The organism is Paenibacillus phocaeensis (assembly GCF_900021165.1).
GTDB lineage: Bacteria > Bacillota > Bacilli > Paenibacillales > Paenibacillaceae > Fontibacillus > Fontibacillus phocaensis.
Map to the genome: position 1 here is coordinate 113747 of NZ_FCOQ01000009.1, position 57671 is coordinate 171417.

At 53.9% G+C, this 57671-nt stretch carries 54 protein-coding genes, 1 riboswitch and 1 other annotated feature (2 of these 56 running past the window's edge); of the genes, 19 read left to right on the forward strand and 35 right to left on the reverse strand.

The genetic code is table 11. The features are described 5' to 3' along the window. From BN3795_RS03580 to BN3795_RS03605, 6 genes are all read right to left on the reverse strand, one after another. A protein-coding gene (locus BN3795_RS03580; protein WP_068783375.1) for a methionine ABC transporter permease crosses the window boundary here: on the reverse strand, nucleotides 1–575 show its 5' portion. The gene continues 94 nt to the left of window position 1, outside the view; 575 of the gene's 669 nt are visible here — the first part of the coding sequence; it begins with the start codon at nucleotides 573–575; its stop codon lies beyond the left edge, outside the window. Further along, nucleotides 572–1588, reverse strand: a complete 1017-nt coding sequence (locus tag BN3795_RS03585) for a methionine ABC transporter ATP-binding protein (RefSeq protein ID WP_068783376.1) — start codon at nucleotides 1586–1588, stop codon at nucleotides 572–574. The genes BN3795_RS03580 and BN3795_RS03585 overlap by 4 nt, the downstream gene beginning before the upstream one ends. A gap of 107 nt (nucleotides 1589–1695) precedes the next feature. Continuing rightward, nucleotides 1696–1855, reverse strand: a riboswitch (SAM riboswitch). A 102-nt stretch (nucleotides 1856–1957) separates the two neighbouring features. Beyond that, on the reverse strand, nucleotides 1958–2674 hold the full coding sequence (locus tag BN3795_RS03590; protein WP_068783377.1) for a Cthe_2314 family HEPN domain-containing protein: 717 nt from the start codon (nucleotides 2672–2674) through the stop codon (nucleotides 1958–1960). Between the two features lie 14 nt (nucleotides 2675–2688). Next, nucleotides 2689–4455 (reverse strand): UbiD family decarboxylase, encoded by a 1767-nt coding sequence (locus BN3795_RS03595; RefSeq protein ID WP_068783378.1) that lies wholly within the window; start codon nucleotides 4453–4455, stop codon nucleotides 2689–2691. Nucleotides 4456–4606: 151 nt separating this feature from the next. Next, the gene (locus BN3795_RS03600) at nucleotides 4607–5575 is read right to left on the reverse strand and encodes a COX15/CtaA family protein (RefSeq protein WP_068783379.1); all 969 of its coding nucleotides are present in this window, start codon (nucleotides 5573–5575) and stop codon (nucleotides 4607–4609) included. 141 nt (nucleotides 5576–5716) lie between these two features. Then, on the reverse strand, nucleotides 5717–6085 hold the full coding sequence (locus BN3795_RS03605) for a thioredoxin family protein (protein WP_068783380.1): 369 nt from the start codon (nucleotides 6083–6085) through the stop codon (nucleotides 5717–5719). 215 nt (nucleotides 6086–6300) lie between these two features. On the opposite strand from BN3795_RS03605, the gene BN3795_RS03610 reads away from it, so the two are divergent. Further along, nucleotides 6301–7590, forward strand: coding sequence for a DUF2515 family protein (locus BN3795_RS03610; protein WP_068783381.1), 1290 nt, complete (start codon nucleotides 6301–6303; stop codon nucleotides 7588–7590). A gap of 737 nt (nucleotides 7591–8327) precedes the next feature. Here the strand turns inward: BN3795_RS03610 and BN3795_RS03615 are convergent. The 12 genes from BN3795_RS03615 to BN3795_RS03670 all read right to left on the reverse strand — a co-directional run bounded on the left by BN3795_RS03615 (nucleotide 8328) and on the right by BN3795_RS03670 (nucleotide 22443). Then, a complete protein-coding gene (locus BN3795_RS03615; RefSeq protein ID WP_068783382.1) occupies nucleotides 8328–9956 on the reverse strand; it encodes a putative polysaccharide biosynthesis protein in 1629 nt (542 codons plus the stop codon). Nucleotides 9957–10015: 59 nt separating this feature from the next. Next, a complete protein-coding gene (locus BN3795_RS03620; RefSeq protein ID WP_198524641.1) occupies nucleotides 10016–10507 on the reverse strand; it encodes a DUF456 domain-containing protein in 492 nt (163 codons plus the stop codon). Nucleotides 10508–10511: 4 nt separating this feature from the next. Then, a complete protein-coding gene (locus BN3795_RS03625; protein ID WP_198524653.1) occupies nucleotides 10512–11255 on the reverse strand; it encodes a Cof-type HAD-IIB family hydrolase in 744 nt (247 codons plus the stop codon). A gap of 175 nt (nucleotides 11256–11430) precedes the next feature. Further along, the gene (locus tag BN3795_RS03630; RefSeq protein WP_068783383.1) at nucleotides 11431–12273 is read right to left on the reverse strand and encodes a prohibitin family protein; all 843 of its coding nucleotides are present in this window, start codon (nucleotides 12271–12273) and stop codon (nucleotides 11431–11433) included. A gap of 138 nt (nucleotides 12274–12411) precedes the next feature. Continuing rightward, the gene (locus tag BN3795_RS03635; RefSeq protein ID WP_068783384.1) at nucleotides 12412–13293 is read right to left on the reverse strand and encodes a metal ABC transporter permease; all 882 of its coding nucleotides are present in this window, start codon (nucleotides 13291–13293) and stop codon (nucleotides 12412–12414) included. A gap of 1 nt (nucleotide 13294) precedes the next feature. After that, complete coding sequence (locus tag BN3795_RS03640; protein WP_068783385.1) at nucleotides 13295–14248, reverse strand: metal ABC transporter permease; 954 nt, start codon at nucleotides 14246–14248, stop codon at nucleotides 13295–13297. A gap of 5 nt (nucleotides 14249–14253) precedes the next feature. Further along, nucleotides 14254–15012, reverse strand: coding sequence for a metal ABC transporter ATP-binding protein (locus tag BN3795_RS03645; RefSeq protein WP_068783386.1), 759 nt, complete (start codon nucleotides 15010–15012; stop codon nucleotides 14254–14256). Between the two features lie 25 nt (nucleotides 15013–15037). Then, nucleotides 15038–16012: a metal ABC transporter solute-binding protein, Zn/Mn family gene (locus tag BN3795_RS03650; protein WP_068783387.1), complete on the reverse strand. Its 975-nt coding sequence runs from the start codon at nucleotides 16010–16012 to the stop codon at nucleotides 15038–15040. A gap of 231 nt (nucleotides 16013–16243) precedes the next feature. Continuing rightward, nucleotides 16244–18244: a peptidoglycan D,D-transpeptidase FtsI family protein gene (locus tag BN3795_RS03655; protein WP_068783388.1), complete on the reverse strand. Its 2001-nt coding sequence runs from the start codon at nucleotides 18242–18244 to the stop codon at nucleotides 16244–16246. 101 nt (nucleotides 18245–18345) lie between these two features. Next, nucleotides 18346–20376: a peptidoglycan D,D-transpeptidase FtsI family protein gene (locus BN3795_RS03660; RefSeq protein WP_110945022.1), complete on the reverse strand. Its 2031-nt coding sequence runs from the start codon at nucleotides 20374–20376 to the stop codon at nucleotides 18346–18348. Nucleotides 20377–20800: 424 nt separating this feature from the next. Continuing rightward, the gene (locus tag BN3795_RS03665; RefSeq protein WP_068783390.1) at nucleotides 20801–21961 is read right to left on the reverse strand and encodes a transglutaminase domain-containing protein; all 1161 of its coding nucleotides are present in this window, start codon (nucleotides 21959–21961) and stop codon (nucleotides 20801–20803) included. Nucleotides 21962–21999: 38 nt separating this feature from the next. Continuing rightward, nucleotides 22000–22443, reverse strand: a complete 444-nt coding sequence (locus tag BN3795_RS03670) for a hypothetical protein (RefSeq protein WP_068783391.1) — start codon at nucleotides 22441–22443, stop codon at nucleotides 22000–22002. A gap of 381 nt (nucleotides 22444–22824) precedes the next feature. Here BN3795_RS03670 and BN3795_RS03675 point away from each other — a divergent pair, with 381 nt between their 5' ends. The 8 genes from BN3795_RS03675 to BN3795_RS03705 all read left to right on the forward strand — a co-directional run bounded on the left by BN3795_RS03675 (nucleotide 22825) and on the right by BN3795_RS03705 (nucleotide 31268). Next, a complete protein-coding gene (locus BN3795_RS03675; RefSeq protein ID WP_068783392.1) occupies nucleotides 22825–23997 on the forward strand; it encodes an MFS transporter in 1173 nt (390 codons plus the stop codon). A 132-nt stretch (nucleotides 23998–24129) separates the two neighbouring features. Then, entirely contained in the window at nucleotides 24130–24255 is a 126-nt protein-coding gene (locus tag BN3795_RS25810) for a sporulation protein YjcZ (RefSeq protein ID WP_110944991.1), read from the forward strand. Between the two features lie 179 nt (nucleotides 24256–24434). Beyond that, nucleotides 24435–26516, forward strand: a complete 2082-nt coding sequence (locus BN3795_RS03680; RefSeq protein WP_068783393.1) for a serine hydrolase domain-containing protein — start codon at nucleotides 24435–24437, stop codon at nucleotides 26514–26516. 183 nt (nucleotides 26517–26699) lie between these two features. Further along, complete coding sequence (locus BN3795_RS03685; protein WP_068783640.1) at nucleotides 26700–27374, forward strand: response regulator transcription factor; 675 nt, start codon at nucleotides 26700–26702, stop codon at nucleotides 27372–27374. Further along, on the forward strand, nucleotides 27362–28576 hold the full coding sequence (locus BN3795_RS03690; protein ID WP_068783394.1) for a HAMP domain-containing sensor histidine kinase: 1215 nt from the start codon (nucleotides 27362–27364) through the stop codon (nucleotides 28574–28576). The genes BN3795_RS03685 and BN3795_RS03690 overlap by 13 nt, the downstream gene beginning before the upstream one ends. A gap of 62 nt (nucleotides 28577–28638) precedes the next feature. Then, nucleotides 28639–29556, forward strand: a complete 918-nt coding sequence (locus BN3795_RS03695; RefSeq protein WP_232729844.1) for an ABC transporter ATP-binding protein — start codon at nucleotides 28639–28641, stop codon at nucleotides 29554–29556. After that, on the forward strand, nucleotides 29537–30685 hold the full coding sequence (locus BN3795_RS03700; protein ID WP_068783395.1) for an ABC transporter permease: 1149 nt from the start codon (nucleotides 29537–29539) through the stop codon (nucleotides 30683–30685). Before BN3795_RS03695 ends, BN3795_RS03700 begins: the two co-directional genes overlap by 20 nt. Then, nucleotides 30624–31268 (forward strand): hypothetical protein, encoded by a 645-nt coding sequence (locus BN3795_RS03705; RefSeq protein WP_068783396.1) that lies wholly within the window; start codon nucleotides 30624–30626, stop codon nucleotides 31266–31268. Before BN3795_RS03700 ends, BN3795_RS03705 begins: the two co-directional genes overlap by 62 nt. Nucleotides 31269–31385: 117 nt before the next feature. On the opposite strand, the gene BN3795_RS03710 is transcribed toward BN3795_RS03705, so the two are convergent. Beyond that, entirely contained in the window at nucleotides 31386–31670 is a 285-nt protein-coding gene (locus BN3795_RS03710) for a DUF6809 family protein (protein ID WP_332835586.1), read from the reverse strand. Nucleotides 31671–32138: 468 nt separating this feature from the next. Here BN3795_RS03710 and BN3795_RS24925 point away from each other — a divergent pair, with 468 nt between their 5' ends. The 3 genes from BN3795_RS24925 to BN3795_RS03715 all read left to right on the forward strand — a co-directional run bounded on the left by BN3795_RS24925 (nucleotide 32139) and on the right by BN3795_RS03715 (nucleotide 33656). After that, nucleotides 32139–32345: a helix-turn-helix domain-containing protein gene (locus BN3795_RS24925; RefSeq protein ID WP_110944995.1), complete on the forward strand. Its 207-nt coding sequence runs from the start codon at nucleotides 32139–32141 to the stop codon at nucleotides 32343–32345. 118 nt (nucleotides 32346–32463) lie between these two features. Then, nucleotides 32464–32583, forward strand: coding sequence for a helix-turn-helix domain-containing protein (locus BN3795_RS26060; protein ID WP_269800207.1), 120 nt, complete (start codon nucleotides 32464–32466; stop codon nucleotides 32581–32583). 722 nt (nucleotides 32584–33305) lie between these two features. Then, on the forward strand, nucleotides 33306–33656 hold the full coding sequence (locus BN3795_RS03715; RefSeq protein WP_068783398.1) for a toprim domain-containing protein: 351 nt from the start codon (nucleotides 33306–33308) through the stop codon (nucleotides 33654–33656). A 366-nt stretch (nucleotides 33657–34022) separates the two neighbouring features. Here BN3795_RS03715 and BN3795_RS03720 read toward each other — a convergent pair whose 3' ends face one another. From BN3795_RS03720 to trpS, 11 genes are all read right to left on the reverse strand, one after another. Next, nucleotides 34023–34622 carry an SCO family protein gene (locus tag BN3795_RS03720; RefSeq protein WP_068783399.1) on the reverse strand — a complete coding sequence of 200 codons (600 nt, stop codon included), beginning with the start codon at nucleotides 34620–34622 and terminating at the stop codon, nucleotides 34023–34025. 15 nt (nucleotides 34623–34637) lie between these two features. Beyond that, nucleotides 34638–35576, reverse strand: a complete 939-nt coding sequence (gene cyoE / locus BN3795_RS03725; RefSeq protein WP_068783400.1) for a heme o synthase — start codon at nucleotides 35574–35576, stop codon at nucleotides 34638–34640. Nucleotides 35577–35794: 218 nt separating this feature from the next. Beyond that, nucleotides 35795–36796 (reverse strand): glycoside hydrolase family 130 protein, encoded by a 1002-nt coding sequence (locus tag BN3795_RS03730; RefSeq protein WP_068783401.1) that lies wholly within the window; start codon nucleotides 36794–36796, stop codon nucleotides 35795–35797. A 13-nt stretch (nucleotides 36797–36809) separates the two neighbouring features. Then, nucleotides 36810–37829 carry an SGNH/GDSL hydrolase family protein gene (locus BN3795_RS03735; protein ID WP_232729845.1) on the reverse strand — a complete coding sequence of 340 codons (1020 nt, stop codon included), beginning with the start codon at nucleotides 37827–37829 and terminating at the stop codon, nucleotides 36810–36812. Further along, entirely contained in the window at nucleotides 37829–39223 is a 1395-nt protein-coding gene (locus BN3795_RS03740) for an FAD-dependent oxidoreductase (RefSeq protein WP_068783402.1), read from the reverse strand. Before BN3795_RS03740 ends, BN3795_RS03735 begins: the two co-directional genes overlap by 1 nt. Before the next feature lie 22 nt (nucleotides 39224–39245). Then, nucleotides 39246–40064: a carbohydrate ABC transporter permease gene (locus tag BN3795_RS03745; RefSeq protein ID WP_110945024.1), complete on the reverse strand. Its 819-nt coding sequence runs from the start codon at nucleotides 40062–40064 to the stop codon at nucleotides 39246–39248. A gap of 69 nt (nucleotides 40065–40133) precedes the next feature. After that, nucleotides 40134–41030, reverse strand: coding sequence for a carbohydrate ABC transporter permease (locus tag BN3795_RS03750; protein WP_068783404.1), 897 nt, complete (start codon nucleotides 41028–41030; stop codon nucleotides 40134–40136). 92 nt (nucleotides 41031–41122) lie between these two features. Continuing rightward, nucleotides 41123–42517, reverse strand: a complete 1395-nt coding sequence (locus BN3795_RS03755) for an ABC transporter substrate-binding protein (protein WP_068783405.1) — start codon at nucleotides 42515–42517, stop codon at nucleotides 41123–41125. Between the two features lie 105 nt (nucleotides 42518–42622). Beyond that, a complete protein-coding gene (locus tag BN3795_RS03760) occupies nucleotides 42623–44272 on the reverse strand; it encodes a response regulator (RefSeq protein ID WP_232729846.1) in 1650 nt (549 codons plus the stop codon). Beyond that, the gene (locus BN3795_RS03765; RefSeq protein ID WP_068783406.1) at nucleotides 44262–46031 is read right to left on the reverse strand and encodes a sensor histidine kinase; all 1770 of its coding nucleotides are present in this window, start codon (nucleotides 46029–46031) and stop codon (nucleotides 44262–44264) included. Before BN3795_RS03765 ends, BN3795_RS03760 begins: the two co-directional genes overlap by 11 nt. A 235-nt stretch (nucleotides 46032–46266) precedes the next feature. Further along, complete coding sequence (gene trpS, locus BN3795_RS03770; RefSeq protein WP_068783407.1) at nucleotides 46267–47250, reverse strand: tryptophan--tRNA ligase; 984 nt, start codon at nucleotides 47248–47250, stop codon at nucleotides 46267–46269. 97 nt (nucleotides 47251–47347) lie between these two features. After that, nucleotides 47348–47616: a binding site (T-box leader), on the reverse strand. A gap of 122 nt (nucleotides 47617–47738) precedes the next feature. Between trpS and BN3795_RS03775 the strand changes: the two genes are divergently transcribed. Beyond that, entirely contained in the window at nucleotides 47739–48713 is a 975-nt protein-coding gene (locus tag BN3795_RS03775) for an aldose 1-epimerase (protein ID WP_068783408.1), read from the forward strand. A gap of 172 nt (nucleotides 48714–48885) precedes the next feature. After that, the gene (locus BN3795_RS03780) at nucleotides 48886–49113 is read left to right on the forward strand and encodes an alpha/beta-type small acid-soluble spore protein (protein WP_068783409.1); all 228 of its coding nucleotides are present in this window, start codon (nucleotides 48886–48888) and stop codon (nucleotides 49111–49113) included. 111 nt (nucleotides 49114–49224) lie between these two features. Here BN3795_RS03780 and BN3795_RS03785 read toward each other — a convergent pair whose 3' ends face one another. Both BN3795_RS03785 and BN3795_RS03790 read right to left on the reverse strand, forming a co-directional pair. Next, nucleotides 49225–49641, reverse strand: a complete 417-nt coding sequence (locus BN3795_RS03785) for an O-methyltransferase (protein ID WP_068783410.1) — start codon at nucleotides 49639–49641, stop codon at nucleotides 49225–49227. Nucleotides 49642–49844: 203 nt separating this feature from the next. Then, nucleotides 49845–51650 carry a M3 family oligoendopeptidase gene (locus BN3795_RS03790; protein WP_068783411.1) on the reverse strand — a complete coding sequence of 602 codons (1806 nt, stop codon included), beginning with the start codon at nucleotides 51648–51650 and terminating at the stop codon, nucleotides 49845–49847. 107 nt (nucleotides 51651–51757) lie between these two features. Between BN3795_RS03790 and BN3795_RS03795 the strand changes: the two genes are divergently transcribed. Together BN3795_RS03795 and BN3795_RS03800 are read left to right on the forward strand one after the other, a co-directional pair. Further along, the gene (locus BN3795_RS03795; protein ID WP_068783412.1) at nucleotides 51758–51961 is read left to right on the forward strand and encodes a YycC family protein; all 204 of its coding nucleotides are present in this window, start codon (nucleotides 51758–51760) and stop codon (nucleotides 51959–51961) included. Continuing rightward, on the forward strand, nucleotides 51958–52188 hold the full coding sequence (locus tag BN3795_RS03800; RefSeq protein WP_068783413.1) for a hypothetical protein: 231 nt from the start codon (nucleotides 51958–51960) through the stop codon (nucleotides 52186–52188). The genes BN3795_RS03795 and BN3795_RS03800 overlap by 4 nt, the downstream gene beginning before the upstream one ends. A gap of 100 nt (nucleotides 52189–52288) precedes the next feature. On the opposite strand, the gene BN3795_RS03805 is transcribed toward BN3795_RS03800, so the two are convergent. Together BN3795_RS03805 and BN3795_RS03810 are read right to left on the reverse strand one after the other, a co-directional pair. Next, nucleotides 52289–52987, reverse strand: a complete 699-nt coding sequence (locus BN3795_RS03805) for a DUF2225 domain-containing protein (RefSeq protein WP_068783414.1) — start codon at nucleotides 52985–52987, stop codon at nucleotides 52289–52291. 50 nt (nucleotides 52988–53037) lie between these two features. Beyond that, a complete protein-coding gene (locus tag BN3795_RS03810; RefSeq protein WP_068783415.1) occupies nucleotides 53038–53415 on the reverse strand; it encodes a globin domain-containing protein in 378 nt (125 codons plus the stop codon). A 393-nt stretch (nucleotides 53416–53808) separates the two neighbouring features. On the opposite strand from BN3795_RS03810, the gene ylbJ reads away from it, so the two are divergent. The 3 genes from ylbJ (at nucleotide 53809) to BN3795_RS03825 (ending at nucleotide 57491) form a co-directional block, all read left to right on the forward strand. Further along, nucleotides 53809–55032 carry a sporulation integral membrane protein YlbJ gene (ylbJ, locus tag BN3795_RS03815; RefSeq protein ID WP_068783416.1) on the forward strand — a complete coding sequence of 408 codons (1224 nt, stop codon included), beginning with the start codon at nucleotides 53809–53811 and terminating at the stop codon, nucleotides 55030–55032. 113 nt (nucleotides 55033–55145) lie between these two features. After that, nucleotides 55146–55949 carry an NAD kinase gene (locus BN3795_RS03820; protein ID WP_068783417.1) on the forward strand — a complete coding sequence of 268 codons (804 nt, stop codon included), beginning with the start codon at nucleotides 55146–55148 and terminating at the stop codon, nucleotides 55947–55949. Between the two features lie 57 nt (nucleotides 55950–56006). Continuing rightward, on the forward strand, nucleotides 56007–57491 hold the full coding sequence (locus BN3795_RS03825) for a S41 family peptidase (RefSeq protein ID WP_068783418.1): 1485 nt from the start codon (nucleotides 56007–56009) through the stop codon (nucleotides 57489–57491). 43 nt (nucleotides 57492–57534) lie between these two features. On the opposite strand, the gene BN3795_RS03830 is transcribed toward BN3795_RS03825, so the two are convergent. Further along, nucleotides 57535–57671, reverse strand: partial view of a YutD family protein gene (locus tag BN3795_RS03830; RefSeq protein ID WP_232729847.1) — the end only. It continues 235 nt past the right edge of the window; 137 of the gene's 372 nt are visible here — the last part of the coding sequence; the start codon falls outside the window, past its right edge; its stop codon occupies nucleotides 57535–57537.

Here is a 57671-nt window from a genome sequence, read left to right on the forward strand (position 1 = left end):
CCCGTCTCGTACCGGTAATATCCGTACCGGATCGCCAGGTCGCCAAGTCCGCCGCCGCCCACCATACCCGACATGGCGGTGTAGGATACCAGCGTGACCACGGTAATCGTCATGCCGGCAATCAAGCCGGGCAGCGATTCCGGCAGCAGCACCTTGCGAATGATCTGGAACGAAGAAGCGCCCATGGCCTGGGAAGCTTCGATCACCCCGCGATCCACCTCGCGCAGCGCCGTCTCCACCAACCGGGCGAAGAACGGGGCCGCCCCGATCACCAGCGGCGGAATCGTGCCTTCAACGCCGGTGGACACACCCATGATAGCCCGCGTGACCGGAATCAACGCGACGATCAGGATGATGAATGGCACCGAGCGAAGGATGTTGACGACGAGCGAAATTATCCGGTAAACCCATCCTAATACCAAGGATTGGGAACGCGAGAAGGTGAACAGCAGCACCCCCAGCGGGAGCCCGATCACGAAGGTGAACAAGGTGGCGTACCCCATCATCTCCAACGTATCCAGCGTTGCTGCCCCCATCTCCGACCAATCAATCATTCCGAGGTCCAGTCCTCTCATTCCTCGATCACCTCCACATCCAGCTCGCGTTCCCGCAGGAGCGACAGCGTGCGCTCCACCCGATCATCTTCCCCCTCGAACGATACGGTCAGTTGACCGTACGGGGTATCCTTAATCGTTGAGATCGTTCCTTGCAGGATCGCGAAGTTGACGCCGGTCTCCCGGACAACTTGGGACAACACCGATTCGTAAGTCTTCGCACCCAGGAACGTAATTTTGACCAGCCTGGACCACGCCGGATGCGGAACGGAAGCAGCCAGCCTCACGGCTTCTTCTCCCGCCTCCCGGTGGATGAACTCCCGGGTCACCGTATGCTTCGGCTTAAGGAACACCTCCGTCACCGGCCCTTGCTCCACAATGCCGCCTTCATGAATGACCGCCACCCGATCACAGATGCTCTGGATGACGTGCATCTCATGCGTGATCAGCAGGATCGTCAACTGGAACCGCCGGTTGATGTCGAGCAGCAGCTTCAGGATCGAATCCGTCGTCTGCGGATCCAGCGCCGAGGTCGCCTCGTCGCACAGCAGCACATCCGGATCGCTGGCCAGGGCCCGGGCGATACCGACCCGCTGCTTCTGCCCGCCGGACAGCTGCGCCGGATACTTGTTCCGGTGCTCCTCCAGTCCAACCAAGGCCAGCAGCTCATTCACCTTCTCGGCGATCGCCGCCTTCGGCGTTCCGATCAGCGTCAGCGGGAAAGCGATGTTATCATAGACTGTTGCCGAGGAGAGCAGGTTGAAATGCTGAAAAATCATGCCGATCTTGCGGCGCTGCTGCTGCAGCTCACGCTTGCCGAGCTTCGTCAGCTCAACTCCGCCGACCCATACCTCGCCTTCGGTTGGACGCTCCAGCAAATTGATGCAGCGGATCAATGTGCTCTTGCCCGCGCCGGAATGACCGATGACGCCGAAGATCTCCCCTTTGCGGACGCTCAGATTCAACCCGGATAAGGCGGGAGTCGCCGTTTTTTTCGCGCCATATATTTTGGTAATTCCCTTAAGTTCAATCAATCGGCTAACCTCCTGTACCTAGCATGATCCAATATCGACCGGTGTATGAAAAAACAGAAAAGAGCCCTCACAGATTCAAAGGGCTCTCTTTACGTAAAGACAATGCCTTCTCATCTGCCAAAACCATCTGTTAACAAACGCAGTGGTTTTGAAGGAATTAGCACCATGACATTCGGTCCCGTGACGAATGCGGCATGACTTGCGCATCACGGGCGAATCGGTTGCTGGGCTTCATCGGGCCTTTCCCTCCGCCTCTCTCGATAAGAAAAATATGAAATTTTATAGAGTCGTATATTGAGATTGAAACTATTGATGAGTATAAAGAGTTTTGCCCATTTTGTAAAGAGGAAAATCAGAACGGCGATCGGTTTAGACCGCCGCAATTTTTTTCCAGCGCTGATTGATGTAGTCAAACACCGTAAAATACGTGTCGCAAACCATGCGATACCCCTGCTCCAGATCGCGGATATGCTGATCCAGATCCTCCAGGGCAACCTTCCCGAACAGCGCCTGATGCCGCTGCCACAGGTCATCCTTCATCTCCGAGTTCATGTAATGAATCTCCGTATTTCTCCGGCGCCGAAGAACGCCCAGCGCCTCCCGGTAGGTCTCCTTAATCGCGTTCAGCCGATTTCCCAGCTCGGTATGGGTTTTCAGATAAGCGAACTGGCGCAGCACGGTAAAATAGGAAAAATGCGTCTTCACCTTCGACGTATTCAGATCAAACAGCTCATTCAGCACCGTCCCGAGCTTATCCAGCGCGGAGAACACGCGGATGAAGCCGTCCTTGTAGAAGAACACATATCTCGCATAATCGGACCGTTCGACCGGGTCCATGTCCTCGACGAATTCGGTTCGCACCTTATTGCGGAAAAAAGAAGCCGCATAGCAGCATTGCTCCAGTTCATCCAACGAAGAGATCAAGCCGTGCACCCAAACTTCCAGCTTGCGAAAATCGTGCGAAGGATCTTGATGCTCCTTGATCTCCTTTTGCAGCAGTCGGATGGTCTGCACCATCGCGTCGATCGTTTCGTCCAGCCGGCCCTCGTTCTGGCGAGGCGGCTCCCCCAGCAAACTTCGCAGCATAGGCATTCTCCGTTTCACAGAAAGTAGGATTTCCAACGCTGATCCACCAAGGACACAATGTCCTCCTGCGGGAACAGCTCATCCGGATAACCCGGCTTCATGCGGGCATCAATCACCAGCGGCAAGCTATAGGCCAAATGATGTTGGCGGATCTCGGAGGCAGCGTAAATGTCGCTGGCCGGATTAAACCGCGTAAACACCGTCCACAGGAACGCCGTCTGGTCATGGGCAGCGGCTTCGGCGTTATCAACTAGCACCACCAGCGGCCAGGCGGTTCCGCGTTCGCGCAGACGGCCCAGCAGCCGCTCAGCAAGCTCCGGCTCGTCCTCATAGGATGCACCGGAAACGACAAGACATCCGTCATGAAAAACTTGGATGCGGTCGATCTCGGCGATTTCGCCTTCCTCATACGCACGCGGCAGCTCCCGCACCGGATCGCCAACACCGATCAGAATCGCCTTGCTGCCGTGGTTCAGCTTATGGCCGGTATAATCCAGCGTATCATGCGAGGTATTGTTGAGAATAAACAGATCCGTCCGCGGATCAAACCGCTCCAGCACTGTCTTAAGCAGCAGGCGGAAATCCGCCAGATCGACCAGCTTGTCCGTCAGCATGAGAAACTTGGTCAGCGACAGCTGGCCCTCTCCGAGAATGCGGAATGCAGATACAAGAGCCTCGCGCGAATAGCTTTCACGAACAACGGCCGAGCTCAATGCGTGGAACCCGCTCTCCGCATACGTCCACAGGGAGCGCACATTCGGCATAACGATCGGGAACGCCGGCGACAGCAGCTTTTGCAGGAAATCACCTAAGTAATAATCCTCCTGGCGCGGTTTGCCGACGATCGTCGCCGGATAGATGGCATCCTTCCGGTGCCACATATGATTGACATGCAGCACCGGGAATTCATGCTGCAAGGAGTAGTAGCCGAAATGGTCGCCGAACGGGCCTTCCAGACGGCGCTCGTGCGGCGGCACCAGCCCGGATATGGCGAATTCCGACTCGGCCGGAATGCGGTGGCCGCCCAGCGGATTTTCCGCCATCGGCAGCTTCTCGCCCAGAATGAACGAAGCAACGAGCAACTCGGACAAATGCTCAGGTACCGGCGAAATTGCCGAGGCGACCATGGCCGGAGGTCCACCCAGGAAGACGGAAACCGGCAGCGGTTCGCCGCGTTTCTCCGCTTCGTGGTAGTGGAAGCCGCCGCCTTTCTGGATTTGCCAATGCACTCCGGTCGTCTGGTCATCGTACAATTGGATCCGGTACATGCCCAGGTTGTTTTCCTTCGGCTGCAGCGGATTTTCCGTATACACAAGCGGCAGCGTAATAAACGGACCGCCGTCCATTTGCCAGCTTGTCACTTTCGGCAGATCCTTCAGCGGCGCCTCCGTCCGACAAACCTCCAGAATAGGAGCCTCATTCTTGGATACCGTCTTCATGCCTACCTTCAACACATCGCGGATTAGTCCTCTCTCGTTCCAAAGCGCCTTGGGCGATGGCGGCAACAATTTATGTATGGCCTCAACCAGTTGGTTAGCAAGCATTTCGGGACGAGGCCCAAATGCCAATTCCACCCGTCTAGGCGTTCCGAACAGATTGGTCGCTACCGGGAACGGCGTTCCCTTGACATTGGTGAACAGCAGTGCGGGACCGCCATCGTCAATCACCCGGCGGTGAATTTCCGCTAACTCCAGGTAGGGGTCGACCGGCACGTCGATAATGGCTAGGTCGTTTTCTTTTTGCAGCGCGTCAATCCATTGCCGCAGATTCTTGTAACTCATCTCGTTGACCCTCCTAAAAGACCGGGTGATCACCCGGCCGTTGCATAACTTTTCATTATAGACAAAAGTATACCTTAACAAAGCCGCTCACCGGGCGCCCCTCATTCTACAGATTCATGACAATCGCGATCCGGGTCGGCAACCGGCCGTGTTATACCGCTTGGTTCGCCGGCGGCGCCTGTATCTCGGAGGTTCGGCTTAACTGCCAGGTTCGGACGCTTAAATAGCACAAAACCCCGAATAAAGCGGCCAATACGATAATATGCGCCAGCGAGGCGAACAGATAAACGTGGTAGTTATTTAATGTCAGCACGATCGTCGCCCCGGTGAACACCTGAACGATCACCAGGAGCGTTGCAGCCACGCCCAGCTTGCGAATCTCCGGCAGCCCGGGATGCTTGCGGAAGGCAAAATGCCCCACCGTGGCGATCACAACCAGCAGCACAGCGGCCGCAACCCGGTGTATAAAGGCGATGCCTTCCCCTCCCGACAATCCGGGGATGAGTCGCCCGTTGCACAGCGGCCAGCCGCTGCATCCGCCAGCCGAATCGGTATGGCTGACATACGCACCGATATACACAACGATATAGGTGTAGCCGGTTGCAACCCAGGTCAAATTGCGGAACGCTTTGGACACACGGGCCGCCGGGGCCGGAGCTTGAGTCTGCGCGCCAGCTTGTCCGCGTTCCTCCTGGCGAACGCCCAACACCAGCATAATCGAGCTGGCGAAGGCAATCAGCGAAAACCCGAAATGCAGCGCCATAACAGCGGACGACGTGGGATAGATCACCGCCATCGCTCCCATCACCGCTTGCACCATAACGAAGACCAGCGCCAGCAGGGAGTAGATCTGCAGGTCTCTACGGTTCTTCCGATAGATCCAGAAGGCGACGAACGAAGCCAAAGTGACCAACCCGGCCGCCCCGCTAACGGCACGGTGAGAGTATTCGATCATCGAGGCGAGAGTATGAGCAGGGACAAATTTACCGTGACAAAGCGGCCAATCATTGCCGCAGCCGAGTCCGGATTCCGTTTTGGTGACGACGCTCCCCCCCAGCGTGGCAAGGAACATGACGAAACAGGATGCATAACTAAGCCATTTCAAAAATTTCGTATTCAAACGGTTCACACCTTTTAGTTAATCGCTAAATCCCTTTCATTATAACCGATGAAGCAACCTCTTTCATAGAAAATGTTGAAAAATAGACACCGCCGCAAGGAAGATCCTTGCGGCGGTGTGAGAAATATGATGGCGGACGGTTTACAAGGTATCCCGAGTTTCCGGCGTATCGTGCAGGGTGTGATACACATCCAGCGCCTTATTCAGGAAGTCTTCAATTTCCTCGCGGGATTTGCGCAATTTATTGACGAACCGAACCAGCTCGCGGCCGTCGGAATAAGCAACGAAGCTAGGAATGCCCAAAATGTTCTGCTCCTGGCTGACATCGCCGACCTGATCAACATCAACCTCGACCAACGTTAAGCGGCCTTCGTATTTCGCCTCAACTTCAGGCATAAACGGATCTATGAATTTGCAATCCACGCACCAGTCGGCTTTGAACACCGCCACGATCAGGTTGCTGGACTGAATGCTGACTTGAAATTCTGCGGGGGAGGTTATTTTTTTCATAGGGCTATCTTTCCTTTCCTTCAGGGTACTTCTAGTCAACCAAAAGCGGGAGTGGAAGTCAAATGTTTCGGACATACTAATAAAATTAAGGTGCGGCATCAAGTCCTCGCCGGCACAGCACCAGCTAGCGCTAGTATGCCTTGTCGACAGCGAAATATTCCGTCGACTTGCCATGCCGGTACGCAGCACAGCTCGATAGAAGGGAGGGCGGAGCGATGGAAGAATCCCGCCAAACCAACGGGAAGGCCGTCAATTTACGGAGATTGATGTTCCGCCTGCCCGCCGCATTCTCAACCCTGCTCCGAAGCACGACCGCTTCCCTTTCCGATTCGTCCCGCATGCGGAAAGAGACGGTTGCTTTGGGCTGGAATGAAGCGGCCGCGCGTACAGTCATCGCCGACATCGAAGAGCAGCTGCGGCGGACTGTGCCGGCCCGACCGGCTTCGGCCGGAGAGGAGCTCAGCGTTGAAGATATGCGGCTCGCGGAAGAGATCGCCGAGGAGACCCGTTTGGCCGGGGCCAGCAATATCAGCCGGACTGCAGCTTACCTCGCCTGTTATCAAGCCTGTCCGGAGCTGCATTGGGCATTTCTCGCGCACATGGTCTCGCGGAATGCCGGCTGGAATATGACGGACCTGCACAGCAGTCGGATGGCCGATGTGATCGACGCCGAGGAGAAACGGCTCACCTACCGATTCCTGGAGCGGAGCAACGCCTTGATTTTCCAGGACGCCTATCCGCAGTTAAGGCTGTACATGAAGAGCCGGGAGCTTGGGGCCAGCCGGTTCCACCTGCTGCCGTATTTCCACGTATCCCGGTTCATGCGCCCGTTCTGGGAACGCTTCTGGATCGACCGCGGCAGCGCCTTGCTTACGGTCGGTCTGATTATTAACGAGCAGAATTATATCGAGAAACGCGTGATACGCCATCCTTACTTTCAGAAGCAGGTTATGGGGAAAATGAACTTCCGCCTGTTCAGCCTGTCCGGTTTAAACCAGGTGGTATTTCCGCTGAGCGAACCGGCGGCCGATGGGGCTGCCGGCTATGTGGTGCGCCGCCTCGCGGGGCGCACCGTCTCCGACTTCGGCAGCCTGCCCGACCGCATCGCGTTAGGCAAGAGCCTGTACGCGATGCTGCTAGGCTACCGCGCCGTGCGCAGCGGCGCGGAGCGATTCGCCGCGAGCGTGCCGCACAGCGGCTCGCGGGCGGATTATTGGCCGGAACTGTTCACGGCCAATTTGGAAGAAGCTCTGACCGCCAAGGTACAGGGGTCAGAGCTTCTGGCGCAGGAGACGCTGCCTCCGGGCCAGCGTCTCTACAGCCCCAAGCTGCTAAGCGCTTGGGGCGACACCGCCTATGAGCCAATCTCCCGGGACGATTGGCTCAAGGACACCCGCGCGCTGGACGGCATCAGCGCGCCGAAGGCGCCGTTCCTGTGCGACATCAGCCGGTCGCACAGGAACGGCATCCTCTCGACCGCATTAGTGCACGATGCGGTCGAGTAGCGCCGGACCTGCACGGCCAACCTGCTCGCCAGCTCCCTTTGCACCATTATCCCGTTAAATCAGGCGACCGGACAATTGCCTACTAAGCAACAATGTAATCACGCTACCGTCCGACCGACCATCCCATCGCTCCATCCATCAACCCATCAATCCATTCATCAATCCATTCATCAATCAATCCATCAAACAATCTATCAATCTGCGCGCGTACCGTTCTGCAGCCGCATCAACGATATACCTCTCGACCGACTCTCGACCGCATTAGTGCACGATGCGGCCGAGTATCGCCGGGCCTGCACGGCCAACCTGCTCGCCAGCTCCCTTTGCACCATTATCCCGTTAGATCAGGCGACCGGACAACTACCTACTAAACAACAATGCAGTCACGCTACCGTTCATCCCATCGGGGTTGCCTCCTTCGCAACTCCCTATCCCCTGAGTTAAAGGGATATTCACGCAAAGGGGCCTCGTGGGAGGCCGCTAACTGAGCAAACGGGATAATCGTGCAAAAGGCCCCGTGGGATCCACTATCTGACCAAAGGGGATAATAGTGCAAAAGGCCCGTGGGATCCACTATCTGACCAAACGGGATAATCGTGCAAAGGGCCCCGTGGGATCCACTAACTGACCAAACGGGATAATCGTGCAAAGGGCGTCAACGACGATGACCATTTCACTGGACGGAGGGGGAGGGGGAGAGGGGAGGATGATCCACCCGCCACTCCTTCACCGAATGCTCAGCCTACCTGCCGTCCGCCACGTTGCAATCGCATCAGCGGGGAGAGCACCTTGCGCAGCGGCGCAGGATAACTGGCCAGTTCGTCCTTCCGGACGACGCGCAGCAGGATGAGCAGCACCGGATACAACACAATGATCGCCACCCCAACGATACAGCAGGTCAGGAAGAAGGCGATGCGTGCCGGCATCAGGTCTACCATTTGGATCCCCACCTGATTCAGGCCATAGCCCACTCCGGACAACACAACGACGGTCAGCAGGAACCCGCCCCAGCGGCTTCCCATCAAAGAGAACGGAACGATTTGTTTCATCGCCCGCACATTCAGCAGCGTGATGACGAGGAAGCACAGCCCGGTGGCGATAATGATGCCGTAAATCCCCCAGAACTGCGCAAGCACATAGCTGGCTGCCAGCTTCACGAGAATCCCGATCGCGACATGCACCATGGACAAATTGGCTTTGCCAACCCCGAGCAGGATCGAATTGCTGGTCATCATCGTGATCTGGAAAATCGTCGCAAATGTCAGCAAAGCTACGATGCTGCTGCCGTCCCGGGTGCTGAACAGCAGCCCGTTTACGGAATACGCCGCCGTGCCGAGCGCGAGGATGATCGGCATTCCGCTCAGCACCGCCACTCGCATGGCCAGCGTGACCTGACGCTGCAAATGCTCCTGGTCTTTCCGCGCGTAAGCGGCGGAAATGATCGGCACCAGCGATTGGCTCAGCGCAATGGCCAGAATCGGCGGAATGCCGGCGATCATCTGCGCCCGGTTTCCGAGGATGCCCAGGATATAGGTAGCTTGTCCGGAGCCGATTTGCCCGGTCAGCAGCGGCTTCAGGATCGAGTTGTCGATAAAATTGACCGCAGGGACTGCCAGTGCAGTCAATACGATCGGAATCGACAGCTTGAAGATTTCCGCATAAATCCGCTTAAACGGCAGACCGCCCGACTCGCTCCGCGATTTTCCTTGCCCCTGGGTCTGGTCCTTCCGCTGCAACTTCATGCTGTACACGAGCATGACGATCAACGCCGCAACGCCGCCGAGTACCGCGCCAAACGTCGCACCCGCCGCAATCTGCTCGCCCGAGTAACCCCAATGGAACAGCACAAATGCCAAAATAATACCGGTCGCCACCCGCACAATTTGCTCGATCACCTGCGAAACGCCACCGGCGATCATAATATTTCGGCCTTGCAGATAACCGCGAATAATGGCGATCAGCGGAAACAACAGCAATGCGGGGGCCAGCGCCCGAATCGCAATGACTGATTCCGGTACGCCGGAGGCCGCTGCATAAGCTGGCGCTAAGGCAAAGAGCAGCACGAACATTACCACGCCCGCTACCCCGGCAAATAACAACGCCGCCTGATACACGCGGCGCGCCTCCTCCGGGCGGTTCAGCGCATGCCGCTCCGACACCATTTTGCTCAGCGTACTTGGAATGCCTGCGGTGGCCAAAGTTAATAACATGAAATAAGCCGCATTCGCTTGCGAATAAGACGCGTTCCCGACATCGCCAAGAATGTGCTCCAGCGGAACGCGCTGAAACAAGCCGAGCACCCTTGCAATCAACGCAGCTCCCGCTAAAATTAACGTACCCTTAATAAACGATTCCTTTTTGGACAAAACCAATTCCTTCTTTCCCGCAACCCTCATAAGTGCTATTCGAAAGTTAGAGCGATAAGCTAGAACGCCACAATCCAAATGATGAATGCTACGATCATCGCCAGCTGTAGAATCACCTTCACAACCATGCTGCTGAACAAGCCAACAACCGAGCCGATCCCCACTTTAAACGATTTCGACAGCGATTCACCCTTGATCAATTCTCCGATCATCGCACCGAGCAGCGGCCCCAGTACTAATCCAAACGCCGGGATAATAAATGGACCCACGATGATGCCGATCGTACTGAGCCAGACCGACAGCTTGCTGCCGCCGAATTTCTTGACGCCCCAGGCCCCGACCGCATAATCCGCCACCATCAGCACGACAACGATCAACGTCTGCAAGATCCAGAAGAACGGGCCAAACGAATCAAACGAGAAAAACCACCCGTATACGAAAAAGGCAAAATAAACGGCGAGCACCCCGGGCAATACAGGGTACACCGTTCCGGCCATGCCCACGGCAAACAGGGCGATCACCAGAATCCAGCCAAGTACGGTCAGCGCCATCCTCTCACTCTCCCGTCAATATATAATCCCGAATAATCCAAGCAATTCCATCCTCATTATTCGACGTGGTTACGACATCCGCTTTCTCCTTCACGGCCTCTTGGGCGTTGCCCATCGCCACGCCCAGTCCCGCAGCCTCAATCGCGGCCAGATCATTTAGGCTATCCCCGATGGCTACCACCTCGGACATCTGAAGTCCAAGCAGTCCGCAAACGGTATCGATCCCGCTGGCCTTGCTGATTCCCTTCGGATTTATCTCCAAATTGTGCGGGGATGAATTCGTAATTTCCAGGCCGCCCATCGCCTGCAGCTGCCGCAAAATCTCTCCCCTCACCTCGTCATCCTCGGTAAAATAACCAAACTTCATCCATTGATTCCGCTCCAATAGTTCAGGCTGCCAATTCGTTTCATTATAGCTGCCTTCGACGGCATAAGCCCAGAACCAGACTTTCTTTTCCCGGGAAATGTCGCACATTTTCGAAACCATAGATCGATCGAGAAGCACCCGGCTGTACAGCTCATGCGGCGACTTCCAAATCTCGCTTCCGTTCACCGTGATCATCGGCGTTCCAAGGTCCAATTGATCTCCGAACGGAATCGCCTCCTGATATCCGCGGCCCGTCGACAAGCAGACATGAACCCCAGCGGCGGCCGCCTTCCGGATCCAGCGTTCCGTCTCCGGCGTAATTTGGTGTTCATCATTCAGCAACGTTCCATCCATATCAAGCGCCAACAGTTTGTATTTCAACAACAGACAGCTCCCCTATCCGGCATTATTCTTGCTCTCTAAACAGCATACCGCCATTTTACCATATTCCCGGGTTCCGACAAAGCGAAGAGCACCTCAAGGATCTGCCTATAAGCAAGCAAAAGCCGCCCTGCAAGGGGCGGCTAGATGGCTTATTGTTGATAGGATACGGCGATTACCGCTGGTTCGTCAGCGATTGGATGTCGATGAAAGGCGTAGCGCCGCCCGTCACTTGCGGGAGTTTGCCGTCCCACTTCTCCAGCGCTTTCTCCTGAACTTCGATTTGCTTCAATTGCACCAGCTCCGGCGTAACTTCCTGCTTCTTCAGCTTAAGTGCTTCGGCCTCAGCTTCGGCTTGGGCGATCTTCTGCTGCGCTTCGATCTGAATCCGTTTCAGGTCGTTGCTGGCTTTCAGCGCCTGCTGCTGAGCAACCTGTTTCGCTTCGATCGATTGGTTAAACGCATCGGAGAATTTAAAATTGACGATGTTAATTTCATTCACAATCAAATCGTATTTTGCCAGTCGGGTGGTTAAATGATCACTGATCTCTCCGGCGACGACATCGCGCTTAGCGATCAAATCCTCCGCCTGGTAACGTGCTGTCACTTCCTTCACGATCTCCTGCACAGCCGGATTAATAATGACCGTGTCGAAATTGCCGCCGATATTGTTCATCAGATTATAGGCCGACTCCTTGTTCACCGAATAGTTGACGGCAACATGCGTGGAGACCGGCTGCAGATCCTTGGAGGAAGCGGTCGTATCGGTTTCCGTTTTCGTGACTTGCGTGTTCACCTGAATAACGGTCTGTATAAACGGCACTTTGAAATGCATGCCCGGGGATAAAATATTGCTGTTCAACTTCCCGAACGTCTTATACAAGCCGACGTGACCATATTCGACTTGGGCGTAGCTGTTCGAACCAACGATAAGTAGAACGATGACGATGATGGCCGTGGATATCCATTTCCCCATGGGGATGTTCCTTTTGGGTTGCTGCTGCGTACCTGTCTCCATATGAATCCCTCTCCTTATATGATGTCTGACCGGCCTGTTTTGCCGGGTAACTATATTTAGTAATACGGGGAAAACAGGCACTTGGTAGCAAAAACAATTCATTTCCAGCATCCACCGGCCATCCGCTCTTCCGCTGATTTAAGCCGCAGCAGAGTGCGGCCGTTTCCGGTTCCCGAACCGGGCGATCAGGCCGTGTTTCGGAGAACCCACAAATGCCAGCAGAAACAGGAGTCCGGCTACCGTAACCATCGAGCCGGCGATGGAGGCGTCCAGCCATTTCGCTGCATAGTAGCCGCCGGCTGCGCTGATCGCGCCGATGAGGACACTGTACACCAGCATCACGCTCAACCGATCGGTTAGCAGGTAGGCCGCAGAAGCCGGGATGATCAGCATGCCGACGACCAGAATCGCCCCTACGCTCTCAAAAGAAGCCACCGTCGACAGTGAAACGAGCCCCATCAGCAAATAGTGGAACAACACCACCGGAATCCCTACCGCGGCCGCCAACGCGGGATCGAAGGCGCATAACTTGAACTGCTTGTAGAATAGCAGGATGGCCGCCAGCACGATCAGCAGCGTCCCGCCCAACATCCAGACGGCGACCGGTCCCATATCGTAGCCGTTCCAGATCCAGGTATCCCATTGGACATAAGCAATTTCGCCGAACAACACGCAATCCAGGTCCAGGTCAATATGCGAAGCGTTCCGGCTGATCAAAATCACGCCAACGGCGAACAGCGCCGTAAACACAATGCCGATCGAGGCATCGGATTGCAGGCCGCTTTGCTGCAGCGCCTGGATCAGAAAGACGGTGATCAGTCCCAGCACGGCAGCTCCGACTAACATCAGCATGGAGTCCCGCGAACTGCTGATCAGGAAGGCGATCGCGATGCCAGGCAGCACGGAGTGGCTGATGGCATCCCCAACCATGGCCATTTTTCGCAAAATCAGAAAGCAGCCCAGAATTCCACACGTTGCCGCTACAAGCGTACCGGTCAAGATAATCCAAAAATCGGCCATTTTAATCCGTCCCCCTTTCGACGGTGTGTCCCGCTTGCCGGATCATCGCCAGCTCCGCAGGTTGCTGCACCTCGCTGCGGCCGCGCCCGCGGCGTACCCACTTGGCCAACAGCCCCCGATTCGGCGCACACACGGCAGAGACAGCAAACAATGCCGTAGCGGCAAGCACCGTCACCGGACCTGTCGGCAGATTCGACAAGGTGGAGCTGATCAGCGTGCCGGTAACCCCTGACAGCGCTCCAAAAACGCCGGCCAGAACGACCATAACGCCTAAAGCGTCGGTCCAGTACCGGGCGGCCACCGCCGGGGTAATGAGCAGGGCGGCCACCAATACGACGCCCACAGCTTGAATGCCTACGACAACCGCAACGACGGTCATCAACAGCAGGAGTTGCTCGAGGAAAGCAACTTTGAGCCCCATTCCCCGGGCAAAACCGGGATCAAAACTCACCAACTTGAACTCCTTAAAGAGCAGCGCGCTAATCGCAATCAACAGCACGGACACCGCGCCCATGAGATAGACATCCGTCAGCATCATGGAAGCCGCCTGGCCAAACATGTATTTGTCGAGTCCGCTCTGGTTCCCGTTGCCGCTGTGCTGAATTTTGGTCAACATCACGATCCCGATGCCGAAAAACACCGACAGCACAATCCCAAGCGCCGCATCCTGCTTGATCCGCGTGTACCGGGTAATCGCGGAGATGCCAAACGTCGCAGCCATCCCGGCGAGGATGGCGCCCAGCATGAACAAGCCCACCGATTTGACCCCGCTCAGCATAAACGCGATGCAAATCCCCGGCAGCGCGGCATGCGCCAGCGCATCCCCAAGCAAGCTTTGTTTGCGCAGGTAAGTGAAGGATCCGATGACGCCGCTGCCCAAGCCAAGTAACAGGGATCCCATCAAGATCCATTGCAGGTTCGGATCAGTCACCCATTGCCACATTGTCGTCAGCATCGCCGTTACACCGCCCCTGCAGGCACAGCGCCGAAATCCGCCAACATGGCGATTCTTCCGCCGTACGTCCTGTGCAAATGATCCGGCGTAAACGTCTCCCCGGTTGGTCCTGCGGCAATCAACTCGCCGTTCAGCAGCACTACGTGATCGAAGTATTCCTTGACTGTCGACAAATCGTGATGCACGACCAGCACCGTTTTGCCCTGTTCTTTTAATTCGTGCAGCAAAGCGATGATCGCTTTTTCGGTAGTGGCATCCACGCCGGCAAACGGTTCATCCATAAAATACACCTGCGCGTTCTGCGCCAGCGCCCGGGCCAGGAACACCCGCTGCTGTTGGCCGCCGGACAGCTGGCTGATCTGGCGGCCGGCAAACTCCGCCATCCCTACCTTTGCCAGACACTCGAGCGCGATCTGCCGTTCCTTCGCCCCGGGGCGGCGGAACCAGCCAAGCTGGCCGTAACGCCCCATCATCACGACGTCCAGCGCGTTCGTTGGGAAATCCCAATCGACCGATTCCCGCTGCGGCACGTAACCGATCAGCTTGCGCTGCTCCCGGTAGGACTTGCCGTAGATGCGAACTTCACCGTCCAGCGTCGGAAGCAATCCCAGTACGGCTTTCAGAAGCGTGGATTTTCCCGCCCCATTCGGACCGAGAATCCCGATCAACTGACCCTCCGGAATTTGAAAAGATACCGATCGCAACACCGGCTTTTTCTGATAAGCGACCGTTAATCGGTTCACTTCAAGTGGATACCCGTTCATCCTTGCTCTCCCCTTTCTGGACTCTCTATTTCAACGCTTCGACAATCGTGTTCACGTTATGCTGAACCATGTGAATGTAAGTATCCGCTTCTGAACCGGGTTCGCCCAGCGAATCGGAATACAACTCGCCGCCGATCTGGACCGTATGCCCCAGCTCTGCGGCCCCGGCGATCACCGCCTCCATCGACTTGGTTGGGATACTTGATTCGACGAATACGGCTTTGATCTTGTTCTCGACCAGGAAGTCCCGGAGCTTAGCGACGTCCTTCGAACCGTATTCCGCCGCCGTACTGATTCCCTGCAGTCCCATCACCTTAATCCCGTAGGCGTCTCCGAAATAGCCAAACGCATCATGCGCCGTTACCAGCACCCGATCCTGCTGCGGAATTTCCGCGATCCGCTCTTTCACTTCCGCGTCGAGCTTCTCCAATTCGCCGATGTACGCCTCGGCGTTCTGACGGTATACCTCCGCATGATCTGGATCATAGGACGTCAACGTATCCCGGATCGTTTGCGTCGCCGTGATCCAATGCCGGACGTTAAACCAAATATGCGGGTCATATTGCGTGCCTCCGGCATTCGCACCGGATCGCAGTTCGCCGGGATCGATGTCTTTCGAAACGGCCACAGTCCGCTTTTTCTGCTCCAGTTTTTCGAAAATTTCCGTCATTTTCCCCTCCAAATGCAGCCCCCCGTAAAAGACGATGTCCGCATTGTCCAGCTTCTCGATATCGCCCTGCGACGCCTTATACAGATGGGGATCTACTCCAGGGCCCATGAGACCGGTCACCGCCACCTCCTCACCGCCGACCTCCCGGACAACATCCGAAATCATTCCAATCGTAGCCACCACCTGTACCTGGGAAGCGTCCGCTGAACGCCGGCTTTGATCCGCCTGGCCTTCGACCTTGCTGCACGCCGCCAATAGGATTAAGGCCAACACTCCCAATGTCATCTTGGCCCTTTCGAACGGGCTCTTCTTCACTTTCAATTCATCCATTTCCCTTCTCCTCTCCTCGAAAACCGTTAATGTTGTACAAGTGAACACTTGTTTTCCTTGTGACTATTTGTTAGTTAATATTAAAAATGTTTCCCTAATGCAAATTTTAAGCAAAAGTCTGCCAAATGGCAAGGGGGAAATCCAAGAATACGAAAAAATGAACTCCAAAAAAAATCAACTCCATAAGAAAAAGCCCGCTCGAAGCGAGCAAGGCTCTAGCTTTGGAACCGATTATTTTGGGGGGATTCCGGCCAATCCGTATTCCCGGTCATACGCATCGAAGATTTTCCGCGCGACCGGAGCCGCGCTGTGGGCGCCAAATCCGCCTTCCGGAATGACAACCGCCACCGCCAGCTTCGGCTTCTCTCTCGGCGCAAACGCAATAAATACGCCGTTATCCAACAGCTCTTTCCTGTAATCCTGCTGCGAAGTCCCCGTCTTCCGTGCAAAATCGTACGGAAACCCGTCAAATGCGCTCACGGCCGTTCGCATCCCGCCGATGACCTCGTCCCAATAGGCGCCTTTCATCTTGACCTCGTTCAACACCCTCGGCTCAAATTGCACCACCACATGGCCATCGGCATCGGTCATTTTTTGCACAAGTCTAGGCTGCATGCGCTTCCCCCGATTAGCCAGCGTCGCGGCATATTGCGCCAGTTGCATCGTGGTATACTTCCCCTGCTGTCCGAAGGAAGCATAGGCCAACCGGGACAACGCCGTTTGCGATTCGTCTTTATAATCCAGGATCCCCCGGTATTCATCGGGCAAATCAATTCCCGTGGAGATGCCTAACCCAAACTGTTTCATGTAATCGTCCCAAACTTCGATTCCCTTGGCTCTATATTTGTTGTAAAGCTGCTCGCCGACCATATCGACCATAAACGCGTTGGAGGAATACCGGATCGCTAATTCGGGGTCAATCGAGCCGTACACATGGCTTGAGGAGTTCCGCACACTCGCCGAGTCGTTGCGGCCGAAATAAGCAATTCCACGGTCGTTATACTTCGTAGTTGTCGTAAACAAACCTTCGTTTAGTCCAATTAACACCGACAACGGCTTGATCGTCGATCCCAGATACACCGTCGAATCAAATTCATGGCCGGAGCGCCCCGAGGAAAACGGCGTGATCGTTCCGTTTCGATAGTTTGACGAAATTTGGTTCCACACCTCTTCGGACACCCCGCCCGATTGCCACACATTCGTATCGTAATCCGGCATGCTCGCCATAGCGATCACGTTGCCCGTATCAACCTCCATCGCTACCGCATAACCGGTTTGGGCGTAAGGATGCACCTTGCCGGAGACGGGATTCTTGTGCACCCATTGGATTTGGTCCAGAATCGCCTGCTCTGCCGCCAACTGCACATTCTTATTTAGCGTGGTATGCAGATCATACCCTTTTACGGGAGGAACGATTTCGGAGATGCCGTTTGCCATATTACGCGGGTCGATCGAGACCTGCTTGTATCCGTTCTTGCCGCGCAGCTCCCGTTGATAGTAAAGCTCCAATCCGTCGAAGCCGACGAACTCCTCTTCCGTGTATTGCAGCGCCGGATCCGTATCCCTCTGCTCCCTGATCGGTTTGTACGCCGCCAAATCATAGGTGGATTGATACTTCTTGAGGTAACCGATCGTTTGTACCGCTACGAGATCGGGATCGTAATGCCGCACCGATTCCTCAATGATATCTATCCCGGGGAATCTGTACTTCTGAGACAGGAAATACGCGATCTCCCGTTCACTTAAATCGCTCTTGATTCGGCGCGGAGCAAATCCGCCTCCGCGACGGAAGTCCAAATCCATCTGATCCAGAATCTCCGCCTCCGTCATCCTGGATTCCGGATCGCCATAGGTATCGAAAACCTTCTTCAGCTCTTTCGCCAGCACCGCTGCCTCCGTCAAATTAGCTTTTCCCGCCTCGGTCGCAGCATCGTAGTTACTTTTTTGCAGAGTCAAATATAAAGTTTGGATGGGGGTGGAGTACGCCAGCCGCTCTCCCCCTGCTGCCAGAATCGATCCCCGGACCGGCGGCATCGGCACATCCTTGACCCGCATTTTGACCTCTTCCTTGGAGAGCGTCGGCCCCTCCACGAACTGCATGATCGCAAGCCGGATGATGATGATCGTAAATAGGGCAAAAGCGCTGAAGAAAAACAAATTCAACCGAATGTGAAAATGCCGCCGCATGGAGGCCTGCTGCTCCCGAGGATCTTCCGACACGTATCTGTTCATCGTTTAGTTCGTTCCCTCCTCGCTTAGGGGATCAAAAAAGCGACCTTCTCAACATGATGTGAAAAGGTCGCTGCTGTACGAATATTAAGTTAAGGGGTGGTTTACTCGGTTTGATTCCCATTCTGATCGGACGAGGTATTCCCCGTCTGTTGTTGTTGATTTTTGGCCTTCTTCGGTACGCCGTCCAGGCCGTATTCCTGATCGTACGCATCGAAGATTTTGCGAGCTACCGGTGCGGCACTGTAGGCGCCGAAGCCGCCCTCGGGAATGACGACCGCGACTGCCAGCTTCGGGTTCTCCCGCGGCGCGAACGCGATAAATACACCGTTATCGCGATTGGCGCCGGCTCCCCATTGCTCCGAGGTTCCCGTCTTCCGTGCAAAGTCATACGGAAATCCGTTAAAGGCCGTTACATCGGTCCTCATCCCCTTAATCACCGCATCCCAATAAGCATCTTTAAACTCAACCTTATTCAGTACTTTTGACTTGAATTCCTGAATAATATTTCCGTTCTCGTCCGTTATTTTGTTTACAAGATGTGGTTCCATCCTCAAGCCGCGATTCGCTAATGTCGCAGTGTATTGAGCCAATTGCATCGTCGTATATCCGCCTTGTTGACCAAATGAAGCATATACTAAACGAGATAACGATGTTTCCCGGTCATCGGTATACCCCAATTTACCTAAAAATTCTTTAGGAAGATCAACCCCGGTCGAAACCCCAAGGCCAAATGCTTTCATGTACTTATCCCAAACACCAATCCCCTCTGACCCGTACTTCTTCCAAAGTTTCTCTCCAACCATATCAACCATAAAAGTATTCGAGGAGTGGCGAATCGCATCCGTAGGGTTAATCGATCCATAAGCATGTCTTCCCGAGTTGCGTACGCTGGAAGAATCATTCTTCCCGAAATAAGCGATACCCGTATCAGGATAATAATCCGTCGACTTGAACAAACCCTCGTTTAGACCAATCAATACGGACAGGGGTTTGATCGTTGAGCCAAGCAGAACAGCAGAGTCAAAATCGTGACCTGAACGCCCCGAACTAATCGGAGTAATCGTCCCATTCTGATAATTAGTCATAATTTTGGACCAATCATCCGAAGCTATACCGCCAGACTGCCATAAATTCGTATCATAATCCGGCATACTTGCCATGGCTACTACATTGCCGGTATCCACTTCCATAGCCACAGCATACCCGGTTTTGGCATTAGGATGGGTCTTGCCCGAAACCGGATTTTTATGCACCCAATCGATCTGATCCAGGATCGCCTGTTCGGCAACCATTTGAATATTTTTATTAATATTAGTATGCAGATCATAACCCTTTACGGGTGGAGTTATCTCCGCAATACCGGTCGCCATATTACGAGGGTCAATCGGCACGCTCTTATAACCATTTTTCCCACGGAGTTGCTCCTGATAATACAGTTCCAACCCGTCATAACCGACAAGCTCTGTTTCTGTGTATTGCAGTGCCGGGTCCGTGTCCTTTTGTTCCCGGATATTTTTATAATACTGGAGATCCGAAGCGTCTGTAGTCGATGCGCTGGAGAATTTCTTCAAATACCCGATTGCCTGAACCGCCACCGTATCCTTATCGTAGTGCCGGATACTTTCCTCCACGACCTCGATCCCCGGATACTGATCTTTTCGCTCCAGAAAATAAGCAACCTCTTCCCTTGTCAAACCCGTTTTGATCCGACGCGGGGAAAACCCGTTCTGCTTCCGGTAATCCAGATCCATAGCTTCGATAATGTCATCTTCGGCCATTTTAGAATCCGCATTGCCGTACTTGTCAAACACTTCCTTTAATTCGCCCGCCAAAGCCAAAGCCTCCGGGCGGTTGGTTTTTCCTTTGTCCGTTGCGTTGCTGTAGTCCTTCTGCAGGGTGATATACAGCGATTGTACCGGCGTGGAATAGGCCAATTTCTCGCCTCCGGCCGCATAGATCGTTCCGCGCGTTGGCGACAGCGGCACGTCCTTCACCCGCAGATTGCTCTCCTGCTGCGATAACGTGGGACCTTCGACAAACTGCAAGATGGCAAGACGGACGATAATCACGGTGAATATGGCAAAAGCACTAAAGAAAAACATGTTCAACCGTATATTAAAATGGCGTTGCATGGCGATTTCCTGTTCTTGCGGATCATTTACATAAGTGCTTTTCAAGGTGTTTCCCTACTTTCTATCCCTTAAATCATGAATTGTCGCAGATCATCTACTCTATAGTACCATAACGAAATAAGGCGCGGTGAAGTTACACCCCGTTTCCAGCAATTCTCGGCCATAGGTGCGCGGCAACTTCCAGGTACATTATGTTAACGGATCGTACAGCCCTTATTCCCTGATTTCCCGATCATTTCCCGCGGTAACGGAACACAAATGCCTTATGAAGCCGTGGCGGCAGCCATTTGCCTGCTTTTTTACTAAATAAGGTCTCCTCGATCCGTTAGAATTGGAAAACACCCCTCAACCAGCCGATAACGTATCTGATTTCCGTTAGCCGCCGGATGCAAGCCGACCAGCGCTGTATGCTGTATTTGCGTACTTAGATCAGCTTGTCGGGGACGTGGGTTTCGCTGAAAGCCGGCGGATTAAACCAATCCCCGCTCTTGGCCCATGTCGAATCGAGCGGAACCCAGGTGTTTTTCTCGGACAAAAAGACCTCGTTCCAGGCATGAGGACCGTATCCGCCTTGCCCGTCATAACCGAGGCCGGTCACGACCTTCACCTGAAGCCCTAAGGACCTGGCCATCACGGCGTATAGCCGGGAGTAATCAATGCATACGCCGCGTTTCGTATCGAACGTCATTTGCGGAGTTTGCTCGTGCCAGATCCCTTTCTTCTCATAGTCTCTCACTTTGTCGTAATCGTATGACACCCGGGTTCCCACCCAGTCGTAGAGCTTGCGAGCCTTCTCCTCGTCGGTATCGGCCCCTTTAGTTATTTCTGCCGCGGCCAGCTCGATGGATTCAGGGATATTGGCGTCGATGACCTCATATTTCTGCTGCAAAATGCTGCCCAGCTCGGCTTCTACACTCCGGGTAAACACCGGCAGCTTCTCTTTGATCAAATTGCCGGTAAGCGGTTCGATCACCGTCTTCGCCCCTTGCTGGTAAACCGGCGAAGCTTCCACATAACGGCTGAACCCGCTGTCAGGATACAACGTCACGGCGATAAATAACAAAGCGATCAGCATCAGACAACGTGCGGTCCCGATGACCGCCCCAATCCCGGCCCCCGTTAAGCGGCTCAGCAGCGAAGCCGGCCGGTCCCCGCCGGAGAACAGCCAGCCAAACAAGCCGCCCCCTCCGCGGACGAACAGCATGGCAAATCCCGCCAAGGTACGGATGAGCCAATACAGCAGAAGGAACACGACAGCAAACCGCATTAACGGAAAATCCCGCACCGCCATAATCAGCGTGTACAGGACCTGCTCCCATCGAGCCAGTTCCCGCTCTGGAAGGAGAAGTGCCGACAGCCAAGTCTGAACTTTGGGCGACACCCACATCGTTAACGGGATGGCAATCGCAATCCCGACCAGCGATAACACCCCGCCGCTAAGCAGCGCAAACAGACGGCCTGCCGAGCGGGACGCCCCGCGCACCAATCCTTGCAGCACCGAACCGAGCAGTACAATCAACAATAGCACCGTGATCCAATTGTATTCGCTTAGGGTTTGCAGCCATGTCATCATGTCGAGCTTCATAAGATCCTCCGTCCAATCTGGGTGTTCACCGTATCACATTATTGGGAATTTCGTTTGGCTTCCTGGATAAATGCCTCCAGCGTGTCGTTCATTGACCATTCTCCGAGGGAAACCCCGCGGAACGAGACCTTGACCTTATCGCTGCCCGCTTGTCCAGTAACCTCCAGGTTCGGGGTCGTAATGGTGAACGTCCCGTCTGGATTTTGCGTAAGTTCTGCTTCTTTCGCTTCGTTCTTCATCATGTTTAACGCTTCGGTTTTACTGATGTCGAGAGCTTGTTCCTTGACCGTCGTGACCGCATCCCCGATATCCTTCATCGTAATGCCGCTGTAAATGATGATAAATGCGGCGATAACCAGCACCAGGGCCCATTTCACCACGGTTCTCACAAAATTCAGCACGAGGAAAAGAACGACCAGCGCAACAACGATCACCAGCCAATTTTCCTGCAAAAATTCCGTCCATACTTGTACATCAAACATGATGAATCCTCCATCTATAGATTTCCTTTAATTTGAGTTAAACCCATTATACATGATGGCCCAAGGCCATGTCAGCTTAACCCCTCCGCCAGAGGGCCCGGCTGAATTCAAGATTCGACGCCGAGTGAGCTTCCCTGAGAAACTACATGACAGACAGCCGAAAAGGCTGTTCAGCACCGAGAAGGTTGGATGAAGCAAGGATCGAGTAGCGGAGCGTAGCTGGAGGCTACGTGAGCAACGGAGAGACTGGCTGAATTCAAGATTCGACGCCGAGTGAGCTTCCCTGAGAAACCGCGTGATAAACAGCCGAGGGTAATAAGTTCGTCCTGGGGAGCGTACAAGTATAACAACAGTCCATTTTACGAAAAGGAGGGGCGACGCGTGAAAATCGCCTTCTGGCTCTACTTCTTTATGTTTCTGGCTTTCTTCGATCTGCACGCGCAGTACCCGATCCTGACCCCCTTCGCCCTGTCACTCGGAGCAGCGCCGACGTTCATCGGCTGGATGATGGGGATTTATGCCCTGACGCATCTGCCAGGCAATTTGCTTGCGGGGCAAGGCGTCGACCGCCACGGCAGCAAGGGGTACATGATTTTCAGCTTGCTCACGGCCGGGGGAATCCTGCTGCTGCAAGCTCATGTTACAGAGCCCTGGCAACTACTCGTGCTGCGTTCGATCAGCGGTTTTGTGCTGGCCTTTCTGTCCCCGGCCTGCCTGGCGATGCTCGCCTCCTTGTCCAAGAATGCGGTGCAGCAGGGCAAGCTCATGGCCGGGCATGGGGTCATGCATACCGTTGCCTCCGTCGTATCACCGGCCGCCGGCGCCTTTCTGGTTGCTAAGTCCGGCTTTACGATCACCTTCCAGATGCTCGGCTGGCTGCTGATTTCGACGGGGATCATAGCGATTTTTACCATCAAGGAGCCCTCCCGAACGTTGGCCGAGGGTCTCGGCAAGACGGGTTCCGCCACCAAAAGTCAGATCCCGGTCAAAATCAATGTTATTCCGTTGCGGTATTACCTGCTGCCGCTTGCCGTCGCTTGCTCTCAAGGGATCTTGTTTTTTGAACTGCCGCTGCAAGCCGGGGGGGCCGAGGGGATCCTTCATACCGGATTCTATTTTTCCATCATCAGCTTAGGGGCGCTGGTAACGTTGTCGATGTTATTTCTAAGTCACTATTCCCCTTATTTAAGAGCGAGCATCGGCATTCTGGGGATCGCCTTATCCTTCTTCGTCATGGCTGCTTTTGATTCCATTCCGCTCCCCGTGACGCTGTTTGCCTTGGGGATGGCCAAAGGCGTGGTGTTCCCGGCCATCGCTTCGTTATTTATCGATTTAAGCGGCGGAAAGCGGCTGGGGACGGTTTTTTCCCTGCAATCGATCGCCATGTCGCTGGGTTCCTTCCTCGGTCCGATTGCTGCGGGAGCGATTCACGGCTCGTATTCGCCTTATTTCCTGGCCTTCTTTGTGTTGATGCTGGCCATCATCATCGTCCCGCCCAAAAAGTTCAAGTCCCCCCTGCCGCCCCCGGTTGGGGCCGGTACCGGACATCCCTGAATGTTAGTCCCCGCCTATGGACAGGTGCAATGGATATTTCCCCTTTCTTAGGCAGCCGCACAGGGCACAGATCACTGTCCTTCATAAGATAATCGTGTAGTAACCGATCATGCGGAAGCGGGGTGAACATTGATGGGCGGCGTTGACAATTGCGGACCGGGCCCGGTAGGTCCTGGCTTTGGATTCTGGACATCGACGGGGACGATCCTCGTGTTGTACATCTTGCTGGTGATTATCCTCCGTGCTCCTCTCTACTAGTTCCTAAAATCATTTCTGACCCCTGCACACCGGTCTGCCCTCTTGGCAGACCGTTTGCGTTTAGACCATTTCTCTTCCTCCACGGCGGCGTCGCCTTTCATCATTTCCCGAAAAACATGAACCCTTCCTTCCTTTCTTAACGTACTTAAAGATAGATCAAAATTTAGGGAGGGCTTTTATTGAAGAAAAAACGCAACATGTTTCTCGCCATCATTCTCGCTCTTACATTCTTGATGCCAACCGGTGTTATGGCAGCCGAGGCGCCGCCAGCGAACACTGCACCGCAGGGACTGAAGGAAATCGCTGCCGCAAAGGCCGCGCTGCTCACCGGTACCTACGGAACAACCAGCGTCCAATACGCATTGATAGACAACGGCAAGATCATTGTCTCCGGAGTAACCGGCAAGAATGACGCGGCCGGGAAGCTGCCGCTGACCTCCGAAACGATGTACGGCATCGGCTCGACCAGTAAGATGTTTGCAACTGCCGCTGTCATGAAACTGGTTGATCAAGGCAAAATCAACCTCGATTCGCCTTTGGTGAACTATATAGCGGAGTTTAAGATGAAGGACGAACGATATAAGCAAATCACGCCGCGCATGCTGCTTAATCATTCCTCCGGACTCGAGGGATCCAGCCTCGCTAACGCCTTTTTATTCGAGGATAACGATACTTACGCACATGATACGCTGCTGGACCAACTGGCCCAACAATCCCTGAAAGCGGACCCGGGGGCGTATTCGGTTTACAGCAACGACGGATTTACACTGGCGGAAATTTTGGTTGAGCGCGTCAGCGGCATGGATTTTACCGCCTATATCCATCAGGAATTCACCGGGCCGCTAGGCTTGAAGCATACGCTGACCTCGCAGGACAATCTGGATGCCAGCAAAATGGCCGCGCTTTACGCGCCGGGAGTCCCGGAGCAACTGCCAAATGAGACCGTGAATGTCATTGGAACGGGCGGCATCTACTCGACCGCCGAGGACTTGGTGAAATTCGCCGGATTGTTTACGGGCGAAGCCAAAGATATTCTATCCCCACAAGCGGTGAACGCAATGGCGCAGCCGGAATATAAAAGAGGCCTATGGCCGCAGGACGCCGACAACAGCGTTGATTACGGGCTTGGCTGGGATAGCGTGAAGCTGTTCCCCTTCAGCGAGTACGGCATCAAGGCGTTGGCCAAAGGCGGAGATACGCTGATGTACCATGCCGAACTCGTCGTTTTGCCGGAACAGAACATGGCCGCGGCCGTCCTCTCCTCCGGCGGTTCCAGCTCGCTGAATGAGCTTCTCGCAAACGAGATGTTGCTCCAGGCGCTACAGGACAAAGGCACGATTAAGGAACGGAAACCGGCCAAGAGCTTCGGCACACCGGAAAAAGCCGACATGCCGGAAGAACTGACAAAATACAGCGGATTCTATGGGGCGACGAACCAACTGCTCCGCATCGATGTAGCTAATGGCGAAATCAACGTGACTTCACCGTTCGCGCCCGGTCAATCCTTAGGACTTCCAAAGCTGATCTATACGAAGGACGGAACATTCGTCAGCGAAGACGGCACCTTGAAGGTCGCTTTCGTGAAGGAGAAGAACGGCCGCACCTATCTCTGGGAAAGACAATATGCCTCCGTTCCCGAGTTGGGACAACTGGCGGTAAATCTGTATTCTGCGGAGAAGCTGGAGGCGAACGCGATTACTCCAGACGTTGAAGCAGCCTGGAAGCAGCGCGACGGGAAATCCTATTTCCTGGTATCGGAGAAATACAGCTCATTGGCTTACTTTATGACGCTGCCCATTTACCAAATCACTCGCACCGACAGCTTGCCCGGTTACGTGATGGACAAACAAATTACGGGTCCCGATTCGTTGATGGGCAAGCATGCGGTTCCCGTTACGGGCAGCCGCGATTCAGCGGAATTCCGTTTCTTTACCCAAGCCGGAAGCGAATATTTGGAGACCGCCGGGTCCCTGTACTTGAACGGCGATCAAATCAAAGAGCTGTATCCCGGTAAGAAGTCCTCGGTGACCTTGCGTCCGACGGAGCAGGCACGCTGGTTCAGCGTTCCGGCCAAAGCGGCCGGAAAAACCATGACCGTCGAGCTGCCGGCCCAAGCGGCCTTTGCGGTCTACGATGCTGCCGGGACTTGCGTGAATTTCTCGGTGGTCAGCGGGAACAACCAAGTGGAGCTGCCAGAGAACGGGAAGATCGTGTTTATCGGCGATCCGGGTGCAACTTTCCGAATTTCCTTGAACTCATAAATAGTGCTCTTATTTTATTTTTAGCGCAAAAAAACAGGGGGACCTCGCCGCAAAGCTGCGAGCGTTCACCCTGTTTTTTGCATATAAAAAGACCGGTTCTTCTCCTTAATAGGCGCGATCGTCTCGCGAGTGGATAAAAAGTTGATGTTTCGATGGTATGATAGAAGGTGCGAGGTGGTCATGATGAGCCAGACCCTGTTGATCGTTGACGATGAAGCCGATATCGTCGCGCTGCTGAAGGATTATTTTGAAATTAACGGGTATTTCGTGCTGTCCGCGGGCAACGGGAAGGAAGCCCTGAAGCAAATGGACAAATTCCCCGATCTAGTGCTGCTGGACATCAATATGCCGGAGATGGACGGTCTTGCGGTATGCGCCAAAATTCGCCGGTTCGCCGCATGTCCGATCCTGTTTTTGACCGCAAAAGCGGAGGATGCCGACAAGATTATCGGATTTCGCACAGGCGCGGACGACTATATCGTCAAGCCCTTCTCCATCGAGGAACTGGGCGCCAGAGTGGCCGCGCATTTGCGGCGCGAGCAGCGGAACCATTCCCGTACGAAGGCGAAATTCGCCGGCGATCTCGTCGTCGACTATAGCGAACGGGCTGTTTTTTACCGCCAAGAACTAATTCCACTGGCCAAAAAAGAGTTTGAAATCGTCGCTTTTCTATCCCAACATGCCGGACAGGTATTCGATAAGGAGCGGATCTACGAGCGCTTATGGGGCTTCGACAGCGAAGGGAACAGCGCCGTGATCGCCGAGCATATCCGCAAGATTCGCGCCAAGCTGTCGGCGGTTGGTTGTCCAAGCTGCATTGCGACGGTATGGGGAGTCGGGTACAAATGGGCAGAGTAAAACGCTTCTGGAACAACCTCTCGATCCGGACCGCGCTGGTGATCTACACGATTCTTTTCATGCTGCTGGCAACGCTCTTGACCTTTGTATCGTTGGGGCTTCTGTCTAGAGCGGAGGGGGCGATTACCAGCCGCTACGATAAAACCGAGTACACCACATTCAGAGACGATGCCGGAAGAGAATTGCCGATGGCCATCGGCGTCTCCGCTCAGGTCGAAGAGTATACCTCGCAGGATCGGGCAAAATTGGTGATCATTCACATTGCCCAACTCGCGGCCATCCCCGTTTTTTACGGGGGTTGCGTGCTTTTGGCGGCGTTTCTGTTTTACCGCTTCAAGCTGAAGAAGCCGATCGAGCTGATCAACCGGTCCGCCCGCAAAATCGCCGAATCCGATCTAGATTTTTCCCTGCGCTACGACTCCAAAGACGAAATGGGCAAACTGTGCTCTTCGCTGGAAACGATGCGGGAAGCGCTGGAGCAAAATCATCGCAGCATGTGGCGGATGATGGAGGAGCGCAAGCGCTTGAACGCCGCCTTCGCGCACGATTTGAGGACGCCCGTGACCGTGCTGCGAGGCTATGCGGATTTTCTCTTCCGATACGTTCCCGAGGGGAGAATCGGGCAGGAGAAGCTGTTGACCACGTTATCCTCCATCTCAAGGCATACGCAGCGGCTGGAAAGTTATGTTCAAACGATGAGCGAAATGAATAAATTGGAAGATGTGGCGATCGATTTCGAGAAACTGCGCGTCTCCGATTTGTCCGGGCAGATCGCCTCCATCGCCGAAGCGCTGAAGGCCCAGTCCGACGTCGACATCCGCGTCGTTAACCGGATCGGCGCGGAGTTTGTGTGCGCGGACGCCAAGATCGTTCTCCGGGTCGTGGAAAATCTGTTGTCCAACGCGCTCCGTTATGCCAGAGAAAAAATTGAAGTCGAGCTTCGCCATGAGGATACGCCGCATCTCATCGTAGAGGTGGCAGACGACGGGCACGGTTTTTCGCCGGAGGCGCTGCGGGAGGCGGCCAAACCGTATTACCGGGAAGAGGCGGGAACAGACAAGTCCGATTCCGTTCATTTCGGACTCGGCCTCTATATTTGCCGGACGCTGTGCGAAAGACATGGCGGACGGTTGGTTTTGTCCAACGGAGTGCGAGGGGGAGCCCGGGTAACGGCCAGTTTTTCAGCACTCCATGAAAGTTGAAAAAAAATTGAAGCGTGGATTGTATACTCTCCTTGAACTCGATGAAAGGAGAGTTGTTTTTTGTGGGAAAAACGTCGATCGAAATTCGCAATCTCAGCAAGTATTACGGCAAAAAGCAGGCGCTGCAGAACATAAGCCTGACGATCGGACCAGGCATGTTCGGTCTGCTCGGCCGCAACGGTGCGGGTAAAACGACGCTGATGAAGACGCTGGCCACGCTGCTGAACAAAAAAAGCGGAGACGTTGCCGTATGCGGCATCCCGCTCGAGAATGCCAAGGAAATCCGCCGCATCATTGGCTATTTGCCGCAGGATTTCTCCATGTACGGCAATATGGGCGTGTATGAGGCGATGGACTACCTTGGCGTATTATCGGGACTAAGCCGCGAAACCCGCTGCGAGAGAATCCCGCTGCTGCTCGAGCGAGTGAATTTGAGCAACGCCCGCCATAAAAAGGTAAAGGCGCTGTCCGGTGGGATGAAAAGGCGGCTTGGCATCGCCCAGGCCATCTTGCACGAGCCGAAGGTGCTGATCGTCGACGAGCCGACGGCAGGGCTCGATCCGGAGGAGCGCATCCGCTTCCGCAATCTGCTGAGCGAACTAGCCGGAGAGCGGATCGTCCTGCTATCGACGCATATCATCGGCGACATCGAGGCGGCCTGCGAGGAGATCGCCGTCCTGGAAGCGGGCAAGCTGCTGTACCAAGGCAAGGCGAAAGCGCTGGCTGAAAGCGCGGCAGGCAAAGTATACCATGCGGAAGTATCCCGGTCGGAACTGGAACGGCTTAGGGATACATTTGTCATCACGGGAATGTCTGCTTACGGTGAACGGGCGAGCGTCCGGTTGCTGGCTGACCGGAAGCCGACCGCAAACGCGATTCCGTGCGAACCGGATCTAGAGGACGGCTATATGCTGCTCATGCACGATCATGGAGCGCGAACGGCTCATGGAGGGACCGCTTATGTTCCGGATGGAATGTAAAAAAACGCTGCTGAGCTGGACGTTCTGGATCTATGTTGCGGTTTTGCTTTTGGAAGGGTATACGCAGCTTGGCAAGGAATTTCAAAAAATCGAAGCGCCGCAGCCGGGGCTGGAAAGGTACGGCATAAAATACGTCGACGACTCGGAGTTGATCATGAAGGAAGCAACCGCCTCCCTGATCGCGGAATTCGAGGCAAACGCGTATATTGCCTATCCCCCTCCACTACTTATTTACAAGAACGTAAAGCTCAGTGAGGCCAAACAAGCCGAAATCCAAGCGATTGGGGCGCAGTTGACGGACGGCCAGCCTAGCTATGAGCGGTTTAAAGAGCTGATGAAGCAGGCGGACAAGCTGATCGGCGGCGGCTCGAAATACGCCGTTTCGAACTTGGCCGATTTCGGCGAGACGGACAAGACGTATGAAGACGCGCTGGCCGAGTTCAACGCTATCGTGGATAAAGACCGGATTACCGGCGCGCTCGCGCGCTATTTTTGCGATTATTTCGGCTTCGTGCTGGCGGTGTTTCCCGTCTTCGTTGCGGTCGCATTAGGTCTCAAGGACCGCCGGACCCGCATGCGGGAACTCGTTTACTCCAGACGAGTCTCCTCCCTGACGGTCGTGTTCGTCCGCTATGCGGCATTGGTGGCCATGATGTTCTTGCCCGTCCTGTTGTTCGCCGGATATTTCACGGTGCAAACGGCCGGCGATTATACGGGAGATTCTATCGACCGGCTTGCCTTTTTCAAATACAGCCTGGGTTGGCTGCTGCCGTCCTTGATGTGTTCAACCGCCGTCGGCGTTTTTTTGACGGTGCTGACGGAGACGCCCATCGCGATTGCGGTTCAGGGATTGTGGTGGTTCATCGACACCAATAGAGGGGTGAAGCATATCTATGGCGGATATGGCGCCGATCTGGCGATTCGACACAATACGATCGGCAATACGGAAGTTTTCTTGCAGCATCTGGACACCTTGATGATCAATCGAATCGGTTATACGATGTTGTCGCTTGTGTTGGTTGGGGCCGCGGCCGGCGTTTACGAGCTCAAAAGGAGGGGGAAGCTCCATGGACCCAATTTCCGTTTGGCAAACATATTCGTACATCGCAAAGTCCAATCTGAAGCGTAACGTGCTTCCCCACCTGCTGCTCGCCCTTCTCTTTGTTCTGTTCGCGCCGGTTCTTTTTGGAATTTCTTACCTGGACGCAACGGCCGCTGCCATTCGTCTGGAGAGATTTATTGCGCTGATCGGCATCGTGCTGCTCGTACCGATTTTTATGCCGGAGCAGCATAAGGACATCCGAGATTTGACGGAGACGAAGCCCGTTTCGCAAACCGGTATTTTCCTGGTCCGCCTGGCGACCTCCGCCCTGCTGACGCTGGCTATTATCGCCGGCTTCGCTTGGGCCATGGCTTTGAACGGCAGCGAGTTTCCTTTGGTCCGCTATACGTTAGGCACATTCTGCGGCGCTTTGTTTCTCGGGGCGCTCGGACTGTTCGCCCATGGAATCGGTCATACTCCCGTTATCGGTTACATGATTCCGCTGATTTATTACGTTCTGAACATAGGGGGCGATAAATATGTCGGGAAGCTGTATCTGTTTTCCATGTCCAGGGGAAGTTTTGGCGAAAAGTACACGCTATTGGGAGCCGCCGTCATGCTTGTTTCGGCGACCTGTATAATTAGGACGGTGATCCGGCGGATTCGATAACGTTGGTCAAAATATCGTAAGATCATACGAAAACAACCCGTTCCCCGGGCAACTGGCCCGGGCGGGTTGTTTTCGCTTTTTCTCAAACCAAATGAGCTTGTAGACTCTTCGCCCCCCTTATCTTGATCCGCATAGAAGTTCTTCCTTAGCCGCATACACTTCCATAAACATTATTGCTCCAAGCTGAAACCCGTGTACAAAAGAATCCGTAGCATGCATCGATTCGGATTGGCTGCGTAAATCGAGCATCGCTTCAAGTTGGTTAAAATCTTCGGCAGATAGTTTTCCTTCCCACATCCCCATGGCTTCCGACACTCTTCTGCTTATTTTGCGGTACTCAGGGTTTGTCGGAACCCTATTTTCTTCCGGACGAATTTCTCCACAATAGAAGGCTTCCAGCATACTTTTCAACTTTCATCTTCCTTTCGGTATCGACTACAACTCCTTGAAAGAAAGATTGACACATGATAGATTAAATGTGCAATCTGCCTCTCAGGCAGTTGCGTGGAGGAAGCGGCGAGTTCTTTTGGTAGGAGACGCCACTTCCTTTTTTACGATCATCCAGCCTCTCAATGCTCCGCCTAACAGCTCCGTTTTTCGTAACTTTGTTCTTGGCATAACGTTCGAGAATGTCGCTATGCTTCTTATCGAGCGCACTGTAAGTCGTATTTTCACCTCCACTTTTAATTATTGACTGACAATAATGTTGCATTAAATGTCTGCCATAAAACAATTTTGATTTTTGTATCTACTAGTAGATACATTTCGATTATATATCTACTAAGAGATACAGTCAATCATGTTTCCATAATGGACAAGAAAGCGTATAATTTGAGTAAATAAAAACTCTGCTCGGAAGTTGGTGGCATCTTGCCAGTTGTCGTAAAACTCAAAGAAATTCTATCCGAACGTAATATGTCTCAGCGGGAATTAGCAAGACTAACCGGATTGAGACCAAATACCGTAAGCCATCTTTGTTCCAAAGAAGTTGACAGAGTGCATCTCAGCACCTTTTATGTAATTTGTAAGACTTTAAACATTAGCCTGTATGAGCTTCTTGTATTGGAAGATGACTAATCTACCTTTTCCCATGAAAAAAGGCTCATTCCTACTTACAACTTGGAATAAGCCTTTTAAAATTGAAAATTGGGTTTGACCTATTTTTAACGCACCAAATGTCAAAAGCGGGAGGGGAATTGGCCAATGCCAATCCGGCTCCGATAAAGTCAATGCCGCCTATTTTGACACTCTGGAACAGATTTGTAAAACACTCAACATTAGCTTGCATGAACTTCTTGTTATGGAGGACGAGTAAGTTACGTGATCGTTGAATCGGTGGCGCTGCTCAGTGATGTATAGCCGTTCACAATGCAGGGATAACACGTTAATTATTGTATGTAACTTAGTTCGCGTCACACCGCTACGCTGTAGATTGTTTTGTACGATTTTTCGCACAAAGGCCCCTGGGGATCGAACATGGGCGGTTTTATACGATTTTTCGTGCAAAACCTCCGTTTCAGGCACTAGCGTTGCATTAACCCGAGGGGTCTAATGGCCGTAACCGCCTCCCTTTGAAACCGGGCAGGTGGATAACGGCCTTTTATGGCGCTATTTTGTCGAATCCGCTCCTTTGGTGTGAAATAGAGGTCATTTAGGGCCTTATTTTGAAAAAAATCGGGCCAAAACCTGATTTCTGTACTCGCACCAGAGAAATAAGGCCCTTTTTAGCCGCTATTTTTCCCGAAAAAGCATATCTGGGCGAAATAGCAGCCCAAAATGTCGCTATCATAATGTGCGCTAAGTGAGATTGCGGGGTGGACAGCACCATATCAGGTTTAATGCAACGCTAGTGCGTTTCAGGGCATCACTCGAGCACTTTTATACGATTTTTCGCACAAATTCCTACGTCAAGACGGCTTAAGAGCGCGTTTGTACGATTTCTCGTACAAAACCGCCTGCTTTGCATCACCCCCGCGCCAAGGGATAAACTAGATCTAAACCTAACCGTCCCCATCCTTGAACCAGAGGTGATTCAACTTGAGCATCAGCATTATCGTGGAAGGCAAAAACGACCGCAGCAAGCTGCGGCGTTTGCTGGACGAAGAGGTCCGCATCTACTGCACATTTGGCACCTTAAACAACGAGAAGTTGGAAAGCTTGCGCAAAAAGGTCAAAGACGACGAACTGTTCCTGTTCCTCGATAACGATCCTTCCGGCAAACGCATCCGCGGCGTGCTGCGGGACGCTTTTCCCGATGCGGTGCAAATTTATACGAGACGGGGTTACGCAGGGGTAGAGGGGACGCCTGACGAATATCTGATCGCCCAATTGGAAAAAGCCGGGCTGGAGGAGTATATTCTATATCCCCCCAACACCGGCTTCCTATAACGGACGGCTTTTGATCGCGAAGTGAATTCAAAGGAGCGGACTCGGCGTCGAATCTTGAATTCAGACAGTCGCTCCGTTGCTCACGTAGGATTTACCTACGCTCCGCTACTCACTCCCTCTCTTCATCCAACCTTCTCGGCGCTGAAAAGCCTTACTTGATCGCGAAGTGAATTCAAAGGAGCGGACTCGGCGTCGAATCTTGAATTCAGACGGTCGCTCCGTTGCTCACGTAGGATTTACCTACGCTCCGCTACTCACTCCCTCTCTTCATCCAACCTTCTCGGCGCTGAAAAGCCTTAATTGATCGCGAAGTGAATTCAAAGGAGCGGACTCGACATCGAATCTTGAATTCAGACGGTCGCTCCGCTACTCCTTCACCAGATCCACGACACCTGCGGCGATCTCGTTTGGCGTCGCCTCCGGCCGGTAGATCTCCCGCAGCCTTCCTTCACGGTCTACGAGACCGATCAAGTCCATATGCACAAAGTTCCCGTCCTCATCCTGGTTGATGAGGATTTTGAATGAGTCCATCGCCAGATCGATCGTCTTCTGCTGATCGCCGCGCAGGAAATACCAGCCGGAATAATCCGCCTTGAATTTATCCCCGAACGCTTTGATATTCTCCAATGTGTCGCGCTCCGGATCAAATGTGACCGACACGATGGAAGCATCCTTCCCGAACAGGCCTTTATCCTTCAAAATATCCTGCACCTGGCTTAGCCGGAAGGTCGTGATCGGGCACACATCAGGGCAATTGGCGAAGAAGAAATAAAACAGCCGGACCTTGCCGTTCGTATCCTGCAGTGTCACCGTCTTGCCGTCTACGTTCTCCATGCTAAAATCCGCAACGGGACGAATGACTGGCAGCTTGGGTTTAGCATACGTATCCCAGAGCAGATAGCCGGCGAGAATCACACAGATCGCCAGCAAAATCCATGTCCATTTGTATTTCTTCAAAACCGCCATTCCCCATCCCCCTATTTACAGCCTTACCGTATCCAAAATCATCACGATCAAGGCAATCGTTAAATAATTCACTGAAAATAAAAAGACTCGTTTCGCCCAAAGGTCGTTATCCTTGGCCCGGAATCCCTGAAGGGCCATGAGCAGCCAGGCAACCGACAGCAGGCCCCCGATGACGAGAAACCAGATGCCCGTGTAGCCGTAGGCATACATCAGGATCGGAATCGGAATCAGCAAGACGAGATACGGAATCATCTGCAGCTTCGTCCGCGGAATCCCTTTGACGACGGGCAACAGCGGGAAGCCGGCGGCTCGATATTCCTCCGTGCGGCGGATTCCCAGCGCCCAGAAATGGGGCGGCTGCCACAGGAATAACAACGCAAACAGCATCCAGGCGCCCAGATCGATTTGGCCCGAAGCGGCCACATAACCGATCACCGGCGGCATCGCGCCGGATATCGCGCCGATCGAGGTGCTCCAGGTCGAGCTGCGCTTGAGCCACAGCGTATAGACGACAACATAAACCAACATGCCTATCACGCCAAACAACCCTGCCAGCGGACCGGAGAAAACAAACAAAACGGCTAACCCTAAGATGCCCAAAATCACCGCATACCACAGCACCGTCTTCGGAGACAGCTTTCCTGTGGGAAGAGCACGGTTCTTCGTCCGGGCCATCTTCGTATCCATTTCCCGGTCGAAATAATTGTTAAAAACACAAGACGACGCCATCACCAGCGTCGTGCCCAACAGCATGACAATCAGTTGAATATAATCAAGCTCCCAACGGGAAGCCACCCAAAACCCGGCAAACGCGGCAATCAGATTCGAGCGCAAGATGCCCGGTTTGGTCAAGGCAATGAAGTCTTTCCAAGTCGCCGTCTCTCCCGGAGGAGTAGGTCTCACGGACAACGCAGCGGATTCCGCAGAAGCCTGAACACTTAATGGTTTGTCCACGCGCGATTCAATCCTCCTACATTAGAAATAGGGTTAGCTTAGGTTTACCTATATCGATGATTCATGAAATTTTCAACAATATAACCCTCTCGCTATAAACTTTATCATATCAAAACCCAGAAGTGTTTGACAATCGAAGGAATATCGCGCGTTAACTTTGACAATTTAGTGACACGAAAGCCGTCGGACATGTCCGGCGGCTTTGACGGGAATGCTATTTATTTGTCCATACAAAGCCGGATCAGATCATCTACATGCGCCGTAGCCAAACACTCCACCGTGTCGGCTGCGCCATAGTAGATTTTGACCTCTCCGTCCGGTTCCAGAACCATTCCGCCGGGGAAAATCACGTTATTGCGGAAGCCGCCGTCGATCTCGTACGCTGCTTCAGGCGCCATCAGCGGCTCTCTGCTCATCCCCACGATCTTGCGGGGATCTTCCAGATCCAGCAGCATGATTCCCGCCGTATAACGTTTCTTCCAGGCCGCTTCCCAACCGTTCTTCCCGCGGGAAGGATCGATATCGACCGCATGGAACGTCGTCAGCCAGCCCCTGTTCGTCTTCACCGGCGGAGCGGCCGGGCCGATCTTGTCATTGGCAAACGGGACCTGTTCAACCGCAAGCAGCAGCTCCGACCGGCCCCAATACTCCAGATCTGGCGACTGCGAGATCCAGGTGTCGAACCGGTCTACTCCGCCGCGGCCGTACACGGTAAAGGGACGCTCCAGGCGGACGTAGTTGCCACCGATTCTCTCCGGGAACAGAACCATATTGCGCAGGTCTGGCGTCGATAAGCTGAGGATGTCGAAATGCTCCAGATCGTCCGTGACGGCGATCCCGCCTCGGATGCCATGCTTCGTGTCAACGGCGAAGCACATGTAGCAGCGGCCGTCCAACACGGTTAACCGGGGGTCGTACGCCCGAATGATCTCCCCGTCATGCAGCTTGAATACCGGCTTCGGTCCGGCTTGCCAATGGACCCCGTCCTCGCTGTACGCGATGCCGAGATCGGTCGTATCGTGCGGTTCGATCGTCTGATCCTCCAGCGAACCGTAATCGTTGCGAAAGATCATCACGTACTTGCCGTTGAATTTAGTGACTCCCGCATTAAATACCAGCGCCGTATCGTAAGGTACGCGGGCGGCGTCCAATATCGGATTATGCTCGTAACGCCGGATCACCGGACTTGAAGTTAATAGTTCTGGAACTTGATGGACCATCACGTCCTCCTCCTCATTCTCTGTTCTCCCTTGGCTCAAGCAAACTCAACATTCGTCCCTTAAACCGCTCTCCCATCAGCCGGTACCCCTCGCCATCCGGGTGCAGCCCGTCGGACAGGTGTTCCTTGTCGGACTCCCCGAACCAGTCCAGGCCATGGCCATAATAGATCCGCTTGTCGCCGCGCCGGCGGAACATCTTCACCGTCTCTCGAATCTCCTCGCGCATCGCTGTCAACGTAAAACCTAAGGGATTTTCATTCGTTTCCCGGTCCGTAGCGTAAATGGGCGAAATGACCAAAAGCGGCGTATCGGGATGTCGATCGCGAATCGCGGCAATCAGGCCAATCAAAGCCGGCTTGAAGGTTCGCGGGCTTAAGGATGCCGCGCCGTACACATTGATCCCCACGCAAAGCGAAATCAAGTCGGCCGGTAAACCGGCGATCATTCGACCGACGCTTGGCTCCAAATGACAGTTGCCCGAAAACCCCAAATTCGTGATTTGGAAGCCGCACTCCCGTGCAGCGATCGCCGGCCAGGTTGACGAAGGCCCCTCGGCCGCCACGCATTGGGTGATGGAGCTTCCGTAGGCGACCCACTTCGGGCGGAGATCCGGTGCGGCCAAGCAAGCAGCATCCGCTTCTACCGAAAGACGGGTTATCGTCATCCCTACATTTTGGGGAAGATAAACCTCGACGATTTGGGGACCGCGTGGGATTCCCTGAAATCTTGCCTCCACCGCCCCTCGGGAAAGCTTCAGTCTAACCTGGAGCCTCCCCTCACACAAACAATCGAGGGTCGCATCGTCTTCCAAAGGCGTGAATCCCAAGCAAATCACCGAGGAATCGGTGTTGAAGCGGAGGCGGACTCCCGCACAGATCTCCGCCTTCGTACCAATCCCGTCGGGGGGAAACAACTCGTAATCCGCATAAGGAATCCGCCACGGCTTTATTCCCTCAGAATTCCGTTCAAGCGACACCGCCCCGTGAAACCATTCGTCGTTCAGCGGCAGATCTTTCAACTGCAGCGGGCCCATCATCGTTCTCCTTCGTTTGCAGCAGCATCTTCCCCGGAGAAGGATACCTGAAATTCCTCTCCAAGCCAAACCTCCTGCTCCAGTAAGATTTGCTGCAATTGCGGTACGGAGATCCCGCGCGAGGTTGCTCCCGTACGCGCCGCCAGCGCGGCCGCCGTGCCGGACGCCTGCCCCATCGCGAAGCAGTTCGGCATCACCCGCAAGGAGCCTTGAACCGCCCGGTCCGACGAAGCGGAACGGCCCGCTACCCACAGGTTATCGATGCCGACGGGCAACAGAATCCGGTAAGGTACGCCGTGAGACTGCCCCGGGGGCAAGTGGTTAAAGGTCATCTCACTTTTTTGATTAGCCAAATGGATGTCGATGTAATAGGCGTTGCGGGCAATGTTATCCGGGAAAGACCGCGCCGAGATGAAGTCGTCTACCGTCAGAACGTAATCTCCCTGAATGCGCCGCGTTTCCCGGATGCCCACCTGCTCCCCGCTGGCAACCAGATGCGCCTTCTCGAACCCGGGGACATACTTGCGGAAGAACTCGACCTGGCGTTCAACCAATTTACGGCCTTCGATCGCGCCTCGCGTCAAGTCTTCGGCTTTCGTCCCGTCAATGCCAAACACATGACCGAAATTCACGCCAACCAGATAGTCGTTCACCCAGGCCAGACCGGAGATCGATTTGCGTCCCTCCGGCAAAGCGCCTTCGGCAATCGCCCGTTCCACGGTTTGGTGCAACTGGCCGGTATCCCCTGTCTCCTGTAAAAACTGTTTAAACCTCACCCGATCCACATTTGCCAGCAAATAACACATGCTCCCCGGCTGCAATTCGCCCTGCTCGCCCCCTTTCTGAAAAGGCACGCCGGCCAGTGCGGCGATGTCGCCGTCTCCGGTCGCATCGATCAAGTAACGGCAGCGGATAAAGGAACGCCCCGTTTTGTTCGCGATGACCACCCCTTCCACCCGGGTCTGATCATGGGACAGCTGAACGTCAAACACAAACGTATGATAAAGCAGCGAGACGCCGCTCTCGATCAAAGCGTCATCGTATACCCGCTTCAACACTTCCGGATCGATCGGAACCCAATCCAGCGTATGCTGGTATTCGGCGCGATAATCCGCGTTGCAGGCTTGCTTCATCCGCTCCATCAGCTTCATCCCGATGCCGCGAATAATCGGTTTCTCCTTATCGGTAAACGGGCAAAACGCCGGGACTAATGCCACCGTCCCCATCCCGCCCAAGAATCCCCTTTGCTCGATTAGCAGTGTGTTCGCTCCGCCTTCGGCAGCGCTGATGGCAGCCGCGATCCCGGAAGCGCCCCCGCCAACCACCAAGACGTCCACCTCGTAGGACACCGGAATCGTTTGGACCGGTAAAGTGATCTTCTTCTCGGTCATCATGACCCTCCTCTGCACAGATGAATTATCCCTTAACGGAGCCTGCCGTCACTTGGATAAAGGTTTTGTTCGCTAAGATATACACAAGCAGCATCGGCAGGATCGACAGGCAAGCCCCCGCCATCATCAAATGAATTTGCATCGCTGCGGAAGAACCGTAGCGAAGATTGGCCAGCCCGACGGTCAGCGTCTGCAGATGCGGACTTGTCATCGTGAAGACGAGCGGCAGAATGTATTCGTTCCAGGCGTGACGGAAAGCGAATAACCCGGCCACCCCCAGCCCCGGGGTTAGCAGCGGCAAGATGATTTTGAAGAACGTACGAATAAAGCCCGATCCGTCCACCATAGCCGCTTCATCCAGCTCGCGCGGAATCGATTTATAGAATCCTTGCAAGATAAAAAATGTACTGGAATGGGCGCTGATCAGAATGAGAATCACGCCCCATAACGATGAATTCAGGTTCAATTTGACCATCAGGTCAAATTGAGGCCGCAATACGATCGCCCCTACGGAAATGAACATCGTTGAGGCTTGGACCCCCACGTAGAGCGCTTTGCCCGGGAAGTCCCGCCGGTCCACAACATAAGCCGCCATCGCTGCCACCAACAGCGTGCCGACCGTACTCATCACGCTTAAGAACACGCTGTTCCACGTAAACCTGGCAAAATTGGTTTGCTGCCAGGCTTCCGCATAGTTGTGGAACTGCCATTCCTTCGGCAGCAAATCCCCGCCGCTCATCATCTCGGCTCCGGTTTTCAAAGAGCCCAGAATCGTCATCAATATCGGAAACAAGGTAAGCAGGACCGTTGCCAGCAGAAACAGCCATATGATCGGGCGCACCATCCATTTTGCGGCTTGCAGGCCCGGCTTTTTTCCCGCAATCGATGTTTCATTCGTCACTCCTCATCCCCCCTAGAATACCTTGTTCATCTTCTTGCTCAAGAAATAGTAACCGGCTGTAATCGCTCCGACGATGATCGCCGTGGCAAATCCGACGGCACTGCCGTATCCGAACTGCTGCGTCACCGGAGATCCCGTCGATACCGGGAAGAGCAGCTTATACAAGTAGAGATACATTACCTCGGTCTTGCCGATCGGACCTCCCTCGGTAATGACCATGATGCTTTCATAACCTTTAAGCGAAGCGATGATCGCCAGCATGATAATCATCTGCATGACCGGCCCCAGCATCGGGATCGTGATATGCCAGAAGCGCTGTCCGGCATGGGCTCCGTCAATCGCAGCGCTTTCGTATAAATCCTGAGGAATGCTCTGCAATCCTGCGAGAAACAAGAGCATGTAGTTGCCGACAGCCCCCCATACGGCCACGATAATGACGGTCAACATCGCATGTTTGGGCCCCAGCCAGTCGATCGGCTGCCCGATGAGGTGGTATTTCATCAGCAGTTGATTAATCATCCCGTTGTAGGAATTGAAAATGTTGTAAAAGACCACCGAAATTACCGCGGTACTAATGACCGTCGGCATAAAATAGATCCCGCGAAGCAGATTTCTGCCCCGCAGCTTGCCGTTGAGCAGCACCGCCAACAGCAAGGATAACGGAATCGTCAGCAACAGCTTGCCTCCGGCGAACACAAACGTGTTTCCCACCGATGCCCAGAACTGCTCGTCGCGAAATAACCTTCTGAAATTATCCAACCCGATAAACAGAGCTTCCCCGTATCCAACGTAATCGTAAAACATATAACGCAGCATCCAAATTAACGGATAGATACCTAAAACCAAAGTCAGAATGACGCTGGGCAACAGGAACAAACTGTTCTCCCGAAGCCGCTTCAACTTGGCCATGTTCGGTTCCTCCCCCTTGTAGGTTTGTTTGTCCGGAGACAGGAAAGGAGCTTTGTCACCCGCTCACAAAAGCTCCTGTCCCGGTTTAAGCCTTATAGTCCTTGCGGGTTGGCCGGATCAAAGGAAGGGTTAGGAGTCACTTGGACTTCTCCTTTTTCCACCGATTTCGCCAAGGCGTCATTGTAACGTTGATTTAAATCCGCGACGATTTTCTGCACATCGCCGCCGTCCAGCATGTATTTAAAGAAGGCATCCGCGTAGTTCGCCCCTTCCGGCGTCACGTTAGGCGATACCGGCCACAAGGAATCCTTCTCTCCGATGAGGAAGCCTTCCATCCCTTTTACCTCCGGGGTTTTCGCCTTCTCGGCAATGCTTGGCACAACGGAAATGCCAAATCCTTTCTCGTGATACGTGGTCAGCACGTCGTCCGCATACATGAATTGCATGAACTTCCAAGCCGCATCCTGATGCTGCGAGGTTTTGCTCATTCCCAGCCATGTGCCGGCCGATACGATCTCGGATGTCCCCTTCTGACCGTCCAGCGTTGGTGCGAGTGCGCCGGCCCAATGGATTTCCGTCGGGAATTGGTCTTGATATACGCCCGGTTCGGTAGAGAAGCTCAGATACATCCCGATCTTGCCGGCCGCGAATTGGGCGCGAAGCGGGTCGATATCCAGCGATTCCGCACCCGGAAGGATGCTGCCATCCTCATGCATTTGCTTGAAATAATCCATGACTTGCGCGTAAGGTCCGAAGTCGAACTGGCCGGTTTTAAAATCAAAACCTAAGCCTTGGTATCCGCTAAGCGACAAGATCTCTCTTACGGAACGATCAAACGCCTGCTTCGGATTCTTGAAGTTCAGGGCGAAGCCGTAAATTCCTTCAGATTTCCCGACCTCCGTGATCTTCTTGGCAGCATCGACCATCTCTTGAAGCGTGGCCGGGGGATTCGCAATTCCCGCTTTGTCGAACAGATCCTGGTTGTAAACCAATCGCAGCGTCAAGCCTGTATTCGGCAGCGAATAGATCTGGCCGTCGAACCGGTTCACCCCGTCGATGATCACCGAGGAGAACTTCGCCTTCATGTCCTCTGTCAAATAGCCGTCAATCGGCTGCAGATAGCCTTTTTTGAAGAAAGCTTCGGTATTGGCGCTTTTCAAACGCAGAATATCCGGCGCCTGATTGCTGGAGAACGCGATGTCCACGCTTTGCGTGTAGTTCTCGGACATCACGGTCAATTCCACTTGAATGTTGTCCTCGTTTGTCTCATTGAATTTGGAAACCATCTCTTTAATGTATTCCTGGTCATGGCGGTCGTCGGTCCAATACTGCAGTTTTACGGGAGATCCGGCCGTCTTGCCCTCATTTTTCGCGTTGTTCGTCGAATCCTTCGGCGCATTGGAGGCATTGGAGCCACCCCCGCCGCATGCGGCCAAGGCGAAGATCAGCAAGAGACTCATTCCGAGCAGCAGCGTTTTTCTCATCATAGACATTTCCCCCTTCTAAATTGAGACTGTTTTGTCTTCCTCTTCACTATAAAATCACGGGCATGAAAAAGGAGTGGGGCGAACCCACTCTTTAGGGCAGCGATTTCATGGTTTTGTCGGTTCCGCCTCTTCCGGGAGATCGGGATGATCATCGGATCGGAATTCCGTAGGTGTCATCCCGGTAATTCGCTTGAACATTTCGCTAAAATACCGCCGCTCTTCGTAGCCCACGGCTGTAGAAACTTCCTGTACCGACCTGCCTTCCGCCAGCAGGGTTTTGGCCAAGCGAATTCGTTCCTGATTCACGTACTGTGTGACCGTCATTCCGGTGACTTTCTTGAACAGGCTGGAGTAATAACTCACGCTGAGATGCACATGCGCCGCGCACTCGGCTAAGGTGACTTCTTCCCCCAACCGGCCTTGGATAAACTCCAGCGATTTGAAGATAATCTTTTGACTTTCCGACAAGGTATTGCTGGCCACCACGGACGCTCCCTCACGGCATAGGAGGGACAGCTGCTGCTCCAGGCTGCTTAACGGCAGCCCGGTGGTCCCCCGCATCGTTTTATAGCGGGTGATCAGCGGTTGCACCTCGGCGAACGGCGCCAGCTCATATAAGGCCCGAATCACGGAGGCAGCCAGCTCGTCGTACAAGCTGAGCAAATAATCCGGGTGAGGCGGCGGCGTAAGACCTTGAAGCTGCGAAGAGATGGAGCCTAAGAGGAAGGCCGCCCGTTCCCCGTTGCCCGTGCGAAGCGCGAGAAGAATTTCGTCCTTTCGCTCCAGAGACAGCGGAGCCTGACTCCCGGTCTCGGGCAAATCGCCGACGCCGATCGCGGCATTGCCTTCGCTGAAGATATGATACGCGAGCGCCCGTTCTGCCTCCCGATAGGCATCGGGAAGCTGATGGGTCTGCCGGACTGGACCGGAGACGCCGATGGATACCGTGAATTTGGTGTACTGCTCGATATTCCGGCAGCAAGACTCGGCAATCCACGTTGCATTCTGTGGGGCGGTATCGTTCAAGAGCGCCAGGAAACGGTTATTTTTAGCGCGAATGACAACGCATCTGCCGGATTGGCGGATCGTTTCCTCCACGATATTTTGCAGCGAGAATCGAATCAGTTCGACTTCGCGAATCGAAAGCTCGGCGACCTGTTCCCGAAATTTATCGATCTCAATCAACATCACGATAAAACCTTGGGGCTCCAGATCGATCCCCAGGAAATTCCATCGTTCAGAAGCATGCTCCCAGGTCGTTCGATGGCGGACAAGCATACTTAGGTATTCCTGCCGAAGCACCGGCATGCTCTCTCTCAGCTTCGACTCCATCAAGTGATGGCGGTGCAGCTCAGAGCGTTCCTCCAGAATCTCCGCCTTGGCTCGCAGCACGACGTCGAGAATCTCTTCCTCCGTAAACGGCTTGACGACAAATTCATAGGCCCCCAGATGAACCGCCTGCTGGGCATAATCGAAATCCGCATACCCGCTGATGAGGATCACTTTGCAGTGATGATTGGCTTCGAGCATCTGCTGGAGCATCGTCAGACCGTCCATTCTCGGCATCCGAATGTCCGTGATCACCAAGTCCGGCTTCCCCCGGGTTACCAGCTCCAACCCGTCCCATCCGTTGGACGAAGTCCCTTGCAGCGAAATCCCGTAATCCTCCCAGCGGATGGCCATCAAACCGTCGACAACGCTTCGGATATCATCAATCACGCATAAACGGATAGGATCTTGCAACTCATCCTTCATCTTTCTTCTCTCCTTCCAGCGGTAAAGTTAACCTCACCGTCGTCCCCTGACCCGGCTTGCTATCCAGCGTTAAATTCGCCTGATCTCCGTAAAACAGCTGCAGTCGGCTGATCAGGTTCTGAATGGCATACCCATGCTCGGGAGCTGACTCTTGGGGCGGCCGAACGTCCTCTTGTTCCATGCCCCGTCCATTGTCTGAGACGGTAATCACCGCAAGCTTCTGATCCGGCCCTAACGCAGCCTCGATTGTAATTCGCCCGCCGGTTTCCATATCCTTGAAGCCATGCAGGATACTGTTCTCCACGAGCGGCTGAAGCATGAGGCGCGGAATCGGCCACGTATGGAGCCGCGAATCCTCGCCGCGAATCTCGTATTGAAATAAATTCGGGTAACACAACGCTTGAATCTCCAGATATTGTTTGACGTGCTCCAGCTCCTTCTGCAGCGTCGTAATCTCGTTGCCTTTATTGAGTCCAAGCTGGAACAAACGCGACAATGAAACGACCATCCGCTGGGACTCTTCCACTTGTCCCAGCTTCAGCTTCCAATACACCGTGTTCAGCGTATTGTACAGAAAATGCGGGTCCATCTGAGCGGACAACGCTTTAATCTCCGCGGAGCGTTTATGGGTCTCCGCCTGCTTGACCTCCTCGATCAAGACGACGACTTGCTCCAGCATCCGATTAAAGCGAAACCCCACCTGCGCCAGCTCATCATTGCCTTGTCCCGTGAATCTCGCGGTGAGATCATTCGCCTCTACGCGCTTCATCACCTTCTGCAGCCCCTGCAATGGGGAAAGCAGGTAGCGGGTCAACCCGCCGGAGATGAAGGCGGTGATCACGAAGGCCCCCAGGGTGATGCCGACGATCATCCATTTCACGTAGATTAGGTCCCTTAGGACGTAATCCTTCGATTGCATGGTCACCATCGTCCAGTCGGCAATGCCCAGCCGGGCGTAATTCAGCAGATACTCGCGGCGATCAACCCGGTAGGAAGCGCTTCCAGTCCCTGCCGCGTCGTGATGCCCCCATTCGTTCAAAATAGGAACCTGGCTGACCGCCTTCTGGACCAAGCTGCTATTTTGCGAATAGACCGGTACCCCCTGCGCATTGAGCAGAAAACGGACCGCTTCCTGTCCCACCCCTGCCTCGACCAGATTCCGGAACCCCTCTTCCCGGATATTTACCACAATATAGACCTCTTTGACCGGCGTATCGAAGATCGGTTCCAGGATGAGCGAGATCACTCGGTCTTTTCCCGAAAACAACATGTCTTCATGCCCCTCAACCCAAACGTTTTTATTCTCTTGCCGGACTCTGTCGTAGAGGAACGTATCTTGAAACCGGCTCTGGCGATTCCGATTCATCGTCAGCGGGTAAAACTCGCCGATCGGAGTGGAAATGTAAATGGAGTGAATCAGCGGTTCGGCGATCCGGGCTTGGGAGAATACGTTATCCATATTGGCCAGATGCGTATAATACCGGTTCGCCTCCCCGGTCGAAGCATCCTTCAGCATGCTGCGAAAAGGCTGGCTTAACATAAACGTCATCATAATAATCATGAGTTTATTCAGCTTCTCATCGACGATTTGAGCCGATTTGGTCACCGTATCCTGGGTTAGATTTAAAGCGTTCTTCTCCACAACATCAGCCGAAATGGAATAAGAGAATCCCCCGGTAATCAATATCGAGAGGAGGATGACGATAAGAAAGGCCGATTTCAGCTTGCTGCGGAACGTGCGGCTTCTGAAGAAGTTCATAAAATCCCGCCTTCGTCCATCAAATGAGTGTCTCTTGATCAGATCTTTCCCTGTCCTTTGATTATGTCATTCGGCTCCGCCTTCAACAAGAACTTCGAGATGGCGCAGTCGATTTACCGTACCTAAACCTTCGTTTTGTCTCCCTCGGCCTCCACAAGCATGCTCGAATGGAAAAAGGGTCTGCCCGAGGCGTTCTTTAGCCCCAGGCACACCCTTTCTTCCCTAGTTTCACCGTTTATTTCCCGACAAACCCCATCAGGCGCTGAACGTCCTGCAGCGTTTTCTCGGCCATTTCAGACGCTCTTTCCGCACCTTGGCGCAAGATGCTGCGCAGCTCGCCCGATTCGCGAATGTCGCGGTAACGCTGCTGGAGCGGCTCCAGCACGCTGACGACAACCTCGGCCAGATCCTTCTTGAACGGCCCGTACATCTGTCCTTCGTAACGCTTCTCCACCTCGGCGATCGTAAGGCCTGAGCATTGGCTGTAGATCGTGATGAGATTGCTGACCTCCGGCTTGCCCGCCGGATCGAACTTCACTTCCCGGCCCGAGTCGGTCGTCGCCCGGCTGATCTTCTTGCGGATCTCATCCGGCGTATCCAAGAGGGCGATATAGCTGCCCGGATTCGGATTGCTCTTGCTCATTTTCTTGGAGGCATCGTCCAACGACATGATGCGTGCGCCAACTTCCGGAATATACGGCTCCGGCAGCGTAAAGTAGTCGCCGAACCGATGGTTGAACCGACCGGCCAAATCGCGGGTCAATTCCAGGTGCTGCTTCTGGTCTTCCCCAACCGGCACCAGGTCTGCGTTATAAATCAGAATGTCCGCCGCCATTAATGCGGGATAGACGAACAGCCCGGCCCCTACGGATTCCTTGCCGGCCGACTTATCTTTGAATTGCGTCATCCGTTCCAATTCGCCCATCGAGGTGAGCGTCGTCAGCAGCCATCCGAGCTGCGCATGCGGCATCACGTGGGATTGCAGGTACACATTGGCTTTGTTCGGATCGATGCCGGCGGCGATATACAGCGCCGCCACCGCTTCGGATTGCTCCGTCAGCGCGGCCGGCTCCTGCGGAACCGTGATCGCGTGCAGATCCACGACCATAAAGTTGCAGGCATATTCATGCTGCAAGGTGACGAAATTTTTGATGGCTCCGATGTAGTTGCCTAGCGTCAGCTTGCCGCTGGGTTGGATGCCGGATAATACTTTTTTCATTCGTAAATCCCCCTTCTATGCGTTTGGTTCATGAAAAAAACATACTGCCATTCCTGCGTCAGCGAGTTCGATCCAATGCAAAAAGGCCCCACGCCCGCAAAGGGACGTGAGACCGTGGTGCCACCCTCATTCGCCGACATTGAGTTCACGGAGTATCCCAGGGACACCCCCTCAAGAATTATCGGCCTTATCTATCCGTAACGTGGATCACCCGTCCGGCCTACTGGGAAAAGGTTCGCTTACCTCTTCATGTTCAGCGCGGCGCTCCGAGGCCCATTCGGCAAAAGCTCCTCCACCGGTTTGCATCAACCACCGGCTTTCTGCAGGACGAATCCTTTGCTTACTTCCCCTCATCTCCGCTGTATTTGTATTGTATTTATCATAATTTGCCCGAAAGGCGGTGTCAAATCCATTTTTCGTCCAACGGAAAAAGTGTTATGATTAGTCTAGCTTAACGGAACTGATTATGTGGGAAAAGGAGCAACGATATGAAAAAGGTGACCAAAGGGCAATGGAACGGTTACGATACGTACATCTTACATAGCCGCGAGCTTGAAGTCACGCTGCTACCCCGCCTTGGAAATAACGTCATTCGTATATGGGACCATGTCCAGCAGCGTGATGTGCTGCGTCATCCAGATGAGAACGAACTTGATTTCTATTTGCAGAAGCCCTATCACTTCGGCATCCCGCTCTTAACTCCCCCTGGGCGCATTCGCAGAGGGCATTTCACATATGCCGGGCAAGAATATCAATTCGATCGCAACACCGCGAACGACAACCATATTCATGGTTTGCACCGGACGCAAAGCTGGTGCGTAAGCGATATCGAAGAGGATGATGAAGGCTGTGCGATCACGACGGAATTCATCACCTCCGACGATCCGGACTGGATTCGGCAATACCCCGAACCCTTGAAGCTGGAGATGACGCTCAGGCTGCAGGGGCCAAGTTTGAAGCAATCCTTTAAGATTACCCATCTGGGCCAGAACCCCGCGCCATTCGGGTTGGGTCTGCATACCTGGTTCAGAATTGACGGAGAACCCGGTCGCTGGAATCTGCAGCTCCCCGTCACCGATCTCTTTGTCTCCGACGAAGAGAATATTCCTACCGGGGAAACCGCCCCTCTGGGAACCTGGGATGCCCTCAATCAGGGAATGAATCTGAGCGGCGTGAACTGCGACACGATGCTTCGTATCGGCGGCAAACCGGCAGAAGCTCTGATGATGCGCGATGACGGCTACGGACTTCGCTACACCGCTGACCCGGAGCATTTTAAATTCTGGGTGATCTATTCGAAGGGAGAGGCAGATCAATTTTTCTGCATCGAGCCTTATACCTGGCTGCCGGATGCCCCCAACTTAAAGCTTCCGGCCAAGGAAACCGGACTGATCGAGCTGACGCCTCAGCAAACGCTGGAGTTGAACCTTTCCTTGGAGATGATCTATCCGAATAACGGCTGATCTCAGGTTTTTTTCAAAATTTCCGCCTTCCCTGGAAGGCGGTTTTTTTGCATGGTACCGCGTTTTCTCGGCCGGATGAAATAATTACCATCCCCCTAGCTTTGAATTTTCCCGCATATTTTGCACCCTACGAACCATACTAACATCACAAACGCCAAAGGAGGTGACAAACATGGCAGGTCAAAGCCGCGGAAGCCGTAATAACCTTATTGTTCCTCAAGCAAACGCTGCGCTGCAACAACTGAAATTTGAAGCAGCTCAGGAATTGGGCGTACAAATTCCGCAAGACGGTTACTATGGGAACTATACTTCCCGTGAAACCGGATCTCTTGGGGGCTACATCACGAAACGTTTGGTTCAACTGGCGGAGCAGCAATTGTCGGGTCGTTCGAACCTGTAACTTGCACTCCAATTACCCTCTATAGAAACAGGCGGTCTGCTTAGCAGATCGCCTGTTTCCCATATATCCGTAAATCTCGATGAGTGCGGGTTAGGCCTCCCGGCAGAAACTTTAGGAAGACATGTTCCGGTATGTATTTGTGCCGTTATCATGATGTGGGTACCGCTGGATCAACAAATTGGCCATATTATAGTTCGACTCCATGACGGCATCAATGACCACCGCGCCTTGTCGCAGCGCGAATTCGTAGCTGATCTCGCCATGCGTCCAGTAACGCTTGAATTGAAGGGATTGAATCGCCATCTTCCGAAAGGAATGGATCTGCTCCGCATTTAACCCGTGTGTATCCTCACTAAGCTGCCCGTTCCTTCCCTCAATCGGATTGTGGCGGATGCCAAATTTCCCGACGGTATTATTCCGGATCTGCAGAAATACGGTGCCCGAAGATAATCCCGCCAACTCCTCCTCCAGCTCCTTAAAAACCATGTCGATCTGCCTAACAAGCGAAATTTGCTCGGCTTTCAGCATATTTTCCCACCTTTCCCCCAAAGATTGCAACCTATGATATAGGGCTTATGTCACATTATAGGATATCTCCTCCTAATCATCAACAATATACAACATATTTGGTCATTTATGCCTAATCAAGATAAATATTTCTCCTTTATCCGACAAAATGCTACATAAAAAATAGGCCCTCTTTCGAGGACCTTCGAGGGCCTGTATAGATCTCAGGATTGGGTCAGTTCCAGGAAAGCGTCGACGTCGGCTACGTTCACCGCCATCGCTTCTCGCCAGAAGTCCGGCTTTGTCAAATCGACGCCAAGATGCTTGGCGGCCAGCTCCTCCACCGTCATGCGGCCTGTGTCCTCCAAGAGCGCATCGTATTTGGCCGCGAAGCTTTGGCCTTCCCGCTGCGCCATGGCATAGAGCCCGGTGCTGAACATATATCCGAAGGTGTAGGGGAAATTATAGAAAGGAACATCCGTGATATAGAAATGCAACTTGGACGCCCAGAAATGCGGGTGATAGCTGCCCAGCGAATCCAGGTAGGATTCACGCTGCGCCTCCTCCATCAGCTCGGACAACTCCGCCGCATCCAAGACCCCTTGCCGCCGTTTCTCGTAGAACCGGGTTTCGAACAGGAACCGGGCATGAATGTTCATGTAGAAGGCGACCGAATTTTGAATTTTGTCGGCAAGCAAGACGATTTTGTCCTGGTCGTTCTCTGCGTTTTTCACGAAGGCGTCGGCCAGGATCATTTCGGCAAATGTCGAGGCGGTCTCCGCTACGTTCATCGCATAGTCCTGATTAAATATCGGCAGCTCCTCCATCACATCTTGGTGATAAGCGTGCCCGAGCTCATGCGCCAGCGTGTACACGTTGGATACGGTTCCGCCAAACGTCATGAAGATCCGCGTCTGCTTGCTCTTCGGCAGCGAGGTACAGAATCCCCCCGGGCGTTTGCCGGGACGGTCCTCCGCTTCGATCCAGCGTTTGTTAAACGCCATCGTAGCGAACTCGGCCAGCTTGGGGCTGAAATTCCCGAACTGCTGAACGATGTCCTCGGCTGCCTGCTCATACGTAATTTTGCCGGACGTCTGACCCAGCGGAGAATCCACATCCGTCCAGCTCAGCTTCTCTACGCCAAGCAGTTTGGCTTTCCGCTCCAAATACGCGACGAACTTCGCCTTGTTCTCGACGATGACCTGCCACATGGCATCCAGCGTAGCTTTGGACATCCGGTTGATGGCGAGCGGTTCCTTCAGCACATCCTCCCAACCGCGTTTCTCGTACAATTTAAGCCGAAATCCCGCCAGACGATTCAACGTGTCGGCGCAGTAGTCCTCCGACTTCGTCCAGGCTTCTTCCCAACTGGCAAACACGCGCTCCCGTACGTTCCGATCGGGATCGTCCAATTTATTGGCCGCTTGGCCCACCGATAAAGTCTTAACCTCGCCATTCGCCTCTTCATAAGGCACGCCTACTTTGGCGACGATCGTATCATAATGCTGGCCCCATCCATGGTAGCCGTCCACCGCCAGGTCGGAGACCAGGTTCTCCAGCTCCGGCGCCAGCTTCTCCCGGGCAAGGTCCCGTTTCTCAGAGAGGACGAAGGAGATCGGCGCGATTTCTTCCCGATTCATCCATGCCTCCCAGACCTCATCGCTCGTTAACCGGAGAATGTTCTGGAATAAAGTCATTACGTTGCTATAAGATGCGCCTAAAGAGGTGATTCTCGCGTCCAGCTGGATCGCTTTCTTATCCTGTTGGTCTTGTGCCGTCAAACAGCCGACAAAGCTGTTGGCTTCATACAGACTGGCGGCCGCCGCTTGCAGGTCCGCAATCAGGCCGTCCAGCCCTTTCGTCTCCTCCAGAGTGGACGGGGCTTCCATTTCTTGCAGCTTGGCCTGGAAGGCGGCAATCTCCCGCTCCAAAGCATCGAGATGATCGCGCAGCGCTGTAGAGGCGGAGCCTCCAGGGAAAATCGTCTCCAGTTCCCAGGTAGGTTGAATCGTTCCGGCGAATCGTGACATCGGTTCTCTTCCTTTCGTATCGTGATTATTGATGGCTTATGGGATTACAGTGTATGCTAATAGAGGTTGCACTATTATCTAGCTGCAGAATCCAGGAGGGATATTCGATGAAACCGTTGCAAATCTCGGCGGATACCGCCGTGAAATTAGCCGCAAAACTCAAAGTGCCGATCGAGCACCTTATGCATATGCCGCAGCACATTCTGTTACAGAAAATCGCGGAACTGGCTAAAGAAGAAGCGGGCAGCCCGGCCGCTGGCTCGGAACCCGGAACTGCCGGTCAAGCCGGTGAAGAAACCAAGCCCTCATGATTCCCTTTAATCGGTCTTGGCCCTATGACGTTGTTATGGGGGACGTCTATGTACATGAATGCCCGTTTTGCTCCAGCAGCAACGTGCTGCTGCCGCTGAAGCCTCGCGAGCTGAAAACCATCCATGAAGGAAAGAAGAAGCTGCTCGTCTTTCCCTGCTGCGGCCATAAGCTGCATGTGCTGGACTGCGACAACGATTATCTGTTAACCGATACCGTTGTCCGGTAAGCACAACGACCGATCTGAGGGCTGCAATCTAACACAACGAAGGGCCGTTTCCTCCGGGACGGCCCTTCGTTGTGTCTTGATCGCCATATATGCTTGTCCGTCAGCCGCGCATTTCCTCCGGCAGCTCATGCCCCTCGCTCAGCATATCCTCGCGCAGGACCGCCCATTGTTCACGGGCCGCCCGAATCATGGCCGCATCGACAATCCGTTTGTCGTTAATGACGCGACTGAACCATTTGATCGCATCATTGTAATTGCCAACCCGCCGATACAACTCGCCGATCAGATACATCAGGCGGGCATCGCTGGCGCCGACGCCTTCGTTTTCATAGACGCGGATATACGCTTCAAGCGCAAACTCCAGAAATCGTCTTTCTTGTTCGACATTGCTCTGATACCGATACAACCAAGCGATGTGATGGAGTAAGCTCGCGATAATCCGGTCGGTCTCTCCGATGGTTTGCGCGCATATCAACGCAAGCTTATAGGTTTCCAGCGCCGTTTCCCAATCGCGATGCCCTCCGTAGTTCTTCTTGTTGAATCGGCTGCCGACCGCCTCCTGGAATAGAGCGTTCTGACGGTCAGTCAAACGGGATACCGAGTTCTCCGTCGAAGCAAATCCGCAGGACGGGCAGACCCGAACCACATAATAATCCGGGTTCTCCTTCTGATAATAGCCGCAAAAGTCCGTATCCGTACGCACGGCCCGTTTAAAGCTGGGGCGTACGCGCGAAGTCGAAAATTCATTTTGGCAATGGATACAAGTGACTTTGATCTGATACAGAGGTTCAAGTTCCAAATCATCCTACTCCCTTTCAAAAGTCCGCCCTGCGGATGGTCTGCTGTCGTCTAAGGTGTGTTTACAAAATGAAAGGCCGGGCCGGATAACCGCTCCAGCACGAAGCCTCTCAAAGGCTCCTCAATCCCGATCTCCTCCAGCGCAGCCCGCATACAAGCCAGCCAGGCCTCGGCACGTTCCTCGGTGACCGGGAACGGCAGATGCCGCGCACGCATCATCGGATGGCCAAAGGCGTCGGAATAAAGGGAAGGCCCGCCAAAAAACTGGGACAAAAACATAAATTGCTTCTCCATCACCGGGGTGATGTCTTCAGGAAATAAGGGACCCAGCAACGGATCACGCTGAACCCGGGGATAGAAGGCTTCCACTAACCGCCGAATCGTCCCCTCCCCGCCGAGGTTATCGTATAGGCTCAAGCCTTGATTCATCTGTTCACCGCCTCCGTTTTTCCTTATTATATCAAAAAAAAATAAAAGCTCCTACCGGAGCTTCTACTTAGATGCGGGTATAGAATCTATCAGTAACTGCGCCAGTCCTCTTCGCCGGAATGGACGAGAGAGGCGCGGATTACATAAACAAAAGCACAGACAAGAACTCCTGCGACAATGCTCATGAACATCACTCCATCCACTAAATTTGGCTGCTGCACCGGTCATGATCGAATCGTAGCTGGTTCTTAAGATCCATATTGGTCTTTAGTATCATTTTAGCACAGAAACTCCAAAAGATCAGCCCTTTTTGAAACCGCTTCCTTCATTTTTTTGTGCTGTTTGTCCCAGTCAAATCATACACTTCACTATGATTGAAGTGGAGGCATACCCATGGTATTCAAACGTTTGACGACGCTTCTCACCCTTGTGGCCGCGCTCTTGCTGACCGTGCTGATGGCCTACTACCCGGAAGCTTCCTGGCAGGCCGGAGTCCGCGGCCTCGCCATCTGGTGGGACGTGTTGTTTCCGTCCCTGTTCCCGTTCTTCGTTATTTCCGAGGTCATGCTTGGCTTCGGGATTGTCCATTTTCTTGGCAAGCTCCTTGACCCGCTGATGAAACCCGTATTTCGCATCCCGGGCAGCGGCGGCTTCGTGCTGGCCATGGGGTTCGCCTCCGGCTACCCCGTCAGCGCCAAATTGGCGACCCAACTGCGCGAGCAGCGCCTGGTTTCCCGTGTGGAAGGCGAACGTCTCGTCTCCTTCACCACGTCGTCCGACCCGATCTTCCTGATCGGAGCGGTCTCCGTCGGCTTCTTCGGCAATCCCAAGCTGGCCGGGGCCCTCGCGTTGGCCCATTATGGGGGATCCCTGCTGATCGGCCTGGCCATGCGGTTCTACCGCCCCGATCGTCACGAACCGGAGGTTCCTGAGAAAGAGGGGGAATCCGGACGTTTCAGCCTGAAGCTGGCGTTGCAGGCGATGCATGAGGCTCGCCTGCAGGACGGCCGCAGCCTTGGGGAGCTGCTGCGGCAAGCGGTCGTCTCTTCGCTGCAGCTCATGACCGTCGTTGGCGGTCTGGTGGTCTTTTTCTCGGTCATTCTTGAAGTGCTGACCGCTTCGGGATTCATGAGCTCACTATATGCCGGGTTTCGCCATCTGCTGCCGCTCCTCGGGCTACCGAGCCAGCTGGCCGAGCCGCTGATGGGCGGTTTATTCGAAGTTACCTTGGGTGCCAAGGCGGCCGCTGCGCCGGAGGGGGTCCCTCTGATGTTCAAGGCGGCTGCGGCGGCTTTCATTCTCTCCTGGGGCGGATTATCGGTTCACGCTCAGGTGGCTAGCATTTTAAATGGTGCCGACCTGCGTTATTTTCCTTTTCTGGTGGCTCGTTTCTCTCACGCCGTGTTGTCCGCCGGGCTTCTGCTGCTCATCTGGAATCCCCTCATGGGAGCCGCACCCGCGTGGGCGATTCCCACACCGGTGTTCGGACGGAAAGAGGTGCTGTACGGTTGGGAAGCCCTTCCAGGGGCATTTCGTTTCTTCCTGGCGGCGATGGCCATCCTGCTTATTTTGTCATTCCTATCGGGATTCATTCGCCGCGGACCGCACCGAAAATGAAACGTTGTGTTCTGCGGGCGAATTGATTATGATCTTTACAAAAGGATATTCAAGCGCGTGTTCAAAACGGCGATTCTTTCTTTGAACCGCCTCTGCCAAAGGAGCTTGTCAACTTGAGATACTATGTACTTGACCGCGGGGATCAGCTATCCGTCGAATTAACCCAAACCTTCCATAGGCTTGCTGCGGAGCATGGGCTTGAGCTCGATGCCAAATCCCCGGACATCGTCGTCTCCATCGGCGGAGACGGCACGATGCTTCATGCCTTCCATACGTTTATCGATCAGATTCCTTCGATCGCATTTGTTGGAATCCACACAGGCCATCTGGGTTTTTACGCGGACTGGAAGGCCGATGAAATTCCCGAGCTGGTGGAGATGATGAGCGGACATGCGGACCCCGGATTGCTGAGGCCCCGCATCGTCCGTTATCCCTTGATCGAGCTGGAGATTCAGAAGAGGTCAGGGACCTCCTCCCATATCTGTCTGAACGAGTTTACGCTGAAGGGCGTCGACGGCACTGTCGTTGCCCAAGTGGATATCAACGACCAGATGTTTGAAATGTTCCGCGGCGACGGCATTTGCGTATCAACCCCCTCCGGCAGTACCGCTTACAACAAGAGCTTGGGGGGAGCGATGATCCACCCGACGATCGAAGCGCTGCAAATTACGGAGATCGCTTCAATCAACAATCGGGTGTTCCGGACGCTGGGCTCCCCGCTGGTATTGCCCAAGCATCATCACTGCGATATCTATTCGCGGAAGGAACAGAACTTGCTGCTGACGATTGACCACGTTAACCTGCCGATGAGCGATTTGGTCTCCGTGCGCTGCCAGGTGTCGGAACGAAAAATCAGTTTTGTTCGTTATCGGCCGTTTCCTTTTTGGAACCGGGTGCGAAATGCGTTCCTGGACTAAGTGAACGGACAAGACAAGCTCCTGAATATCGAAATTTTAGTAAAGGAAGTCCTGAATATGCTCTTAACTTCATTCCGCAAGTATGCCTTAACCCCGATGTTGGCCCTCGCGTTGCTGGGGTTGCCCCAGATCGTCGGAGCGGCAGGAACTGCCGGTACTGCTGAAGCCGGAACTGTTCTTCCGCTGAGTTCGGAGGAGACGAGTGCGGAACTTCAAACGCTTCAGGAAGTTTTAAATTATCTGGAAACCTACAATATTGAAGGCGTCGAGCGCAAGGAATTCCTCGATAATGCCATCCGCGGCATGGTGTATTCCTTGGACGATCCTTACAGCGATTACTATTCGAAAGAGGAATTGCAGGATTTCGAGGCTGGCGTCAATCAGGAATACGTAGGCATTGGCGTTACGCTTCGCTTCTATAACGACAAGCTGTACGTCACGGACGTTCTTCCTAATTCCCCGGCCTCCAAAGCCGGACTCCTGGCGGGGGATGTCATCACTAAGGTGGACGCTCTGCCGGTAACCAGCAGCGAGGATGTGGCACGGATTCAGGGAGAAGAGAATACCCAGGTGAAAATTACGGTCAACCGGGGCGGACAAGCCTTGGTTTATCCAATAACACGTGCTCATTTCTCTCTGCCTTCGGTTACCGGGAAGGTCGTTCCTTCAAGCAAGGTCGGCTACATCGCCATCTCTTCCTTCTCTGATACGGCCGATGAGGAGTTCGCCGAACAATTAGCTTCTCTCCGTCAGGAAGGGATCGGCGCGCTCGTATTGGATCTGCGCGACAACCTCGGCGGCTACGTTGAATCGGCTGCTAACATCGCCAAGCACTTCATCAAGAACGGCATTCTGATGTATACCGCAGATCAAAGCGGCGAGCTGCAGCCTGTCGAGATCACCGGAGGCGAAGATATCGGGATGCCGGTAGTGGTCCTGACCAACGGACTGACCGCGAGCGCTTCGGAAATCTTGACGGGAGCGCTTCGCGACAACGGGATCGCTAAGGTTGTGGGGGCGCAAACGTACGGCAAGGCACGCATTCAGAACGTCTTCTCGCTGTCCAATGGCAGCTCTCTGAAGCTGACCGTTCAGGCTTACCTGACGCCGAAGAAGCTGGATTTCAACCATATTGGGTTGAAGCCGGATATCGAGGTGACCAACGATGCAGCGGCGCAACTGATTACCGGGATGTATGAAGCCGGTGTACGGCGCGTAAGCGTAAAGGGAGGACCTGCATCCTTGAGCATTAACGGAACAGCTTTCCCGGGATATATTGACGTGATTCAAAGCGGCAAGCAGATCTATGCTCCTTCCCGCCTGTTGTCCTCATTGATTCAAGGGAAACCCGTCTGGACCTCCAGCAATGGGAAATTAACCATTACCGATCCGCTTGGCAAGCAAACCGGATTCACCTTGGCTGCGAAAACGGCGAAATTGGTGGACGGCGAATCCTATCTTGAACTGCATGAGTTCCAGAAGAAATATCCGAAGCTGGCATGGAGTTATCAGCGCGGAATGTTGAACTTATCTGTCAATTAATCTGCTAAGGCAAAAAGACACATCCAAAAAAACGGCCCACCGATTATTCGGGGGCCGTTTCGCTTTCCTGCAGTTGTACGCCATTTCGACTTCCGGCCTCTTTATCCTTGGAGGCATCCTTGTCCTTATGATTATCCTTCACCTTCTGGAGGACAAAATAAGCACAGCCGAAATTGCAAT

Excerpts from the sequence above, each read along its gene's own strand:
- BN3795_RS03775 (WP_068783408.1), top strand. The coding sequence starts at position 47,739 with ATGAAAAAGGTGACCAAAGGGCAATGGAACGGTTACGATACGTACATC.
- BN3795_RS03785 (WP_068783410.1), bottom strand. The coding sequence starts at position 49,641 with ATGCTGAAAGCCGAGCAAATTTCGCTTGTTAGGCAGATCGACATGGTT.
- BN3795_RS25810 (WP_110944991.1), top strand. The coding sequence starts at position 24,130 with ATGGGCGGCGTTGACAATTGCGGACCGGGCCCGGTAGGTCCTGGCTTT.
- BN3795_RS03590 (WP_068783377.1), bottom strand. The coding sequence starts at position 2,674 with ATGCTGCGAAGTTTGCTGGGGGAGCCGCCTCGCCAGAACGAGGGCCGG.
- BN3795_RS03735 (WP_232729845.1), bottom strand. The coding sequence starts at position 37,829 with ATGGGCCCGCTGCAGTTGAAAGATCTGCCGCTGAACGACGAATGGTTT.
- BN3795_RS03780 (WP_068783409.1), top strand. The coding sequence starts at position 48,886 with ATGGCAGGTCAAAGCCGCGGAAGCCGTAATAACCTTATTGTTCCTCAA.
- BN3795_RS03795 (WP_068783412.1), top strand. The coding sequence starts at position 51,758 with ATGAAACCGTTGCAAATCTCGGCGGATACCGCCGTGAAATTAGCCGCA.
- BN3795_RS03650 (WP_068783387.1), bottom strand. The coding sequence starts at position 16,012 with ATGGATGAATTGAAAGTGAAGAAGAGCCCGTTCGAAAGGGCCAAGATG.
- BN3795_RS03745 (WP_110945024.1), bottom strand. The coding sequence starts at position 40,064 with ATGGTGCGCCCGATCATATGGCTGTTTCTGCTGGCAACGGTCCTGCTT.
- BN3795_RS03670 (WP_068783391.1), bottom strand. The coding sequence starts at position 22,443 with ATGTTTGATGTACAAGTATGGACGGAATTTTTGCAGGAAAATTGGCTG.
- BN3795_RS03755 (WP_068783405.1), bottom strand. The coding sequence starts at position 42,517 with ATGATGAGAAAAACGCTGCTGCTCGGAATGAGTCTCTTGCTGATCTTC.
- BN3795_RS03750 (WP_068783404.1), bottom strand. The coding sequence starts at position 41,030 with ATGGCCAAGTTGAAGCGGCTTCGGGAGAACAGTTTGTTCCTGTTGCCC.
- BN3795_RS03595 (WP_068783378.1), bottom strand. The coding sequence starts at position 4,455 with ATGAGTTACAAGAATCTGCGGCAATGGATTGACGCGCTGCAAAAAGAA.
- BN3795_RS03610 (WP_068783381.1), top strand. The coding sequence starts at position 6,301 with ATGGAAGAATCCCGCCAAACCAACGGGAAGGCCGTCAATTTACGGAGA.
- BN3795_RS03760 (WP_232729846.1), bottom strand. The coding sequence starts at position 44,272 with ATGAAGGATGAGTTGCAAGATCCTATCCGTTTATGCGTGATTGATGAT.
- BN3795_RS03630 (WP_068783383.1), bottom strand. The coding sequence starts at position 12,273 with ATGGAGACAGGTACGCAGCAGCAACCCAAAAGGAACATCCCCATGGGG.
- BN3795_RS03700 (WP_068783395.1), top strand. The coding sequence starts at position 29,537 with ATGTTCCGGATGGAATGTAAAAAAACGCTGCTGAGCTGGACGTTCTGG.
- BN3795_RS03720 (WP_068783399.1), bottom strand. The coding sequence starts at position 34,622 with ATGGCGGTTTTGAAGAAATACAAATGGACATGGATTTTGCTGGCGATC.
- trpS (WP_068783407.1), bottom strand. The coding sequence starts at position 47,250 with ATGAAAAAAGTATTATCCGGCATCCAACCCAGCGGCAAGCTGACGCTA.
- BN3795_RS03660 (WP_110945022.1), bottom strand. The coding sequence starts at position 20,376 with ATGCAACGCCATTTTAATATACGGTTGAACATGTTTTTCTTTAGTGCT.
- BN3795_RS03655 (WP_068783388.1), bottom strand. The coding sequence starts at position 18,244 with ATGAACAGATACGTGTCGGAAGATCCTCGGGAGCAGCAGGCCTCCATG.
- BN3795_RS03765 (WP_068783406.1), bottom strand. The coding sequence starts at position 46,031 with ATGAACTTCTTCAGAAGCCGCACGTTCCGCAGCAAGCTGAAATCGGCC.
- BN3795_RS03605 (WP_068783380.1), bottom strand. The coding sequence starts at position 6,085 with ATGAAAAAAATAACCTCCCCCGCAGAATTTCAAGTCAGCATTCAGTCC.
- BN3795_RS03620 (WP_198524641.1), bottom strand. The coding sequence starts at position 10,507 with ATGGCGCTGACCGTACTTGGCTGGATTCTGGTGATCGCCCTGTTTGCC.
- BN3795_RS03685 (WP_068783640.1), top strand. The coding sequence starts at position 26,700 with ATGAGCCAGACCCTGTTGATCGTTGACGATGAAGCCGATATCGTCGCG.
- BN3795_RS03800 (WP_068783413.1), top strand. The coding sequence starts at position 51,958 with ATGATTCCCTTTAATCGGTCTTGGCCCTATGACGTTGTTATGGGGGAC.
- BN3795_RS03665 (WP_068783390.1), bottom strand. The coding sequence starts at position 21,961 with ATGAAGCTCGACATGATGACATGGCTGCAAACCCTAAGCGAATACAAT.
- BN3795_RS03635 (WP_068783384.1), bottom strand. The coding sequence starts at position 13,293 with ATGGCCGATTTTTGGATTATCTTGACCGGTACGCTTGTAGCGGCAACG.
- BN3795_RS03825 (WP_068783418.1), top strand. The coding sequence starts at position 56,007 with ATGCTCTTAACTTCATTCCGCAAGTATGCCTTAACCCCGATGTTGGCC.
- BN3795_RS03810 (WP_068783415.1), bottom strand. The coding sequence starts at position 53,415 with ATGAATCAAGGCTTGAGCCTATACGATAACCTCGGCGGGGAGGGGACG.
- ylbJ (WP_068783416.1), top strand. The coding sequence starts at position 53,809 with ATGGTATTCAAACGTTTGACGACGCTTCTCACCCTTGTGGCCGCGCTC.
- BN3795_RS03730 (WP_068783401.1), bottom strand. The coding sequence starts at position 36,796 with ATGGTCCATCAAGTTCCAGAACTATTAACTTCAAGTCCGGTGATCCGG.
- BN3795_RS03705 (WP_068783396.1), top strand. The coding sequence starts at position 30,624 with ATGGACCCAATTTCCGTTTGGCAAACATATTCGTACATCGCAAAGTCC.
- BN3795_RS03645 (WP_068783386.1), bottom strand. The coding sequence starts at position 15,012 with ATGAACGGGTATCCACTTGAAGTGAACCGATTAACGGTCGCTTATCAG.
- BN3795_RS03690 (WP_068783394.1), top strand. The coding sequence starts at position 27,362 with ATGGGCAGAGTAAAACGCTTCTGGAACAACCTCTCGATCCGGACCGCG.
- BN3795_RS03640 (WP_068783385.1), bottom strand. The coding sequence starts at position 14,248 with ATGCTGACGACAATGTGGCAATGGGTGACTGATCCGAACCTGCAATGG.
- BN3795_RS03740 (WP_068783402.1), bottom strand. The coding sequence starts at position 39,223 with ATGATGACCGAGAAGAAGATCACTTTACCGGTCCAAACGATTCCGGTG.
- BN3795_RS03710 (WP_332835586.1), bottom strand. The coding sequence starts at position 31,670 with ATGCTGGAAGCCTTCTATTGTGGAGAAATTCGTCCGGAAGAAAATAGG.
- BN3795_RS03790 (WP_068783411.1), bottom strand. The coding sequence starts at position 51,650 with ATGTCACGATTCGCCGGAACGATTCAACCTACCTGGGAACTGGAGACG.